Annotated in this window: 43 protein-coding genes (1 of these 43 only partly in view); 23 read left to right on the top strand and 20 right to left on the bottom strand. The window is 62.4% G+C overall.

What is annotated here, in order from left to right:
- Positions 1–15: 15 nt before the first annotated feature.
- The 7 genes from dbpA to betI form a co-directional block, all read right to left on the bottom strand.
- Positions 16–1,353, bottom strand: coding sequence for an ATP-dependent RNA helicase DbpA (dbpA, locus tag AD659_RS25715; RefSeq protein WP_231987771.1), 1,338 nt, complete (start codon positions 1,351–1,353; stop codon positions 16–18).
- A gap of 359 nt (positions 1,354–1,712) precedes the next feature.
- Positions 1,713–3,140 carry a multidrug transporter subunit MdtD gene (gene mdtD / locus AD659_RS25710; RefSeq protein ID WP_053126103.1) on the bottom strand — a complete coding sequence of 476 codons (1,428 nt, stop codon included), beginning with the start codon at positions 3,138–3,140 and terminating at the stop codon, positions 1,713–1,715.
- A 242-nt stretch (positions 3,141–3,382) separates the two neighbouring features.
- On the bottom strand, positions 3,383–4,720 hold the full coding sequence (locus AD659_RS25705) for a TldD/PmbA family protein (RefSeq protein WP_053126101.1): 1,338 nt from the start codon (positions 4,718–4,720) through the stop codon (positions 3,383–3,385).
- Positions 4,720–6,162, bottom strand: coding sequence for a TldD/PmbA family protein (locus AD659_RS25700; protein WP_053126100.1), 1,443 nt, complete (start codon positions 6,160–6,162; stop codon positions 4,720–4,722). The genes AD659_RS25705 and AD659_RS25700 overlap by 1 nt, the downstream gene beginning before the upstream one ends.
- 232 nt (positions 6,163–6,394) lie before the next feature.
- Entirely contained in the window at positions 6,395–8,098 is a 1,704-nt protein-coding gene (gene betA, locus AD659_RS25695) for a choline dehydrogenase (protein WP_053126098.1), read from the bottom strand.
- Between the two features lie 217 nt (positions 8,099–8,315).
- A complete protein-coding gene (gene betB, locus AD659_RS25690) occupies positions 8,316–9,788 on the bottom strand; it encodes a betaine-aldehyde dehydrogenase (protein ID WP_053126096.1) in 1,473 nt (490 codons plus the stop codon).
- Between the two features lie 79 nt (positions 9,789–9,867).
- The gene (gene betI / locus AD659_RS25685; protein WP_053126094.1) at positions 9,868–10,488 is read right to left on the bottom strand and encodes a transcriptional regulator BetI; all 621 of its coding nucleotides are present in this window, start codon (positions 10,486–10,488) and stop codon (positions 9,868–9,870) included.
- Positions 10,489–10,854: 366 nt separating this feature from the next.
- Here betI and AD659_RS25680 point away from each other — a divergent pair, with 366 nt between their 5' ends.
- The gene (locus tag AD659_RS25680; RefSeq protein WP_162277333.1) at positions 10,855–12,387 is read left to right on the top strand and encodes a BCCT family transporter; all 1,533 of its coding nucleotides are present in this window, start codon (positions 10,855–10,857) and stop codon (positions 12,385–12,387) included.
- A 339-nt stretch (positions 12,388–12,726) separates the two neighbouring features.
- On the opposite strand, the gene choV is transcribed toward AD659_RS25680, so the two are convergent.
- The 3 genes from choV to AD659_RS25665 form a co-directional block, all read right to left on the bottom strand.
- Positions 12,727–13,905, bottom strand: a complete 1,179-nt coding sequence (gene choV / locus AD659_RS25675; RefSeq protein ID WP_053126091.1) for a choline ABC transporter ATP-binding protein — start codon at positions 13,903–13,905, stop codon at positions 12,727–12,729.
- Positions 13,902–14,747 carry a choline ABC transporter permease subunit gene (gene choW / locus AD659_RS25670; RefSeq protein WP_014340605.1) on the bottom strand — a complete coding sequence of 282 codons (846 nt, stop codon included), beginning with the start codon at positions 14,745–14,747 and terminating at the stop codon, positions 13,902–13,904. The genes choV and choW overlap by 4 nt, the downstream gene beginning before the upstream one ends.
- Positions 14,748–14,818: 71 nt before the next feature.
- Positions 14,819–15,766 (bottom strand): choline ABC transporter substrate-binding protein, encoded by a 948-nt coding sequence (locus AD659_RS25665; protein WP_053126089.1) that lies wholly within the window; start codon positions 15,764–15,766, stop codon positions 14,819–14,821.
- Positions 15,767–16,190: 424 nt separating this feature from the next.
- Between AD659_RS25665 and AD659_RS25660 the strand changes: the two genes are divergently transcribed.
- Positions 16,191–17,567, top strand: a complete 1,377-nt coding sequence (locus AD659_RS25660) for an L-serine ammonia-lyase (RefSeq protein WP_053126086.1) — start codon at positions 16,191–16,193, stop codon at positions 17,565–17,567.
- A 572-nt stretch (positions 17,568–18,139) separates the two neighbouring features.
- The gene (gene gbdR, locus AD659_RS25655; RefSeq protein WP_042731607.1) at positions 18,140–19,243 is read left to right on the top strand and encodes a choline metabolism transcriptional regulator GbdR; all 1,104 of its coding nucleotides are present in this window, start codon (positions 18,140–18,142) and stop codon (positions 19,241–19,243) included.
- A gap of 127 nt (positions 19,244–19,370) precedes the next feature.
- On the opposite strand, the gene AD659_RS25650 is transcribed toward gbdR, so the two are convergent.
- From AD659_RS25650 to choX, 6 genes are all read right to left on the bottom strand, one after another.
- Positions 19,371–19,634, bottom strand: coding sequence for a hypothetical protein (locus AD659_RS25650; RefSeq protein WP_053126082.1), 264 nt, complete (start codon positions 19,632–19,634; stop codon positions 19,371–19,373).
- A 380-nt stretch (positions 19,635–20,014) separates the two neighbouring features.
- Entirely contained in the window at positions 20,015–21,178 is a 1,164-nt protein-coding gene (locus AD659_RS25645) for a gamma-butyrobetaine dioxygenase (RefSeq protein WP_053126080.1), read from the bottom strand.
- A gap of 19 nt (positions 21,179–21,197) precedes the next feature.
- Positions 21,198–21,674 carry a thioesterase family protein gene (locus AD659_RS25640; protein ID WP_053126078.1) on the bottom strand — a complete coding sequence of 159 codons (477 nt, stop codon included), beginning with the start codon at positions 21,672–21,674 and terminating at the stop codon, positions 21,198–21,200.
- A 178-nt stretch (positions 21,675–21,852) separates the two neighbouring features.
- Positions 21,853–22,818 carry an L-carnitine dehydrogenase gene (locus AD659_RS25635; protein WP_053126076.1) on the bottom strand — a complete coding sequence of 322 codons (966 nt, stop codon included), beginning with the start codon at positions 22,816–22,818 and terminating at the stop codon, positions 21,853–21,855.
- 142 nt (positions 22,819–22,960) lie between these two features.
- A complete protein-coding gene (gene cdhC, locus AD659_RS25630; RefSeq protein ID WP_045157164.1) occupies positions 22,961–23,848 on the bottom strand; it encodes a 3-dehydrocarnitine:acetyl-CoA trimethylamine transferase CdhC in 888 nt (295 codons plus the stop codon).
- 71 nt (positions 23,849–23,919) lie between these two features.
- Positions 23,920–24,864 (bottom strand): choline ABC transporter substrate-binding protein, encoded by a 945-nt coding sequence (gene choX / locus AD659_RS25625; RefSeq protein ID WP_053126074.1) that lies wholly within the window; start codon positions 24,862–24,864, stop codon positions 23,920–23,922.
- Between the two features lie 186 nt (positions 24,865–25,050).
- On the opposite strand from choX, the gene AD659_RS25620 reads away from it, so the two are divergent.
- Both AD659_RS25620 and AD659_RS25615 read left to right on the top strand, forming a co-directional pair.
- Positions 25,051–26,010, top strand: coding sequence for a GlxA family transcriptional regulator (locus AD659_RS25620; protein WP_053126072.1), 960 nt, complete (start codon positions 25,051–25,053; stop codon positions 26,008–26,010).
- Between the two features lie 68 nt (positions 26,011–26,078).
- A complete protein-coding gene (locus AD659_RS25615; RefSeq protein WP_053126070.1) occupies positions 26,079–27,254 on the top strand; it encodes an AAA family ATPase in 1,176 nt (391 codons plus the stop codon).
- A gap of 207 nt (positions 27,255–27,461) precedes the next feature.
- Here the strand turns inward: AD659_RS25615 and AD659_RS25610 are convergent, their stop codons facing one another.
- Both AD659_RS25610 and AD659_RS25605 read right to left on the bottom strand, forming a co-directional pair.
- Positions 27,462–27,878 carry a DUF3010 family protein gene (locus tag AD659_RS25610; protein WP_053126068.1) on the bottom strand — a complete coding sequence of 139 codons (417 nt, stop codon included), beginning with the start codon at positions 27,876–27,878 and terminating at the stop codon, positions 27,462–27,464.
- 57 nt (positions 27,879–27,935) lie between these two features.
- Entirely contained in the window at positions 27,936–28,337 is a 402-nt protein-coding gene (locus AD659_RS25605) for a lysozyme inhibitor LprI family protein (RefSeq protein ID WP_053126066.1), read from the bottom strand.
- 233 nt (positions 28,338–28,570) lie between these two features.
- On the opposite strand from AD659_RS25605, the gene AD659_RS25600 reads away from it, so the two are divergent.
- The 9 genes from AD659_RS25600 (at position 28,571) to AD659_RS25555 (ending at position 44,291) form a co-directional block, all read left to right on the top strand.
- On the top strand, positions 28,571–29,548 hold the full coding sequence (locus tag AD659_RS25600; protein ID WP_030139307.1) for a dipeptidase: 978 nt from the start codon (positions 28,571–28,573) through the stop codon (positions 29,546–29,548).
- A 79-nt stretch (positions 29,549–29,627) separates the two neighbouring features.
- Positions 29,628–30,158, top strand: coding sequence for a DUF5943 domain-containing protein (locus AD659_RS25595; RefSeq protein ID WP_053126063.1), 531 nt, complete (start codon positions 29,628–29,630; stop codon positions 30,156–30,158).
- Positions 30,159–30,173: 15 nt separating this feature from the next.
- On the top strand, positions 30,174–32,234 hold the full coding sequence (dgcA, locus tag AD659_RS25590; RefSeq protein ID WP_045157161.1) for a dimethylglycine demethylation protein DgcA: 2,061 nt from the start codon (positions 30,174–30,176) through the stop codon (positions 32,232–32,234).
- 209 nt (positions 32,235–32,443) lie between these two features.
- Positions 32,444–34,393 carry a dimethylglycine demethylation protein DgcB gene (gene dgcB, locus AD659_RS25585; RefSeq protein ID WP_053126061.1) on the top strand — a complete coding sequence of 650 codons (1,950 nt, stop codon included), beginning with the start codon at positions 32,444–32,446 and terminating at the stop codon, positions 34,391–34,393.
- Positions 34,393–35,613, top strand: a complete 1,221-nt coding sequence (etfA, locus tag AD659_RS25580; protein WP_053126058.1) for an electron transfer flavoprotein subunit alpha — start codon at positions 34,393–34,395, stop codon at positions 35,611–35,613. The genes dgcB and etfA overlap by 1 nt, the downstream gene beginning before the upstream one ends.
- 15 nt (positions 35,614–35,628) lie before the next feature.
- Positions 35,629–36,399 (top strand): electron transfer flavoprotein subunit beta, encoded by a 771-nt coding sequence (gene etfB, locus AD659_RS25575; RefSeq protein WP_053126056.1) that lies wholly within the window; start codon positions 35,629–35,631, stop codon positions 36,397–36,399.
- A 1,106-nt stretch (positions 36,400–37,505) separates the two neighbouring features.
- Complete coding sequence (locus tag AD659_RS25570) at positions 37,506–40,958, top strand: GMC oxidoreductase (protein ID WP_053126054.1); 3,453 nt, start codon at positions 37,506–37,508, stop codon at positions 40,956–40,958.
- Positions 40,959–41,150: 192 nt separating this feature from the next.
- On the top strand, positions 41,151–43,019 hold the full coding sequence (locus AD659_RS25560) for a c-type cytochrome (RefSeq protein WP_053126050.1): 1,869 nt from the start codon (positions 41,151–41,153) through the stop codon (positions 43,017–43,019).
- A 27-nt stretch (positions 43,020–43,046) separates the two neighbouring features.
- The gene (locus AD659_RS25555) at positions 43,047–44,291 is read left to right on the top strand and encodes a metallophosphoesterase (RefSeq protein WP_053126048.1); all 1,245 of its coding nucleotides are present in this window, start codon (positions 43,047–43,049) and stop codon (positions 44,289–44,291) included.
- A 102-nt stretch (positions 44,292–44,393) separates the two neighbouring features.
- On the opposite strand, the gene gbcA is transcribed toward AD659_RS25555, so the two are convergent.
- Entirely contained in the window at positions 44,394–45,689 is a 1,296-nt protein-coding gene (gbcA, locus tag AD659_RS25550; RefSeq protein ID WP_053126046.1) for a glycine-betaine demethylase subunit GbcA, read from the bottom strand.
- A gap of 282 nt (positions 45,690–45,971) precedes the next feature.
- Here gbcA and gbcB point away from each other — a divergent pair, with 282 nt between their 5' ends.
- Positions 45,972–47,072 (top strand): glycine-betaine demethylase subunit GbcB, encoded by a 1,101-nt coding sequence (gene gbcB, locus AD659_RS25545; RefSeq protein ID WP_053126044.1) that lies wholly within the window; start codon positions 45,972–45,974, stop codon positions 47,070–47,072.
- A gap of 169 nt (positions 47,073–47,241) precedes the next feature.
- Here gbcB and AD659_RS25540 read toward each other — a convergent pair whose 3' ends face one another.
- The gene (locus tag AD659_RS25540; RefSeq protein ID WP_053126042.1) at positions 47,242–48,282 is read right to left on the bottom strand and encodes a threonine aldolase family protein; all 1,041 of its coding nucleotides are present in this window, start codon (positions 48,280–48,282) and stop codon (positions 47,242–47,244) included.
- Positions 48,283–48,517: 235 nt separating this feature from the next.
- On the opposite strand from AD659_RS25540, the gene AD659_RS25535 reads away from it, so the two are divergent.
- The 8 genes from AD659_RS25535 to fdhA all read left to right on the top strand — a co-directional run.
- Entirely contained in the window at positions 48,518–49,222 is a 705-nt protein-coding gene (locus tag AD659_RS25535) for a TraX family protein (RefSeq protein ID WP_053126040.1), read from the top strand.
- Positions 49,223–49,564: 342 nt separating this feature from the next.
- Positions 49,565–50,818 carry a serine hydroxymethyltransferase gene (gene glyA, locus AD659_RS25530; protein WP_053126038.1) on the top strand — a complete coding sequence of 418 codons (1,254 nt, stop codon included), beginning with the start codon at positions 49,565–49,567 and terminating at the stop codon, positions 50,816–50,818.
- A 21-nt stretch (positions 50,819–50,839) separates the two neighbouring features.
- Positions 50,840–52,090, top strand: a complete 1,251-nt coding sequence (locus AD659_RS25525; RefSeq protein ID WP_008057117.1) for a sarcosine oxidase subunit beta — start codon at positions 50,840–50,842, stop codon at positions 52,088–52,090.
- Between the two features lie 14 nt (positions 52,091–52,104).
- A complete protein-coding gene (locus tag AD659_RS25520) occupies positions 52,105–52,434 on the top strand; it encodes a sarcosine oxidase subunit delta (protein ID WP_014340581.1) in 330 nt (109 codons plus the stop codon).
- Positions 52,431–55,448 (top strand): sarcosine oxidase subunit alpha, encoded by a 3,018-nt coding sequence (locus AD659_RS25515; protein ID WP_053126036.1) that lies wholly within the window; start codon positions 52,431–52,433, stop codon positions 55,446–55,448. Before AD659_RS25520 ends, AD659_RS25515 begins: the two co-directional genes overlap by 4 nt.
- Positions 55,449–55,583: 135 nt before the next feature.
- Entirely contained in the window at positions 55,584–56,216 is a 633-nt protein-coding gene (locus tag AD659_RS25510; RefSeq protein ID WP_053126034.1) for a sarcosine oxidase subunit gamma, read from the top strand.
- A gap of 280 nt (positions 56,217–56,496) precedes the next feature.
- Positions 56,497–57,354, top strand: coding sequence for a formyltetrahydrofolate deformylase (purU, locus tag AD659_RS25505; protein WP_053126032.1), 858 nt, complete (start codon positions 56,497–56,499; stop codon positions 57,352–57,354).
- Positions 57,355–57,561: 207 nt separating this feature from the next.
- Positions 57,562–57,671: the beginning of a formaldehyde dehydrogenase, glutathione-independent gene (fdhA, locus tag AD659_RS25500; protein WP_003177608.1), read on the top strand. The gene runs 1,090 nt beyond the window's last position; 110 of the gene's 1,200 nt are visible here — the first part of the coding sequence; the start codon lies at positions 57,562–57,564; its stop codon lies beyond the right edge, outside the window.

Raw genomic sequence — 57,671 nt, 5'->3', positions numbered from 1 at the left:
TGGGAACGATCATCGTCAGAGGATCCGCACCCGCAACGAGCGGCCCTTGATCTTGCCATCGTTCAAGCGTTGCAGCGCCTGTTTGGCGATGCCGCGTTCAACGGCCACGTAAGCCTGGAAGTCGAAGATCGCGATCTTGCCGACCTGGGCGCCGGGGATACCGGCCTCGCCGGTCAGGGCGCCGAGGATGTCGCCGGGGCGGACCTTGTCCTTGCGCCCGGCGCCGATGCACAGGGTGCTCATGGCCGGCAGCAGCGGGCCGCCGCCCTGGGACTTGAGGTTATCCAATTGGTCCCAGCTCAGCGGCGCCTTCTGCAGTTGCTCGATGGCCTGGGCGCGGTGGGCTTCGGACGGCGCCACCAGGCTGATGGCGATGCCTTTCTCACCGGCGCGGCCGGTGCGGCCGACGCGGTGGATGTGGATTTCCGAGTCCCGGGCCAGTTCGACGTTGATCACCATGTCCAGGGCGTCGATGTCCAGGCCGCGGGCCGCCACGTCGGTGGCCACCAGCACCGAGGTGCTGCGGTTGGCGAACATCGCCAGCACCTGGTCGCGGTCGCGCTGTTCCAGGTCACCGTGCAGGCCGACGGCCGAGATACCCTTGGCCGTCAGGTGGTCGACGGTTTCCTGGACCTGTTGCTTGGTGAAGCAGAACGCCACGCACGAGGCCGGGCGGAAATGCGCCAGCACCTTGACCACCGCGTCCATGCGTTCCTCGGGGGAAATTTCGTAGAAGCGCTGCTCGATCTGCGCGTCGGAATGGAACGCCTCGGCTTTCACTTGCTGCGGGTCACGCATGAACTTGGAGGCGAGTTGCTTGATGCCCACCGGGTAGGTGGCGGAGAACAGCAGCGTCTGGCGGCGTTCGGGGGTCTGCTGGATGATGTCTTCGATGGCGTCGTAGAAGCCCATGTCGAGCATGCGGTCGGCTTCGTCGAGGATCAGCGTGTTGAGGCCGTCGAGCACCAGCGAACCCTTGCGCAGGTGCTGCTGGATGCGCCCCGGTGTGCCGACGATGATGTGGGCCCCGTGTTCGAGGGAGGCGATCTGCGGGCCGAAGGACACGCCGCCGCACAGGGTCAGGACCTTGATGTTGTCTTCGGCGCGGGCCAGGCGCCGGATTTCCTTGGCGACCTGGTCGGCCAGCTCGCGGGTCGGGCACATCACCAGGGCCTGGCAGCCGAAGTAGCGTGGGTTGATCGGGTTCAGCAGGCCGATGCCGAAGGCGGCGGTCTTGCCGCTGCCGGTCTTGGCCTGGGCGATCAGGTCCATGCCCTTGAGGATCACCGGCAAGCTTTGCGCCTGGATCGGCGTCATCTGGGCATAACCGAGTGATTCGAGGTTAGCCAGCATGGCGGCGGACAGCGGCAAAGTATTAAAAGCGGTGGCAATGGTGGTCACGGGACTGGCCTGCAAAACAAAATGTTGCGCAGTGTAGCAGCCTCGTGCCACTTTCTTCGAAAGTTCTGGACGAGCTGTGAAGAGGGGATCGCAGAGCCCTGTGGCGAGGGAGCTTGCTCCCGCTGGGGCGCGAAGCGCCCCCAAACCGGCCAACACGGTGTGCCTGGAAGTTCGCGTCGTCTGGATTGCGACTGCTGCGCAGCCGAGCGGGAGCAAGCTCCCTCGCCACAAAAGCTCTAAAGCTGTAAAGCTGTAAAGCTGTAAAGCTTTGATGTCCCAGAGCCCGGAGTCTTAAAGCCCCCGAGCGTTATCTAGTGTTCGATATGCTCATCCGGCCGCTTGTCCCGCCGCCCATCCTGCTTCGACAGTTGGGAGAAAATCGTCGCCGCCAGCATCGCCATGATCCCCACCGTCACGAACGTCAACTGGAACGCACCCAGCACCGTCTCCACGCCGTCGTTGCCCACCTGGGCGGTAAAGCCGCCGAGCAGGGCGCCGGCGCAGGCCACGCCGAGGCTCAGGGACAGTTGCGCCACCACCGACAACAGGCTGTTGCCGCTGCTGGCGCTGGCGTCGTCCAGGTCGATCAGGGTCACGGTGTTCATCGCGGTGAATTGCAGCGAATTGATCGCCCCCAGCACCGCCAGTTGCGCCAGCAGCAGCCAGTACGGCGTCTGTTCGCTGACCAGGCCCATGCTCGCCAGCATCACGCCCAGGGCCACGGTGTTGCCAGTCAGGACGATGCGATAGCCCAGGCGTTCGATCAGTGGCCGGGCCACGGACTTGGCGACCATGGCTGCCGCCGCCAGGGGCAGCATGCTCATGCCGGCCTGGGACGGTGAATAGCCCAGGGCGACTTGCAGTAGCAAAGGCACCAGGAACGGCAAGGCGCCGCTGCCCAGGCGCGCGAACAGGTTGCCGAGAATGCCGACGGCGAAGGTCCGGGTCTTGAACAGAGACGGTGGGAACAGCGCATTTTCGACGTGCCCGGCCCGCAACCAATAGGCTGCCAGGCAGGCCATGCCGCCAAACAGCAGCAGCATCACCCGCAGGTGCGGCAGGTGCAGTTCTCCCAGGCCTTCCATGGCGATGGTGATCAGCACCATCGCCGCGCCGAACAGCAGGAACCCCAGCCCATCGAACCGCGTGCGTTCGCTGCCCCGCAGGTCGGGGATGAACTTCCACACGGCATAACAGCCGAGCACGCCCACTGGCAGGTTGATGATAAAGATCCAGTGCCAGGTCAGGTACTCCACCATCCAGCCGCCCATGGTCGGCCCGATCAGTGGGCCGAGCAGACCGGGGATGGTGATGAAGCCCATGATCCGCACCAGTTCCGAGCGCGGATACGCCCGCAGCACCACCAGCCTGCCCACCGGCAGCATCAGCGCGCCGCCCAGGCCCTGGACGACCCGGGCGCCGATCAGCATGCTCAACGAGTTGGACAGGGCGCACAGCAGTGAGCCGAAGCTGAACAGCAGGATCGCCCCAAAGAAAATCTTCTTGGTGCCGAAGCGGTCGGCGATCCAGCCCGACGCCGGGATCAGCAACGCCACGGTGAGCATGTAGGCAATGATCACGCCTTGCATGCGCAGCGGGTTTTCCGCCAGGTCACTGGCCATGGCGGGCAGGGCGGTGTTGAGGATGGTCCCGTCCAGGGACTGCATGAAGAAGGCAATCGCCACGACCCATGGAAGCCAGCGGGCGGTGACGGCGTCGAGCGGGGCGCGGTTGGGCATGGGACCTCTTGTATGAAAAGTGAACAATTACCTGGGGCGAGGGGATCTTTAAAAAAATGAACAGTTACCCGTGGCAAGGAAGCTCTTGTGGCGAGGGAGCTTGCTCCCGCTGGGGGGCGAAGCACCCCCAAACCGGCCAACACGGTGTGCCCGAAAGATCGCGTCGCCTGGATTACGACTGCTTCGCAGCCGAGCGGGAGCAAGCTCCCTCGCCACCGGAGGTTGAAGCCACCTTCTTGATGCTACAGCGTCAAGGTCAACCGCTTCACCAGCGCTCCCGGCAACAACATCGAGGCCGTGGCCCGCTGGCTGTAGGTGCTGGCCGAGAGCAGAAGTTCCCGCTCTCGGGTCAGCGCTTCCAGTTGTGACCCGAGCAGGCTGTAGACGCTGTCGTCGAAACGCATGGTACTGACCGGCGCCTGGATCTGGCCATTCTCGACCCAGAACGTGGCGAAGCGGGTCATGCCGGTCAGGCGCGCCGCCGGTTGGTCCGAGTAGTTCAGGTACCAGAGGTTGCTGATGTACAGCCCGGTGCCGAGTTCTTCGAGGATGTACTTCTGCTCCAGTTGCCCGCCCTGCATGTCCAGCGCGGTGGGGTATTCGTAGCGGCTGGCGCCGTTGGCCGCGAGGCCGTATTCGGCGGCGCTGCGGGAATTGATCAGCCGTGCATTGGCCGTACCCTTGGCGATCAGCCCCAAGTCATCGCGGGGATAACCTTCGTCGGAAAACGCCGGGCTCAAGGAGCCGCTGACCTGCTCGGTCAGCCACACGTTGGGGCTGAAATGGGCTTCACCGGCGTAGAACTTCTGCAACGGGCTCTGCTTGCTGGCAATGGCCTGGGCCGAGAACCCGCCCCAACTGAGCATGCCCATGATCTCTTCCAGGGCGGCCGGCGCCAGGTAGGCGCGGTACTCGCCGGGCGGTAGGGTGCGCAGCGGACGGCCGAGGAATTCCAGCTGCTCGCGGGCCTGCTCGAAGCGCCGGGCAAAGCCGTCGCTGCTCCATTCATGCCCGGCGTAGCTGGCTTTCACCGCCTGGCCGTTCTCATGGAACAGGCTGAAGTCGAAGTTGAAGCTGTTGGCCTGATGCCAGCCGAACGCGCCCGACGAACTGGCGAAACCTCGACTGATGGGCCCGGCGGCGTAGAACCCCACCAGGTCCAGGCCTTCGGCGGCGCGGGTGATTTCAGCCACGGCCTGTTCAGTGTCCGGCAGCGGATGGTCCTGCACATTGTTGCTCTGCCAGTGATTGTGGTTGAGCAGCAGATACGGATCGCGGGGCAGCAGCGGCAAGGTTTCGCGCAGTTGCTGCAAGCCTTCGGACAGGCGTTGCACATCGGCCTCGGGGTCGCCGGACAAGGTGATCTGCAAGTCGGCGTGGCGGCCGTCGTCGATCAATTTGAAGCTGACATTGGCCTGCTGTACCTGCCCGGCCTGGCGGACTTTGCCGTGGTTGAAACGCACGAAGGCCGAGGACTCGGCGGCGTAGCCGAGGGTGAACTGTTCCGGCTCACGAAGGGCATCGCGCAGCCAGTCGACCAACGCCTTGAACGCCCTGGCCTGATTATTCACGGTGCTCATCAGGCATCCCCTCCAAATACATCAACGTTGCTGAACACGCAGGCAGGCGACGCATGGCCGACGCGGATGACCTGGTTCGGTTCGCCCTTGCCACAGTTCGGCGTACCCAGGACCTGGGAGGTGCTGGCATCGCCCACGGCGCGCAGGCTCTTCCAGAATTGCGCGGAAATGCCTCGGTAGTTGGGGTTCTTCACCACGCCCTTGAGCTCGCCGTTTTCGATCAATTGGCCCCATTCGCAGCCGAACTGGAATTTGTTGCGAGCGTCATCGATGGACCAGGAACGGTTGGTGCGCATCAGCACGCCGCGCTCGATGCCTTGGATCAGTTGCTCCAGGGACTGGTCGCCGGGCTCGATGTTCAGGTTTGCCATGCGGTCGATGGGCGGCCGATTCCAGCCGCAGGCGCGGCTGTTGGCGACACCGTCCAGGCCCGCACGGAACTGCGACAGTGCCCCGCCCAGTGGACGCAACAGCAAGCCTTCACGAATCAGGAACTGCTTGCTCGCGGCGCTGCCATCGTCGTCATGGCTGTAGCTCGCCAGTTCTTCGGGAATGTCCGGGTCGAAGGTCACGTTCAATAGGCTGGAGCCGTATTGCAGGTGGCCGAAGTCGCTGGCCTTGACGAAGCTGGTGCCGGCGTAATTGCGCTCGTCCCCGAGGATGCGGTCCAGTTCCAGCGGATGGCCGATGGACTCGTGGATCTGCAGCATCATCTGGTCGGGCATAAGCAGCAGGTCGCGGGGGCCTTGCGGCGTGTTCGGCGCCATCAGCAATTGCAGGGCCTGGTCGGCGATTTTCGGCCCGGCGCCGATCAGGCCGCAGCGGCTGATCACATCGAAGCCGCCTTGCTGGCCGAAATTTTCCCGGCCCAGGGTGCGGGTCTGGCTGTCGTTGCCGTCGAAGGCGGTGACGTCCAGGGCCGGGTAGATGAAGCGTTGGGCCTGGCGCAGTTCAGCGCCGGCACTGTTGAGGTAGATCTGCTCGACCTGGGTCAGGCCGATGCTGGCTTGCCAGTTCACCAGGCGCTCGTCCTGGGGCACCGCGGCCGATTCGTCGCCGAGCAGTTGGTAGCAATCGCTCAGGGGCGGGAAGGCCTGGTCGAAATGCGGCGAGAAATAATCGGCGCGGTCGCTGGACACCGCTTGCTCGCGCAGGTCGAGCAGGGCGTGGGGCTTGAGCTGGCGGGCGTGCTGCTCGGCGCGTTCGAGGGCCGCTTGCAGGCCGGCCTGGGACAAGTCGTTGGTGGCAGCATAGGCTTCGACGCCGTTGACCCGCACGGTGAGCATCGCACCTTCATCACGGTTCAGACTGGGCGGTTCGGCGACGTTCTTGCGCACCGACAAATGCTGGCCTGACTCGCACACGTAACGCAGGGAAAAGAATTCAGCGCCCGTGCGCAAGGCAGCGAACCGCTGCTTGAGCCGGGGATGGAAGTCGAACATGAAACCTCCTTGTCTGGAGTGGCGATGCAGCGAGGTGCGGCGTATTGACGCGATGGCGCTAGAGTAGGCCTGGGGTGGGGAAGGGATCAAGGCAGATAGGAGTTTGCGGTGTCAGGTTGGACGCCATCGCGAGCAGGCTCGCTCCCACAGTGGGTCTTCAGTGGTCACAAAATCTGTGTCCACCACCGATTCCCTGTGGGAGCGAGCAGGCTCGCGATGGCGGTGTGGCGCCTTACTGAGTAGTTGTCGCCACTTCACGCAACGGCTTGCCGCGTACCGGCGCGTCGCCGGCCACGTAGTATGGCGCGGTGCTGCGCGGCAGCGGCTTGCGGCCGCGGATCTTGTCGGCGATTTTCTCGGCCATCATGATCGTCGGCGCGTTCAGGTTGCCGGTGGTGATGATCGGCATGATCGAGGCATCCACCACGCGCAACCCTTGCATGCCATGCACGCGGCCTTCAGCGTCCACCACGGCCATGTCGTCGGTGCCCATTTTGCACGAGCAGGACGGATGGAACGCAGTTTCGGCGTGTTCGCGGATGAACTGGTCCAATTGCGCGTCCGTCTGCACCTCGATGCCCGGGCTGATCTCGCGACCCCGGAACGGGTCGAGTGCCGGTTGCTGCATGATCTCGCGGGTCAGGCGGATGCCATCGCGAAATTCCTGCCAGTCCTGCTCGGTCGCCATGTAGTTGAACAGGATGCTCGGGTGCTGGCGCGGGTCCTTGGACTTGGCCTGGATCCGACCACGGCTGGGCGAACGCATGGAGCCCATGTGCGCCTGGAAGCCGTGTTCCTTCACGCCGTTGCTGCCGTTGTAGTTAATCGCCACCGGCAGGAAGTGGTACTGGATGTTCGGCCAATCGAATTCCGGGCGGGTGCGGATGAATCCGCCGGCCTCGAACTGGTTGCTGGCGCCGATGCCGGTGCCGTTGAACAGCCACTCGGCACCGATGGCCGGCTGGTTGTACCAGAGCAACGACGGGTACAGCGAGACCGGTTGAGTGCAAGCGTATTGCAGGTACAGCTCCAAGTGATCCTGGAGGTTTTCACCGACGCCCGGCAGGTCGTGGACCACCGGGATGTCGAGGCTTTCCAGCAGTTGGGCCGGGCCGATGCCAGAGCGTTGCAGGATCTGCGGCGAGGCGATGGCACCGGAGCACAGCAGCACTTCCTTGCGTGCCCGGGCTTCGACGCGCTCTTCAGCGGCGCCCACCAGGTAACGCACGCCGACCGCACGTTTGCCTTCGAAGAGGATCTTGTCGGTCAGGGCGTGGGTGACAATGGTCAGCGTGGAGCGTTTCTTGGCGACGTCCAGGTAACCGCGCGCGGTACTGGCGCGACGGCCGTTAGGCGTGACGGTACGGTCCATCGGGCCGAAACCTTCCTGCTGGTAGCCGTTGAGGTCTTCGGTGCGTGGGTAACCGGCCTGCACGCCGGCTTCGACCATGGCGTGGAACAACGGATTGTTGCCGGCCTTGGGCGTGGTCACGCTGACCGGGCCGTCGCCGCCGTGGTAGTCGTTCGGGCCGATGTCGCGGGTTTCGGCCTTACGGAAATACGGCAGGCAATCCAGGTAGGTCCAGTCTTCCAGGCCAGGCAGTTTTGCCCAGTTGTCATAGTCCAGGGCGTTGCCGCGGATGTAGCACATGCCGTTGATCAGCGAAGAACCGCCCAGGCCCTTGCCGCGACCGCATTCCATGCGGCGGCCATCCATGTGTGGCTCCGGGTCGGTCTCGTAGGCCCAGTTGTAGCGCCGGCCTTGCAGCGGGAACGCCAGGGCGGCGGGCATTTGCGTGCGGAAGTCCAGGCGATAGTCCGGGCCGCCGGCTTCGAGCAGCAGGACGGTGACGCCTTCGTCTTCGGTCAGGCGGGTGGCCAGGGTATTACCGGCCGAGCCAGCACCGATGATGATGTAATCGAATTCTTGGGACATGAAATGCACCCTCTTTTTGAATTGGGTTCAGGTCGCGGTCTGTGTAGACGCTGTGTAGGAGCTGACGAGTGAAACGAGGCTGCGATCTTTCCCCAGACAATTGAGTCCAGAGCGAAAGATCAAGATCAAAAGATCGCAGGCTTCGCCAGCTCCTACAGAGCCCAGCGGAAGCAAGCTTCCTCGCCACAAAGGCCCCGGCCTCAGGTCCGGTGTCCGATCAGAACACCGACGTGTAATCGCCCAACTCGACCTGTACCGACTTGATGCGGGTGAAGTTGTTGAGCGAGCTGATGCCGTTCTCCCGGCCCACGCCCGATTGCTTGTAGCCACCGACCGGCATTTCCGCCGCCGATTCACCCCAGGCGTTGATCCAGCAGATGCCGGCTTCGAGCTGGTGGATCACGCGGTGGGCGCGGTTCAGGTCGCGGGTCACGACGCCGGCCGCCAGGCCGAAATCGGTGTCGTTGGCGCGGCGAATCACTTCTTCCTCGGTGTCATAGGTGAGGATGCTCATCACCGGGCCGAAGATTTCTTCGCGAACGATGGTCATCTCGTCGGTGCAATCGGTGAACACGGTCGGCGCAACGAATGCACCCTTGGCGAATTCGCCGTCGGTCAGGCGACTACCACCGCACAACAGGCGTGCGCCTTCGGCTTTGCCTTTCTCGATGTAGCCCAGCACGCTTTCCATGTGGGCGAAGCTCACCAGCGGGCCGAAATTGGTGTTTTCGTCTTCTGGGTTGCCGACGCGGATGCGCGCCACGCGCTCGGCGATCTTGGCTTCGAAGGCGGCCTTGAGGTGGCTCGGCACGAACACGCGGGTGCCGTTGGTGCAGACCTGGCCGGAGCTGTAGAAGTTGGCCATCATCGCGGTGTCGGCGGCGCGATCCAGGTCGGCGTCGTCGAAGATGATCAGCGGCGACTTGCCGCCCAGCTCCATGGTCACGTCCTTGAGCGAAGAGCTCGAAGCGCTGGCCATGACTTTCTTGCCAGTGTCGGTGCCGCCGGTGAAGGAGATTTTCTCGATGCGCGGATGCTCGGTCAGCCAGGTGCCGACTTCACGGCCGCTGCCGGTCAGGACGTTGAACACGCCCGCTGGAAGGCCGGCCTCGGTGTAGATTTCGGCCAGTTTCAGGGTGGTCAGCGAGGTGACTTCGCTTGGTTTGAAGATCATCGCGTTGCCAGCGGCCAGGGCCGGTGCGGATTTCCACAGGGCGATCTGGATCGGGTAGTTCCACGCGCCGATACCGGCGACCACGCCCAGGGGCTCGCGGCGGGTGTAGACGAAGGACGTGGTGCGCAGCGGCACCTGCTCGCCTTCGATGGCCGGTACCAGGCCGGCGTAGTACTCCAGCACGTCGGCGCCGGTGACGATGTCGACATAGCGGGTTTCGGAATAAGCCTTGCCGGTGTCCAGGGTTTCCAGGGCGGCCAGTTCATCGTTGCGCTCGCGCAGGATGTCCACGGCACGACGCAGGATGCGCGAACGCTGCATGGCGGTCATGGCGGCCCAGACTTTCTGGCCCTTTTCGGCGCTGACCACGGCGCGCTCGACGTCCTCGAACGTCGCGCGCTGCACCAGGGCGAGTACTTCACCGTTGGCCGGGTTGATGGCTTCGAAAGTGGCGTCGCCGCTGGCATCGCTGTACGCGCCATCGATGTAGAGTTTTTGCAGTTCGAAACGGGCCATAAAGTCCTCGCAAGTGCATAAGTGGTTGGCTGGCCACCGAGCGTGTCGTTTATAGCTGACTACGCGCTGCGGTGACGGTTCAGGAGTCGAGCGTTTCTGTGTGCTCTGGCGCCCCTGCTTTGGCCAGTTGGAAGTCCATGTATTCGTAAGCGATCTGGTGCGCCTGGGCGGTATCGAACGCGTCTCCCGACAGCGCTCCGCGCAGCCACAAACCGTCAATCAGCGCGGCCAGCCCCCGTGCCGCGCTGCGTGCCTGATCAACGGGCAACACGCGGCGGAACTGGCAACACAGGTTGGAATACAGACGGTGATCGTTGATCCGCTGCAACCTGTGCAAAGACGGGTGATGCATGCTGGTGGCCCAGAAGGCCAGCCAGGTTTTCATTGCCGGGCCGTTGACCTGGCTGGCGTCGAAGTTGCCTTCGATGATCACCTTCAGGTGAGCCCGCGGACTCGAATCCTCCAGCGCCTGCCGGCGTGCGGTGACGTTCTCGCTGAGGACACTCATCAGGTACTGGGCCGTCGCCGCGATCAGGCCATTCTTGTCCTGAAAGTAGTGACTGATGATGCCGTTCGAAACACCGGCCAAACGGGCGATCAGCGCAATGCTGGCGTCCCCCATCCCGACCTGATCGACCGCTTGCAAAGTGGCTTCGATCAATTGCTGGCGGCGGATGGGTTGCATACCGACCTTGGGCATCTAGCACATCTCCTTAGGCCCGCAGGCGGACGAGTGCAGTCCGTCATGGCGAGGGCCAGTCTATTTTGTTTTGATTGAACGTTCAATCAACAAAGAATAAGCTCTGCGACAATTCGTCGCGATTTGCCGAAATTTCCTACGCGTAAATGGCGCAGAAGCGAGACATCAAGGACCCAAGACCCACGCAATGACGGGGGCAAGGGCTTCAAGGTTGTCTTTATAACACCCGCCGGTCGGCTGCCCACTTACCGATTGGTCGGGTACCGCGTTGCCTTGTCCTTCTCTCGCACTGCCTGGAGCATCCGTGCAATGAGTTCTGCCTTTCTAATAAAGACCCCACCGCAGAAGGTGACGGTCAACGGTTGGGTGTTCTACACCTCCACCGCATTGATTCTGTTGCTGACCGCCATCCTGATTATCGCCCCGCAGGAGGCCGGCCGATTGCTCGGCATCGCCCAGGCGTGGTTGTCCCGCAGCTTTGGTTGGTACTACATGGTCGTGATCGCGGCCTACCTGGTGTTTGTGGTCGGCCTGGCATTTTCCTCCTATGGTAAGCTCAAGCTGGGCAGCAAGGCTGACACACCGGATTTCAGCTACGGTGCCTGGGCCGGGATGCTGTTTTCCTCCGGCATTGGTATTTCCTTGCTGTACTTCGGCGCATCCGAGCCGCTGGACCATTACTTCAACCCGCCCGAAGGCGTGGCTGGCAGCCAGATGGCCGCGCGCCAGGCGGTGCAGTTGACGTTCTTGCATTGGGGCCTGCACGGCTGGGCCATCTACGCCTTGGTGGGCCTGGCCGTGGCGTATTTCGCCTACCGGCACAACCAGCCGCTGGCGCTGCGCTCGGCCTTGTATCCGCTGGTGGGTGAGCGTTGGGTCAAGGGCGCGGCGGGTCACGCGGTGGACGGTTTCGGCATGTTCGTAACGTTGCTGGGTCTGGTGACCAACCTGGGGATCGGCTCGTTGCAAGTCGCTTCCGGGCTGGAAAACCTGTTCGGCATGGAACACAGCAACACCAACCTGCTGATCGTGATCATTGTGATGAGCACGGTGGCGACCATCGCGGCGGTGTCGGGCGTGGAGAACGGCATTCGCCGACTGTCGAACCTGAACATCGTGCTGTTCAGCGGCCTGCTGATTTTCGTCTTGCTATTCGGTCCGACCCTGCACTTGCTCAATGGCTTCGTGCAGAACATCGGCGATTACCTCAACGGCGTGATTCTCAAGACGTTCGACCTCTACGTGTATGTGGACGACGGCGCCAAGTCCGATCGCTGGTTGGGCCTATGGACCCTGTTCTATTGGGCCTGGTGGATTTCCTGGGCGCCTTTCGTCGGCATGTTCATCGCACGCATTTCCCGTGGCCGTACCGTGCGCGAACTGGTGGCAGGCGTGTTGTTGATTCCCCTGGGTTTCACCCTGGCCTGGCTGTCGATCTTCGGTAACTCGGCCCTGGACCTGGTGATGAACCAGGGGGCGGTGGAGTTGGGCAAGACGGCGCTGACGCAGCCGTCCATGTCGATCTATCAGTTGCTGGAGTATTACCCGGCGTCGAAGGTGGTGATCGGTGTGTCGATCTTTGTCGGTTTCGTGTTGTTCCTGACCCCGGCCGACTCGGGGGCAGTGATGATGGCCAACCTTTCGTGCAAGGGCGGTAGTGTCGATGAGGATGCGCCACATTGGTTGCGGATCTTCTGGTCGGTGGCGATCACGCTGGTGACCATCGGCCTGCTGTTCGCCGGTAACTTCGAAGCGATGCAGACCATGGTCGTTCTGGCCGGGTTGCCGTTCTCGGCGGTGCTGGTGTTTTTCATGTTCGGGCTGCACAAGGCCATGCGCCAGGATGTGCAGGCCGAGCAGGAGCGGGCGGAGTTGGTGGCGCTGCGGGTCTATAGCTGACCCTCTGCCTGTCCCTGCTCTTGTGGCAGAGGGGCTTTTGTGGCGAGGGAGCTTGCTCCCGCTGGGTTGCGGAGCGACCCCAAACCGGCCAAGCACGATGTACCTGAAGGTTCGTGTCGCCTGGATTGCGACTGCTGCGCAGTCGAGCGGGAGCAAGCTCCCTCGCCACATTGATCAGCATTCCAAGCCAAGATCAGCGTTTCAAACCAAGTATCAGCATTCCAGCCAAGATCAGCATTTCAAACCAAGTATCCTTCAAACCAGGTCTCAGCATTCAGCTTGAGATGACACAAACAAAAACGCCGCGATCATCTCGCGGCGTTTTTGTTTGCGTGGGCTTTAGCCCAGGTTCTTGCCGAGCAGGGCGTGGTACAGCTCGCTGTCGCCCAGGATCCCGACGACTTTCTGGTTATCGTGGAGCACCAGTTTGTTGCCGGTCTGGTAGCGGATCTGCAATGCGTCGCGCATGCCGATGTTGGAGTCCACCAGGGTCGGACGTCGGCCCAGGCCTTCGACCGCTTGGCCCGGTGCCCAGTTTTGCAGGTCCAGGGCCGCGCCGTTCTGCCGGGCGCCCTTGATGGTGTTGCCTTCGGCCAGGTCGAGCCAGGAGTCGCCGCCCGGGTCCAGGCAGACCGAACCGTTGATGCGCTTGCAGTTGTCCAGGGTGCGCATCAGGCTGCGCCCGCACAGGACATTGAGCGGGTTGGTGTGGGCAACGAAGGTGCGCACGTAGTCGTCCGCCGGGTTCAGCACGATTTGTTCCGGCTTGCTGTACTGGATGATCCGGCCATCTTTCATGATCGCGATACGGCTGCCCAGTTTCAGGGCTTCGTCGAGGTCGTGGCTGACGAACACGATGGTCTTGCTCAGCTTGCGTTGCAGCTCCAGCAATTCGTCTTGCAGGCCCTGGCGGATCAACGGGTCAAGGGCCGAGAACGGTTCGTCCATCAGCAGGATGTCAGCGTCCATCGCCAGGGCGCGGGCCAGGCCGACCCGTTGCTGCATGCCGCCGGACAATTCGTCGGGCTTCTTGTTGCGCCACTGGGTCAGGCCCACCAGCTCAAGCTTCTCATCCACCAGTTTCTTGCGTTCCTTCTCCGGTCGGCCCTGCATTTCCAGGCCGAAACTGATGTTCTCGCGCACCGTCAGCCAGGGCATCAGGGCGAACTTCTGAAACACCATGGCGATGCGCTTGGTGCGCATCATCTTCAGTTCGGCGGGGGTGCAGGACGCGATGTCGATCTGGCGGCCTTCGTGTTCGACGTACAGCTTGCCGCGGCTGACGGTGTTCAAGCCGTTGATGCAGCGCAGCAGGCTGGATTTGCCGGAGCCGGACAGGCCCATCAAGACACAGATTTCGCCTTTCTCGATGTCCAGGCTGGCTTTTTCCACGCCAACGATTTGCCCGGTTTTCTTCAGGATTTCGTTGCGGGTCATGCCCTGGTCGAGCAGCTTGAGAGCCTCGCGAGGGTCCCTGGCGAAGATCACGTCAACGTCTTCAAAGCGAATTATGCTCATGCGTCACCCCCTACTTTGGCGTCGGGTTGTTTGCAGATTCGGTCGAGCATGATCGCCAGCAGGACGATCGCCAGGCCGGCTTCGAAGCCCAGGGCGATATCGGCGGTGTTCAGTGCGTTGACCACGGGTTTGCCCAGGCCATCGGCGCCCACCAGCGCGGCGATCACCACCATCGACAACGACAGCATGATGCACTGGGTGATACCGGCCGCGATGCTCGGCATCGCATGGGGCAGTTCAATGCGCGACAGGAGTTGGCGACGGGAACAGCCGAAGGCCTTGCCGGCGTCCATCAGTTCGTCCGGTACGTCGCGGATGCCCAGGTAGGTCAGGCGGATGGGCGCGGCAATCGCGAACACCACCGTGGAGATCAGGCCCGGGACCACACCCAGACCGAAGAGGGTCAGGGTAGGAATGAGGTAAACGAAGGTCGGTACGGTCTGCATCAGATCGAGCACCGGACGCATCATTGTGTAGAACATCGGCTTGTGCGCGGCAACAATGCCCAGCGGCACGCCGATCAGTACGCAGACCAGGGTCGCGAACAGCACCTGGGCGAGGGTTTCCATGGTCTCTTGCCAGTAACCCAGGTTGAGAATCAGCAGAAAGGACGCGATGACGAATACGGTCAGGCCCCATTTGCGCTGGATGAAGTGCGCCAATAGCGCAATGAGGCCGATCAGGGCCAGGGGGTTGAACCAGGTCAGCGCGAATGTCACGCCGTGAATCATCGTTTCCAGGAACAGCGCGATTGCGTCGAACGTGTTGGCGCCGTTTTGCGTCAACCATTCGACAAAGCCCGCGATGTACTGGCCCAAGGGTATTTTCTGATCAATAAGCATGGTAGTGAACGTCCGCATGCAAGGGAATAAACAGCCCGGGCGAGCGAACTCGCCCGGCATAACATAAGCAGTTATTGCGCAAGCTTGGCTTTCACGGCGTCCAGGCCAGGTTTTCCGTCAATGGTGGTCACGCCAGCGAGCCAGGTATCGAGTACCTGTGGGTTTTTCTTCAGCCAGGCCTTGGCGGCGGCCTCTGGTTTCATCTTGTCGTCGAGCACGTTGCCCATCAGCGTGCTTTCCATGTCTAGGGTGAAGACCAGGTTTTTCAGCAACTGACCAACGTTGCTGCATTCCTGGGCGTAGCCCTTGCGGGTATTGGTATAGATGGTTGCCTGGCCGAAGTTCGGGCCGAAATACTCATCGCCACCGGTGAGGTATTTCATCTTGAAGCGGGTGTTCATCGGATGCGGTTCCCAGCCCAGGAACACTACCGCGGTGCTGCGACGCTGGGCCCGGTCGACTTGCGAAAGCATGCCGGCTTCGCTGGACTCGACGACCTTGAAACCGGCGTCCTTGAGGCCGAAGGCGTTCTTGTCGATCATGCTCTGGATCAGGCGGTTGCCGTCGTTGCCCGGTTCGATGCCGTAGATCTTGCCGTCCAGTTCTTTCTTGAACTTGGCGATGTCGGCGAAATCCTTGAGGCCTTTGTTATACAGCTCTTCGGGAACGGCCAGGGTGTACTTGGCGTTCTCCAGGTTGGCGCGCAGGGTTTCCACGGTGCCGGCTTCGCGGTAGGCCTTGATGTCGTTTTCCATGGTCGGCATCCAGTTGCCGAGGAACACATCCATGTTCTTGCCATCGGCCAGGGACTTGTAGGTCACCGGCACGGAAATCATGGTGGTCTTGGTCTTGTAGCCCAACGCGTCAAGTACCACGCTGGTGGTCGCCGTGGTCACGGTGATGTCGGTCCAGCCGACATCGGAGAAGTTGACGGTGCTGCACTTTTCGGGTTCTGCAGCGTTGGCCAGCATCGGAAGACTCAGCATGGCGGCCAACAACAACGGCTTGGAACCTTTCATGGGTGGACTCCTGGTGTTTTATCGGCGGTGTCCGGTCAGGACAACCGCGCTTATGGATGTTGCGGTTGGTGGCGCGTGGGCACTCTTCTGACACGCGGCCTTGCAAACGAGCCGTAACCGATCATGTACCAGTGCAAATCTGACGCCTACAGGGTGGGTCGTATCCAGTACAGGGATGGTCGCATCCAGTGTCGGTGACGTCGTTTACAGATTTTTTCCGCCCCCGATGGGCCTCTGACACGCAGAAAAACGCCGCAAAACCGGGGGCAGGGAGGGGCGGCGTTGCTGGGCATGATTGCGTCGGTGTCAGACGTCGGGCACCCAGGCAAAAACCGGATGATGCGGCCATCCCGGCGTTGAGCGTAGCAGCTCCGTCACCGGACGCTCCTGCGCCCGGATGTGCCTGTTCTGGAGGTTATCGGCAATGGCAATCAGCGTTTTCGACTTGTTCAAAATCGGTATCGGCCCGTCCAGTTCCCACACCGTGGGCCCCATGCGTGCCGCGGCGCTGTTTGTTGAAGCGTTGAAGGGCAAGGCACTGCTCAATGATGTGGGCCGGGTCGAGGTGCAGTTGTTCGGTTCATTGTCGGCCACCGGCATCGGCCACGGCAGCGACAACGCTGTGATCATGGGGCTGATGGGGGAGTGGCCGGACGCAATCGACCCGTCGCAGATCGGCCCACGCATCGAGTTGCTGCGTGAAACCCAGACCCTGCTGCTCGACGGTCGCCTGCCGGTGCCGTTCGTATGGTCCCGGGACATGCGCCTGATCGACGAGAACTTGCCGTTCCACCCCAATGCGATGACGCTGGTGGCCGAGGGCGCCGACGGCGAGCTGCACCGCGACACGTATTACTCGGTTGGCGGGGGCTTTGTCGTCGACCAGGCCCAGGCCTCCAGCGGCGTGGTGGACCTGGATCGTACCGAGTTGCCGTACGATTTCTCCAGCGCCGAAGAATTGCTTGAGTTGTGTCGTACCCACAATTTGCGGGTCGCCGAGTTGATGCTGGCCAATGAAAAGGTCTGGCGTTCCGAAGAAGAGATTCGCAGTGGCCTGATGACGCTGTGGCGGGCCATGCAGGATTGTGTCGAGCAAGGCCTCAAGCACGAGGGCATCCTGCCGGGCGGTTTGAACGTGCGTCGGCGGGCGGCCAAGTTGCACCGCAGCCTGCAAGAGCTGAACAAGCCCAATGTCATCGGCTCGACCCTCAGCGCCATGGAGTGGGTCAACTTGTTCGCCCTGGCGGTCAACGAGGAGAACGCCGCCGGTGGGCGCATGGTCACGGCGCCGACCAACGGTGCGGCGGGGATCATCCCGGCGGTGCTGCATTACTTCATGAAGTTCAGCGAAGCGGTCACCGACGCCAACGTGGTGGATTATTTCCTTGGTGCGGCGGCCGTCGGGATTCTGTGTAAAAAGAACGCCTCGATCTCCGGCGCCGAGGTCGGTTGCCAGGGCGAGGTGGGGTCGGCCTGCGCCATGGCGGCCGCGGGCCTGGCGGAGATCCTCGGGGCCACGCCGGAACAACTGTGCAACGCGGCGGAAATCGGCCTGGAACATAACCTCGGCCTGACCTGCGACCCAGTGGGTGGTCTGGTGCAGGTGCCGTGCATCGAGCGCAATGCGATCGCCGCGGTCAAGGCCATCAACGCCGCACAGATGGCCCTGCGCGGGGATGGCCAGCATTTCATCTCCCTGGATCGGGTGATCCGCACCATGCGTGACACCGGTGCCGACATGCATGACAAATATAAAGAGACTTCGCGCGGTGGCTTGGCGGTCAGTGCGGTGGAGTGCTGATTAAGGCGCCGCAAATAATCCTGTGGCGAGGGAGCTTGCTCCCGCTGGGGCGCGTAGCGCCCCTTTGCATTTTTTCTGACACACCAAAGTCTGCGCTTCAGGTCTGCTTCGCAGCCCAGCGGGAGCAAGCTCCCTCGCCACGGGTATCGAGGAAACCGCTCGTAAAATGAACACCCACTCGCAAACGCGCCACCTTTTAGCGCGTCGCAAACAGACAAGGCCCTTGTTGTCGAGCCAGCCGCCGAATCGCGCTCGACCGTCCGTCATCCGCCCCTGTGGTGCTACTCCTTGCGCAAGCGGCGCAGCCCAGTTCCCACAAGTGCTACCGAACTGCTCACAGCCCGCTGTGACAGGTGCCTGCTGCGATTGATGGCGTCTAAAATCCGTACTCGACGCGCGCCTTATATAGACAGGCCGCGATGTCGTTTTCAGGATTTATTGAACGCACATTCAATTTTAGGCATGGCAATTGCTCTATCCCGATAAAGCCCCGTCTCACGCAAGAGAATGATGGGCAATAACAAGAGCCTCCGCCTGAGGCCATCACCCGCTTTGTGTGAGGAGATACCGCGATGACGACGTCCAACTCCGGGGCCCAACCCCAGAACCGTGCGCCTCAATCCATCGGCTTTTTGCTGCTGGACAATTTCACGCTGATTTCCCTGGCGTCCGCGGTGGAACCGCTACGCATGGCCAACCAATTGTCCGGTCGCGAGCTGTATCGCTGGACCACCCTTACGGTCGACGGCGGCCAGGTCTGGGCCAGCGACGGCTTGCAGATCACCCCCGACGCCTCCATGCACAAGGCACCGCCCTTGGACACCGTTATCGTCTGTGGCGGCATCGGCATCCAGCGCACCGTGACCCGTGAGCACGTGTCATGGCTGCAAGGCCAGGCCCGCCAATCCCGTCGCCTCGGCGCGGTCTGCACCGGCAGCTGGGCCCTGGCCTGCGCCGGCCTGCTGGACGGTTTCGATTGCAGCGTGCACTGGGAATGCCTGGCGGCGATGCAGGAAGCTTTCCCGCGGGTATCGATGAGCACCCGCCTGTTCACCCTCGACCGCAACCGCTTCACCAGCTCCGGCGGCACCGCGCCATTGGACATGATGCTGCACCTGATCAGTCGCGATCACGGTCGCGAGCTGTCGGCAGCGATCTCGGAAATGTTTGTCTACGAGCGTATCCGCAACGAGCAGGATCACCAGCGCGTGCCGCTCAAGCACATGCTTGGCACCAACCAGCCGAAGTTGCAGGAAATCGTCGCGTTGATGGAAGCCAACCTCGAAGAGCCGATCGACCTGGACGAGCTGGCGGTCTACGTCGCCGTGTCCCGGCGTCAGTTGGAGCGGTTGTTCCAGAAATACCTGCACTGCTCGCCGTCGCGCTATTACCTCAAGCTGCGGCTGATCCGTGCGCGGCAACTGCTCAAGCAGACGCCGATGTCGATCATCGAGGTGGCCTCGGTGTGCGGCTTCGTCTCCACCCCGCACTTCTCCAAGTGCTACCGCGAATACTTCGGCATTCCGCCACGGGACGAACGTGTCGGCTCCAACACCACACAACAGGTGGCAATGATGCCGTTGCCGCAGGCGCTGGTGCTGTCACCTCTGTCCGGGCCGCTGTCGGCACTGAGTCAGGCGCGCAATGAGTCGACGTTTGCCAGTGTGAGGCTCTAAGACCGAGGGCTTTTGTGGCGAGGGAGCTTGCTCCCGCTGGGCTGCGTAGCAGCCCCAAGAAGCTTGGGACCGCTGCGCGCTGGAGCGCCAGCCCGGTCCAGCGGGAGCAAGCTCCCTCGCCACAAGGTCAGGCGTTATGGTTCTGCTGGTATTCGGCCAACGCAGGCAACAACTGCTTATCAATCGCCTGGCGCACGGCTGGCAGGATAGTGGCGCTGCTGGTGTACATGTCCTTGACCATCTTGCGCAGTTCATTGGCGCGGGCCGTGTCCAGCCCCCGCACGGCGTACTCGCATGCCTGCTCGGCAGTGGCGCCGCCGGGTATTTGCATTCCCATGGCCTTGAGCTGGCCCAGCAGGTCTTCCTGGTCGATCAAATCGGCGTGCATCATGACGCTTTTCCTTGTTCAGGGATTGGGGTCGTGTCTCGATTCTGGTAGCCACCCGAAGCGGCGGCAAGGGCAAATGATCGCAATGGCATGAATGACTATGGAGGCGTCGTTTTCGGCTAACTTGCCCAGGCCTGGACTGGGCACACTGGCCCCAAGCTGAATCACGATGGTTTGGTCACCCTCGCGCGACGGCTCCTCCGGTAACGCTCCTGCCCCGATCCTGTCACGGCTTGATCGGGGATTTTTTTGCCTCGGTGAATCTGGGAGATGGGCTGCAGGACAGATTGCTATCGCGAGCAGGCTCGCTCCCACAGGGGTTCTGTGTCGTTCACAAAACCTAATGTGGGAGCGAGCCTGCTCGCGATGAACGATGACGCGGTCTAACGCTGCAACACCAGAATCCGCGACAACAACTCATCCCGATCCACATAGCAACCCTGGAAATGCCGGGCCCCGGAGGCCGGGTCGAAGGCGTTGCGGGCGTGGAGGGTGCGGCGGTTGTCGAAGCACCAGAGCTGGCCGGGTTCGAGGCGTCGTGCCAGGCGAAAGTGCGGCTCGCGGGTCAGGGCGATGAAGCGGCGGTAGGCGTGGTAGAGCCTGGGCATCTGCTCCACCGAAGTGTCGAACGGCCCACGCAGGAAGTTCGCCATGCGGATTTCCGAGACCTGCCCGAGGGCGTCCAGGGCGATGATCGGTGCCAGGCAGCGGTAGTCGCTGTGGCGGTCCTTGTTGCGAAACTCCACCGGGATCTGGCAAAGCGCGTCGAAGGCGTCGGGGTCTTCCTGGCGCAGGGTTTCGGCAATGGCAAAACCGTCGACAAAAATGCTCTCGCCCCCGTCGGCGTCGTTCACCAGGCAGTGCAAGAACTGTAGCCCCGGTTGCAACTCCCGGGTTGGCAAGTCGCTGTGCAGCGGCAGGTTGAAAGCGGTGTAGGCGTTGCTGTCGGCATCGGCCTTGGACTGCACGTTGAACAGCACGCCGAAATTGCTTTCGCGGATAAAGGAAATGCGCTGGGCGATCTGTTTCAGCGAGCCGGGTTCGGTGGGCACGCTGCGCACTTGGGTCAGGCCGATGTCGCGCACCGCCAAAAGCCATTGCAGCAACGCCTCGGCATCGTCCATCAGCGCCGCATGCTCGAACACCGGCAGTTGCAGGTCGTGCTGCCACAGGTGGCGTCGGGGCTTGTTCGCCAGGCGTTCGGCCCGGGATTGATCGTCGTAGGCGTGGGCGCGCAACCAGCCCGGGTCGAAACGGCTCTGGTGGCCGTCCTGCCAGTCCACGCACAGGCAGCCTTCGCCGTCGAGGTGGATCGTGCTGGGGGCCATGTCTTCAGGAACGTCGACGATCTCCAGGACCTGCTCGCGGGTGACACTGTAGACGCATTGGGCGCACGGGCAGTTGTCCCGCAGCCATGGGTGATGAAAGGGGCTGGTCCGGCCATCGGCCCACGTCACGTGTACCCGGTCGGTCAAGGGCGCTGCGGCGGTCATTGCGAAGATCAGGGGATAACGGCGGAAGTCGGCAACAGCGGCGGCGGTGTTCATGCGATCTCCTGTTCGAGATTTATCGGGCGGGGGGCAGGGCGATGACCCGACCGATGTACGTCGGGGGCGGCAGGTCGGATTGTTCGTCGAGCAGGGCGTCGAGCCGGGCCAGGGTCTGCTCCGTGAAAGGCGCCGAACGCGGGCCGGCCAGGTCGACGTGGAGCAGCATCTGTTCATTGCCGGCCAGCTCTTTATCGCCGCCGACCAGGTGCAGGCTGTGGTAGAGGTGCAGGCGTTTGGCGTCGTGGCCGATGATGCGCGTGTGCACTTGCACGTCGGCCCCGAGCTTCACTTCGTGCAGGTAATTGAGGTGCAGTTCGAGGGTGAACAACGAGTGGCCGCTGGCTTCGCGGTTCTGACTGTCCAGGCCGAGCCGGTCCATCAGCGCGTCGGTGGCGTAGCTGAAGATCAGCAGGTAGAAGGCATCGCGCAGATGGCCGTTGTAATCGACCCATTCGGGGAGGATGCGGGTTTGGTAGGTGGTGAGGGTGGGCATGCTGAACTCCACAGATCGTCGCTGATGTACACAAATGTGGCGAGGGAGCTTGCTCCCGCTGGACTGCGAAGCAGTCCCAAACCGGCTGTATGCGGTGTATCAGGCACATGGCATTCGCCGGTTTTACGACCGCTTCGCGGCCGAGCGGGAGCAAGCTCCCTCGCCACAGGGGTGATGTTTATTCGCTGAAGGTCATCCCATGCTTTTGCTTGGTGGCCTTCACCGCCTCCAGCACCGCCAGCAGGCAATCGTCACGATAGCGTTCCAGGGCCGAGATGCTGTGGCTGCCCAATTGCTCGCTCGTGCCATCCACCACATCATCGATCAGCTTCTCGGTCAGTTCCGGCGCCGGCAGGTAGGTCCATGGCAGTTGCAACGCCGGGCCGAACTGGGCCATGAAGTGCCGCATGCCGGCATCGCCGCCAGCCAGGGTGTAGGTCAGGAACGTGCCCATGAATGACCAGCGCAGGCCGGCACCGAAACGGATGGCATCGTCGATTTCCCCGGTGGTGGCGACGCCGTCGTTGACCAGGTGCAGGGCTTCGCGCCACAGCGCTTCGAGCAGACGGTCGGCGATGAAGCCGGGGACTTCCTTGCGCACGTGCAGAGGGCGCATGCCGAGGGATTCATACACCTGCATCGCCGCTTGCACGGCTTCGGGGGCGGTGTTTTTGCCGCCGACCACTTCCACCAGTGGCAACAGGTAGACCGGGTTGAAGGGGTGCCCGACCACGCAGCGTTCCGGATGGGTGGAGTTTTCATAGAACTCGCTTGGCAGCAGCCCCGAGGTGCTGGAACCGATCAGAGCGTTCGGCTTGGCGGCGGCGCTGATCTGGGCGTGCAGTTCGAGCTTGAGTTCCAGCCGCTCGGGGGCGCTTTCCTGGATGAAGTCGGCGTCGCGCACGCATTCTTCGATGGTCGCGACAAAGCGCAGCCGCTCCTGCGAGGCGCCGGGAGCCAGGCCCTGTTTCTCCAGTGCGCCCCAGGCGTTGGCGACGCGTTTACGCAACGCCGCCTCGGCACCCGGCGCCGGGTCCCAGGCGACGACGTCGAGGCCATGGGCCAAGGCTCGGCTGACCCAGCCGCTGCCGATCACACCGCTGCCCAGGGCGGCGAAGGTCTTGATGTCGGTGATAAAGCTCATGGTGATGTCCTGAAAAGAGTGAAGATCACCTGTGGGAGCGAGCTTGCTCGCGATGGCGGCGGTACATCCGACGCATCTTCGGAGGCAGGAATATCGCTATCGCGAGCGAGCTCGCTCCCACAGGGGTATGCGCAGGTTCGGTTTAGCCGCGCTGGACCAGGCCCATTTTCTTGCGGCCTTCAGCCGGGGTGAGCACGCGGGCGCCGAGGCGGCTGAGGATTTCGCCGGCGCGTTCCACCAGTTGCCCGTTGGTGGCGAGCACGCCTTTGTCCAGCCAGAGGTTGTCTTCCAGCCCGACCCGCACGTTGCCCCCCAGCAGCACCGCCTGGGCGGCCATCGGCATTTGCATGCGGCCGATGCCGAAGCCGGCCCACACCGCGTCCGCCGGCAGGTTGTCGACCATGGCTTTCATGGTGGTGGTGTCGGCCGGTGCGCCCCACGGGATGCCCAGGCAGAGCTGGAACAGCGGGTTATCCAGCAGGCCTTCCTTGATCAGTTGCTTGGCGAACCACAGGTGGCCGGTGTCGAAGATCTCCAGCTCGGCCTTGACCCCCAGCTCAGTGATGCGCTTGGCGCCGGCCCGCAGTTGCGCCGGGGTGGAGACGTAAATAGTGTCGCCGTCGCCGAAGTTCAGGGTGCCGCAATCCAGCGTGCAGATTTCCGGCAACAGCTCTTCGACGTGGGCCAGGCGGGTCAGTGGGCCCACCAGGTCGGTGTTGGGGCCGAACTCCATCGGCCGTTCGCCTGCACCGATCTCCAGATCGCCGCCCATGCCGGCGGTGAGGTTGACGATGATGTCCACGTCCGCCTCGCGGATGCGCTCCATCACTTCGCGGTACAGCGCCACATCGCGGCTGAACTTGCCGGTCTGTGGGTCGCGGACGTGGCAGTGGACCACGGTGGCACCGGCCTTGGCGGCTTCGACGGCGGCTGCGGCGATCTGTTTCGGGGTGACCGGCACGTGCGGGCTCTTGGCGGTCGTGTCGCCAGCACCGGTGAGTGCGCAGGTGATGATGACGTCGTGGTTCATGGCGCGGATTCCTTCAGGCGTGGTGAGTCACTGCGCAGCCATGAGGTGCTGCGCAGGGGGATAAAGGTTGATCAGTTACTGGTGAGTTTCAGGTTGTCGGCGGCCGGCTTGCCGTCGAAGGTGGTCACGCCTTCGAGCCAGCGCTGCTTGTCCTGCGGATGATCCTTGAGCCATTGCCGGGCCGATTCGAGGGGATCCTTGTGATCGAGCAGCGGCTGCATCATCCGGCTCTCGTCTTCGGCGGTGAAGGTCAGGTTGCTCAGCAAGCGACCGACGTTCGGGCATTGCTCGGCGTAGTTCGGCGCAGTGACGGTCCAGACGGTGGCCATGCCTTCGTTCGGGCCGAGGGCGTCGTCGCTACCGGTGAGGTAAGTCATCTGCACGTTGACGTTCATCGGGTGCGGCGCCCAGCCGAAGAACACCACGGCTTCCTTGCGCCGCACGGCACGGTCCACGGCGGCGAGCATGCCGGCTTCGCTGGACTCCACCAATTGGAATTTGCCCAGGCCGAACTGGTTCTTGGCGATCATTGCCTTGATCTGGGTGTTGGCGCCGGAGCCGGGTTCGATGCCGTAGATCTTGCCGCCCAATTCTTTTTCGAATTTGGCGATGTCGGCGAAGGTCTTCAGGCCCTTGTCGGCCAGGTAGGTCGGCACGGCCAGGGTGGCGCGGGCGTCCTTGAGGCTGGGCTGCTCCAGGACCTTGAGCTGCTTGGCCTCGACGAATGGGGTGATGGTCTGGGTCATCAGCGGGTTCCAGTAGCCGAGGAACAGGTCCAGGCGCTGGTCGCGGATACCGGCGAAGATGATTTGCTGGGAGGCGCTGGTTTGCTTGGTCGTGTAGCCGAGGCCGTCGAGCATCACTTGGGTCAGGGCGCTGGTGGCGATGACGTCGGTCCAGTTGACCACGCCCAGGCGTACGTTCTGGCACGCGGCGGGCTCGGCGGCCATGGCGGCGCCATTGAGGAAAGTGGTACCGCAAAGTGCAAGTACACAGGAGCTGATCAGTCGTTTCATGTCGGGTTCCTCGGCAGCTTATTGTTATGGGTTCCGGCATCTGCGCACCGGTGATGCCAAGTTACGCAGCCCGGCGCCTGGCAAAACGCACAGCGGCGACGTGCTCTTGCACTGCGGCGACTCTTGAACGGTTGTTGCAACTGGCGTATCAAGGTCCGCACGCTGCCCGTCAACCGAGTGCGCTCCATGTCCCAGGATTTCTACTTCTTGTTGATGCCCGGTTTCTCGGCCATCGGTTTCATCTCGGCCATCGAGCCGTTGCGGGTTGCCAATCGCTTTCGTGGCGAGCTGTACCGCTGGCATGTGCTGAGTGCCGATGGCGGGGCGGTGCTGGCGAGCAATGGCATGTCGGTCAACGCCGATGCCGCATTGGAGCCCCTGAAGAAAGGCGCGACCCTTTGGGTGGTGGCGGGGTTCGAGCCGCTGAAGTTCGCCACCCCGGCACTGGAGCGCTGGCTGCATCGGTTGGACAGCGAAGGCGTGATCCTGGGCGGCATCGACACCGGCAGTGTGGTCCTGGCGGAGGCGGGGCTGTTGGAAGGGCATCGTGTGACCTTGCATTGGGAAGCGATCGAGGCGTTCAAGGAGTCTTATCCACAGCTTGGCGTGACCCAGGAACTGTTCGAAATCGACCGTCGCCGCATCACTTGTGCGGGCGGCACCGCATCCATCGACCTGATGCTCGACCTGATCGGCCAGGCCCACGGTTCGGAGCTGGCGATCCAGGTCAGCGAACAGTTCGTGCTCGGCCGCATCCGTCCGCGCAAAGACCACCAGCGCATGGAAATCGCCAACCGTTATGGCATTCGCAACAAGAAGCTGGTGCATGTCATCGGCGAGATGGAAGCCCACAGCGAACCGCCCCTGAGCACCTTGGCGCTGGCCGAGTCGATCAACGTCACCCGCCGCCAGCTCGAACGCCTGTTCCGCCTGCACCTGAACGACACACCGAGCAACTTCTACCTGCGCCTGCGCCTGGAAAAGGCCCGGCAGTTGCTACGCCAGACCGACATGAGTGTGTTGGAAGTGAGCATTGCCTGTGGCTTTGAGTCACCGTCCTACTTCACTCGCAGTTATCGGGCACGGTTCGCGCGCTGCCCTCGAGAGGATCGGCGACGGCAGGGGGATGGACGGGAGCTGGTTTGACAGGCATTTATACTCAATTATACTCGCGACTATAAATTATACCTGTCGCCATAATTGAGTATAAAACCATGTCCAAGCATCCCGGTTTTGTTTTCCGGCGCCCCGATCTGGCCCGCAATATTGTCGATGGGCTGGCCGGCGCCGGGATCCAGGATTACACCTCAGGCCTGTTCCTGGCCGCGCCAAGGCGTACCGGAAAAAGTACGTTCCTGCGCGAGGACTTGATTCCCGAATGCGAGACGCGAGGTTGGCTCACGGTCTACGTCGACCTTTGGGCCAACAAGGAGAAGGATCCTGCCGACTTGATCGCTTCGGCCATCGCCGGGGCACTGGTGCCTTATGAGAAAGGCATCCGCAAGCTCGCCAAATCCATGGGCATCGACAAACTCAGCTTCTTGCGCACGTTGTCCTGGGATTTCAGCCAGCCGCAACTGCCCGAAGGGGCAACGCTGACCCAGGCACTGGAGCTGTTGCACCGTGCCGCGGATAAAACCGTGGTGCTGGTAATCGATGAAGCCCAGCATGCCTTGACCACCGAGGCCGGGGTCAACGCGATGTTCGGCCTCAAGGCCGCCCGCGACCAACTCAACCAGGGGCGTGAGGGCGATACAAGCGGCCTGCGGCTGGTGTTCACCGGTTCCAATCGCGACAAGCTCGCCCACTTGGTATTGAGCCGCAACCAACCGTTCTACGGGTCCAGCATCACGCCGTTTCCTTTGTTGGGCAAAGCCTTCACCCAAGCCTATACCGCCCATTTGAACGCACACCTGGCCCAGACCAACCAGTTCAACGCCGATGACCTCGACCAGGCTTTTGAGCTGGTAGGGCGTAGGCCTGAGATGTTGCGCAGCGTCATTGGCGAAATTGCTTTGGAACTGGGTGAGGCGAGCCATTTGGGTGAGTTGCTGCGCAACAGCGCCGAAATGCTCCGCGCCGGCGTCTGGACCGAGTTCGAGAGCGCCTGGAACGCCCTGACGGTGCCGCAACGGGCCGTGCTGCAGGTCATGGCCGAGCGCTCACAGAACAACGAGCCTTTCGCGCCCTTCACCGATTCAACGCTGGAGGCGGTGAGCCAGGCGCTGAGGAGCATGGGCAGCGAAGTCGTGCCCGGTACCCAGACCATCCAATCCTGCATTGATGCACTGCGTGAGAAGGAATTGGTGTGGAAGTCCAACCGGGGCGGTTATGCGCTGGAGGACAAGGCGTTTGCCGAGTGGTTGAAGGGGTATCGCCAGCAGCATTGAATATGAAATACATCCCGTGGCGAGGGAGCTTGCTCCCGCTGGCTGCGCCCTGTAGGAGCTGTGTAGGAGCTGTCGAGTGCAACGAGGCTGCGATCTTTTCCCAGACACTTGAGTCCCAAGCGAAAGATCAAAAGATCGCAGGCTTCGCCAGCTCCTACAGAGCCGAGCGGGAGCAAGCTCCCTCGCCACAGGGCGGTGTCAGCAGGTCTATTTCTTCATCAACGCCGAACACGCCGCCTTGTACGCCTCATGCTGATACTTGTTCAGCGTCGCCGGCAGGGCGAAGTCATGTTTCTTGCTCTGCGCATTGATGGTCTGCGGCGACAGCAGCGTCACCTCACACCCTTCCAGCAACTGGAAAACCCCTTCGATCTTGAACGTGGTCGGCCCACCGGCGAACTCACCTTTCTTGCTGCGCTTCTTGATGGCGATCCGTTCGATGCCGTTGTCCGCCACGAACGCCCGCACCTGGGCGGCGAATGCCTTGACGTTGGCGGCGTCGTCATCGTCGTCCAGGGCGATTTTCTTGGTATTCAGCGCGACGTGGCTCAGCGCCTGTTGATCCAGCGAGGCAACAGCGATGATCGCTTCGCTGCCTTTGATTTCGATGCCGCACGTTTTCATGTGAATCCCTTTACCAATGATGCAAGCAGCTTACCGCGCTAAACGGCTTCTGAAGCATCACTCCTGCCCAATCGACTCCAAAAACTCCGACCGATCGTCGCTCACCTGGGCCATGCAGTCGTTTTCGGCGATTTTGTAGGCCTCGCTGCCGGGTTTTGCCGGGAAGGCGGCGATGGCGCAGTCGGCTTCGCGCTGTTTTTGCCACAGTTGTTGGGCGGCCTTGAGCTTGGTGGTGATGTCGTTGAGCTGGGCCTTGTCGCTGGCGTAGCGGGTTTGCAGGCGCTCGTTGAGGCTTTGCAGGTTTTCGCCCAGCAATTGTTCGGCGGCGGTTTTGCCGTAGGCCGAGCAGGCCAGGGTCTGGACGTCGTTTTCGACTTCGTCGCAGGGGTTGGGCTCGGTGTCTTCGGTTGCGTGTGCCAGGGTGCTGATCAGTGCCAAAGCCAGGAAGATCGATTTCATCGCGTTGCCGCTCAAGTCCAGTGAAAACCAGTGATGCGGCGGATTCTGGCGCAAGCGTCGGGTAAAGAACAGACGGGCAGGGTGGGCCTGTCGTAGCCCATTGTCGTGGATTGACGCTTTCGGCAATTCCCCTGTCGTTTTTGCACCGGGTCGCGACGGCCCTCAGGCATATGCTGGCCCCAAAGCGCCGGCACACGATTCGGCGCATGAATCGCTAACAAGGGGACTGCCTGATGAGCCCAGCCGAATTGCACGCCGACAGCATCGTTATCGACGGGCTGATCATTGCCAAGTGGAACCGCGACCTGTTCGAAGACATGCGCAAGGGCGGCCTGACCGCAGCCAACTGCACCGTGTCGGTGTGGGAAGGTTTCCAGGCCACCATCAACAACATCGTTGCCAGCCAGAAGCTGATCCGCGAGAACAGCGACCTGGTGATCCCGGTGAAAACCACCGCCGACATCCGTCGCGCCAAGGAACAGGGCAAGACCGGCATCATCTTCGGCTTCCAGAACGCCCACGCTTTCGAAGACCAGCTCGGCTACGTCGAGATCTTCAAGCAGCTCGGCGTGGGTGTGGTGCAGATGTGCTACAACACCCAGAACCTGGTGGGCACCGGCTGCTACGAGCGCGACGGCGGCCTGTCGGGCTTCGGTCGCGAGATCGTCGCCGAGATGAACCGCGTCGGCATCATGTGCGACTTGTCCCACGTCGGTTCCAAGACCTCCGAAGAAGTCATCCTCGAATCGAAGAAGCCGGTGTGCTATTCCCACTGCCTGCCGTCCGGCCTGAAAGAACACCCGCGCAACAAATCCGATGAAGAGCTTAAGTTCATTGCCGACCACGGTGGTTTTGTCGGCGTGACCATGTTCGCGCCATTCCTGGCCAAGGGCATCGATTCGACCATCGACGACTACGCCGAAGCCATCGAATACACCATGAACATCGTCGGTGAGGACGCCATCGGCATAGGCACCGACTTCACCCAGGGCCACGGCCAGGATTTCTTCGAAATGCTGACCCACGACAAGGGCTACGCCCGTCGTCTGACCAGCTTCGGCAAGATCATCAACCCCCTGGGCATCCGCACCGTGGGCGAGTTCCCGAACCTCACCGAGACGCTGCTCAAGCGCGGCCATCCTGAGCGGGTGGTGCGCAAGATCATGGGGGAAAACTGGGTCAACGTTCTCAAGGACGTCTGGGGCGAATAAACCCCGTTGCATCACTGAATCCTTTACCTGCGGCCACTCGCGCCGCAGGCACATCACGAATTTCCGGAGTCAAGTTTTCATGGCCAAGATCGCCCCGCAACTGCCTATCGAAGTCGACAGCGAAACCGGTGTCTGGACCTCCGACGCCCTGCCGATGCTGTACGTACCGCGTCACTTCTTCGTCAACAACCACATGGGCATCGAGGAAGTGCTGGGCGCTGACGCCTACGCCGAGATTCTCTACAAGGCCGGCTACAAATCCGCCTGGCACTGGTGTGAGAAAGAAGCCGAATGCCATGGCCTGGAAGGCGTCGCGGTGTTCGAGCACTACATGAAGCGCTTGTCCCAGCGTGGCTGGGGCCTGTTCAAGATCCAGGACATCGACCTGGACAAAGGCACCGCCAGCGTCAAGCTCGAACATTCGGCGTTCGTCTACGTGTACGGCAAGGTCGGGCGCAAGGTCGACTACATGTTCACCGGCTGGTTCGCCGGCGCCATGGACCAGATCCTGGCCGCGCGCGGCAGCGCGATCCGCACCGTGGCCGAGCAGGTCTACGGCGGTTCCGAAGAAGGCCACGACGACGGCCTGTTCATCGTCAAGCCGTTGTAAGTCGAGGATCGCGCCATGGCTTTTGAAGCAATGTTCCAGCCGATCCAGATCGGCAAGCTGACCATCCGCAACCGCGTGCTCAGCACCGCGCACGCCGAGGTCTATGCCACCGACGGCGGCATGACCACCGATCGGTATGTGAAGTATTACGAAGAGAAGGCCAAGGGTGGCATCGGCCTGGCGATCTGCGGTGGCTCGTCGGTGGTGGCCATCGACAGCCCGCAGGAGTGGTGGAGCTCGGTGAACCTGTCCACCGACCGCATCATCCCGCATTTCCAGAACCTGGCCGACGCCATGCACAAGCATGGCGCCAAGATCATGATCCAGATTACCCACATGGGCCGTCGCTCGCGCTGGGACGGCTTCAACTGGCCGACCCTGATGTCGCCGTCCGGCGTGCGTGAGCCGGTGCACCGTGCCACCTGCAAGACCATCGAGCCGGAAGAAATCTGGCGGGTGATCGGCAACTACGCCCAGGCCGCGCGCCGGGCCAAGGCCGGTGGCCTGGACGGCGTCGAGTTGTCCGCCGTGCACCAGCACATGATCGACCAGTTCTGGAGCCCGCGGGTCAACAAGCGTACCGACGAATGGGGCGGCAGCTTCGAAGGCCGCATGAAGTTCGGCCTGGAAGTGTTGAAGGCCGTGCGCGCCGAAGTGGGCGACGATTTCTGCGTGGGCATGCGCCTGTGCGGCGACGAGTTCCACCCGGACGGCTTGTCCCACGAGGACATGAAGCAGATCGCCAAGTACTACGACGACACCGGCATGCTCGATTTCATCGGCGTGGTGGGCTCGGGTTGCGACACCCACAACACCCTGGCCAACGTCATCCCGAACATGAGTTATCCACCGGAGCCGTTCCTGCACCTGGCCGCCGGTATCAAGGAGGTGGTCAAGGTCCCGGTGCTGCACGCGCAGAACATCAAGGACCCGAACCAGGCCACGCGGATCCTGGAGGGCGGTTACGTCGACATGGTCGGCATGACCCGCGCCCACATCGCTGACCCGCACCTGATCGCCAAGATCAAGATGGGCCAGATCGACCAGATCAAGCAGTGCGTCGGCGCCAACTACTGCATCGACCGCCAGTACCAGGGCCTGGACGTGCTGTGCATCCAGAACGCCGCGACGTCCCGTGAATACATGGGCGTGCCGCACATCATCGAGAAGTCCACCGGGCCCAAGCGCAAAGTCGTGGTGGTCGGTGCCGGCCCGGCCGGGATGGAAGCGGCGCGGGTGGCCGCCGAACGTGGCCACGACGTGACCCTGTTCGAGAAGAAAGAATTCATCGGCGGGCAGATCACCACCGCCTCGAAAGCCCCACAACGGGACCAGATCGCCGGTATCACCCGCTGGTTCCAACTGGAGCTGGCACGGCTGAAAGTCGACCTGCGCCTGGGCGTGGCGGCTGATGCGGCAACCATCATGGACCTGCGTCCGGACGTGGTGGTGCTGGCCGTCGGCGGACATCCGAACCTGGAGCAGAACGAACACTGGGGCGCCGCCGAAGGGCTGGTTGTCAGCAGTTGGGACGTGCTCGACGGCAAGGTTGCACCGGGCAAGAACGTACTGGTCTACGACACCATTTGCGAGTTCACCGGCATGTCGGTGGCCGACTTCCTCGCCGACAAGGGCAGCCAGGTCGAGATCGTCACCGACGACATCAAGCCGGGCGTGGCCATTGGCGGGACGTCGTTCCCGACCTACTACCGCAGCATGTACCCCAAGGAAGTGATCATGACCGGGGACATGATGCTGGAGAAGGTCTACCGCGAAGGCGACAAGCTGGTGGCGGTGCTGGAGAACGAATACACCGGTGCCAAGGAAGAACGCGTGGTGGACCAGGTGGTGGTGGAAAACGGCGTGCGGCCGGACGAAGAAATCTACTACGCACTCAAGGAGGGTTCGCGCAACAAGGGCCAGATCGATGTCGAAGCCCTGTTTGCGATCAAGCCCCAACCGTGCCTGGAACAGAGCGGCGATGGCTACCTGCTGTTCCGCATCGGCGACTGCGTGGCCCAGCGTAATACCCACGCGGCCATCTACGACGCCCTGCGGCTGTGCAAGGATTTCTAACGGCTTAACACCATCACCTGTGGCGAGGGAGCTTGCTCCCGCTGGGCTGCGAAGCGGCCCCAAATCATCAGTCGAGGAGCATCAGGTTTACACCTGGGGCTGTTTTGGGAGCGCTTCGCGCTCCAGCGGGAGCAAGCTCCCTCGCCACAAGTAGGTGCGTCGCTCTCACTGGCGCGCACACGACCCTGAGGTCTTTGGGAGCAACACCTATGTTGAACACCCTTCTTCCATTCCTGCTGTTCGCAGCCCTGGGCCTCGCGGTCCTTGGCGCCTTGCGGCGGGTGAACATGTGGCGCCGGGGTCGACCCTCGAAAGTCGACCTGATCGGTGGTCTCTTCGCCATGCCCAAGCGCTACATGGTGGATTTGCACCATGTGGTGGCGCGGGACAAGTACATCGCCAACACCCACGTCGCCACGGCGGGCGGGGCGGTGGCATCGATTGTGTTGGCGATCCTGGTCCACGGTTTTGGCTTGCACAACCGCATCCTCGGTTACGCCCTGCTGCTGATGTCGGCGGTGATGTTCGTTGGCGCGATCTTCATGTACCTGCGGCGGCGCAACCCACCAGCGCGTTTGTCGAAAGGCCCGTGGATGCGCCTGCCGAAAAGCCTGTTGGCCTTCTCGGCGTCGTTCTTCCTGGTGACCCTGCCGGTGGCGGGCATCCTCCCGGAGAACTTCGGCGGTTGGCTGGTGGCGGCGATCCTGGGTATCGGCGTATTGTGGGGTGTGTCGGAATTATTCTTCGGCATGACCTGGGGCGGGCCGATGAAACACGCCTTCGCCGGTGCCCTGCACCTGGCCTGGCACCGTCGTGCCGAGCGCTTTGGCGGTGGACGCTCCACCGGCTTGAAGCCGCTGGACCTGAACGACCCCGCCGCACCGCTGGGTGTGGAAAAACCCAAGGACTTCACCTGGAACCAACTGCTGGGCTTCGACGCCTGCGTGCAGTGCGGCAAATGTGAGGCTGCCTGCCCGGCGTTCGCCGCCGGCCAGCCGCTGAACCCGAAAAAACTCATCCAGGACATGGTCGTCGGCCTGGCCGGCGGCACCGATGCGAAATTCGCCGGCAGCCCGTATCCGGGCAAACCGGTGGGCGCGCACGGTGGCAATCCGCATCAGCCGATCGTCAACGGCCTGGTGGACGCCGAGACCTTGTGGTCCTGCACCACCTGCCGGGCGTGCGTCGAGGAGTGCCCGATGATGATCGAGCACGTCGATGCCATCGTCGACATGCGCCGCCACCTGACTCTGGAGAAAGGCGCGACGCCGAACAAGGGCGCCGAGGTGCTGGAAAACCTCATCGCCACCGACAACCCTGGCGGCTTCGCCCCGGGCGGGCGGATGAACTGGGCGGCCGACCTGAACCTGAACCTGCTCAGCGAGAAGAAATCCGTCGACGTGCTGTTCTGGGTCGGCGACGGTGCCTTCGACATGCGCAACCAGCGCACCCTGCGCGCCTTCGTCAAAGTGCTCAAGGCGGCGAAGATCGACTTCGCCGTGCTTGGCCTCGAAGAACGCGACAGCGGCGACGTGGCCCGGCGCCTGGGTGACGAAGCAACGTTCCAGCTGTTGGCCAAACGCAACATCCAGACCCTGGCCAAATACAGCTTCAACCGCATCGTTACCTGCGACCCCCACAGCTTCCACGTGCTGAAAAACGAATACGGCGCCTTCGACGGCAACTACCTGGTGCAACACCACAGCACCTACATGGCGGAGATCATCGATGCCGGTGCGTTGAACCTCGGCCAGCACAAGGGCGACAGCGTCACCTATCACGACCCTTGCTACCTGGGCCGCTACAACGGCGAATACGAGGCACCACGCCAGGTGCTGCGTGCCCTGGGCATCGAGGTCAAGGAGATGCAACGTTCCGGTTTCCGTTCGCGTTGCTGCGGCGGTGGCGGCGGCGCGCCGATCACCGACATCCCGGGCAAGCAACGGATTCCCGACATGCGCATGGACGACATCCGCGAAACCGGCGCCGAGCTGGTGGCTGTGGGATGCCCACAGTGCACCGCGATGCTCGAAGGCGTGGTCGAACCGCGGCCGATGATCAAGGACATTGCCGAACTGGTGGCCGATGCGCTGCTGGAAGACGCGGCCCCGGCCAAACCTGTGGCCCCGGTCAAACGTGAACCCGCGGAGGTGCATTAATGAGCGACATCATCCGCCGCGACCCTCGCGCCGAGTGGATCGCCCGCAACCGCCTGCACCCGCTGCACGCGGCCATGCAACCGGTGCAGCACAGCTGGATGGGGCCCAACGGCGTCATTCGCAAGAACGTCCATGGCATCGGTTTCATCGGCCCCAACGGCATCAAGCGCATCGACCGCAGTGGTGCCCAGCAGGGTGGTGCGAGCAAGCGCACTGCAGCCGTTGAAGTGCAATTGCCGCTGCATCAAGTACCGCAACCGGCGTTTCACATCTGCGTCGTTCCGGACATGGTCGGTGGCCGTCTCAGCAGCCAAGACCGCGACCTGTTGGGCCTGGCCCATCAGCTTGCAGGCAGCGAAGGCGCGGTGCTGGCGGTGGTGTTCGGTGAGCACAAGGAAAGCGCCTTCGCCACGGCGGGCGTCGACCGCTTGCTGGTGCTTGATGGCGAAGAGTTCAGTGGTTATGCACCGGAACAACGGGTGCAAGGCCTGCGGGCTGTGGATAACCAGTTCCATCCACGTCATTGGCTGCTGCCTGACAGCCGCACCGGTGGCGGAGAACTGGGCCGGCGTTTTGCCGCTGCCCTGGGCGAACGCCCAGCCACGCGGGTCTGGCAGGTCAAGGGCGAGGCGTGCATCGGCCGCGCCGGTGCGGGCCTGCAAGACTTGGCCCGGCCGTTGGCGCGCTTGATCCTTGCGTCGGCCGAATGCGCCGAACCGGTCAGCGAAACCCGCCACGAAGCCTTGCCGGTGGAGTTATCCACAAGCGTAGCCCGCAGCTTGTCGCGTATCGAAGACCTTGGCGCGGTGGCGGTGGACCCGGGCGCGATCCCGATGGCCGAGGCCGAATTCATTTTCTCCGGCGGCAACGGGGTCAAGGACTGGGCGCTGTTCCACCAGACCGCCGCGGCCCTGGGCGCCACCGAAGGCGCTTCGCGGGTGGCGGTGGACGACGGCTTCATGGCCCGCGATCGCCAGGTCGGTGCGTCCGGCACCTGGGTCACGGCACGGGTCTACGTGGCCGTGGGGATTTCCGGGGCGATCCAGCACCTGCAGGGCATCGGTGCCTGCGACAAGGTGGTGGCGATCAATCTCGATCCGGGCTGCGACATGATCAAACGGGCAGACCTGTCGGTGATCGGTGACAGCGCGGCGATTCTCCAGGCCTTGATCGCGGCGGTAGAGGCTTACCGCAACGAAGCCAAGCGCGATGCGGCTTAAGCTAAGGAAACGTTCATGAGTACCCAAGTGATCAGCCTCGTGTCCATTGGCGCCCACCCGACCTCTGGTCGACCTCGACGGGCCGAACAGGACGCCCGGGCCGTGGAACTGGGCCTGCAACTGGCCGGCAACGACCTGCAAGTGCTGCACGCCGGCGACGTGGCCGAACCGGCCCTGCGCGCCTACCTGGGCATGGGCCTGGACGAACTCCACGTCCTGGACAACCCCGAGGGGGCTGACGCGCTGCCGGCCCTGACCGACTACCTGCGTGACGCTGGCGCCCAAGTGGTGCTCACCGGCAGCCAGGCGGAAACCGGTGAAGGCTCGGGCATGCTGCCGTTCCTGCTGGCGGAGAATCTCGGTTGGCCGCTGGTGGTGGGACTGGCCCAGGTCGAGTCCATCGATAATGGTGTGGCGTTGGTGCTGCAAGCCCTGCCCCGTGGTCAACGGCGCCGTCTCAAAGTGCGCCTGCCGTTCCTGGCCACTGTGGATAACGCCGCGCCAAAACCTCGGCAGAGTGCCTACGGCCCTGCCCGGCGTGGGGCGTTGCACGCCGAAGAAGTCGAAGTGGTCGACGACACCTTGCTGGCGGTGGCGACCCTGCAACCGGCCAAGCCACGGCCCAAGCGCTTGAAAGTGATCAAGGCCAAGAGCGGCGCCGACCGCATGAAAGCCGCCACGGCCAAGGCCAGCGGGGGAGGCGGGCAAGTGCTCAAGGGCGTGAGCCCGGAGGCGGGGGCCGAGGCGATCCTCAAGCTGCTGGTGGAGGAAGGGGTGGTTCGCTAGACCCAGGCTCACTGCATGACCCCATGTGGGAGCGAGCCTGCTCGCGATAGCGGTCTATCAGTCAAAGCATGGTTGACTGCACTGGCCTCATCGCGAGCAGGCTCGCTCCCACAAGTGAAATGTGTGTTACCCACAATCCCTGTGCGCGCCTCTGTGGATAACCTGTTCGCCCCTTGCTGCACCCCATGCAAACCAGGCGCTCCAGGCCTGCGCTCAAAAATTAGCCAGTCTAACCCACGGTTTTTATTGGCTTTTACTTGTGAATAACGACCCCTTCCAGCCGAAACTTGCCCCCAATCTCTGTTGGCGCTTCTGTGGATAAGATGTTCGCTCTACGCTGCAAGCCAGGCGGGCCGGGGTTTTCAGTGAGTTGATCATAAAGTGATCAAACTCTCTTTTTTATCAGGAAAACCGCGTGAAAACCTCGAATTACATGCCGTCCAAAGGGTTTTCCACAGAATCGTCAAATTTACCCCCAAACACTGTTGGCGCTTCTGTGGATAAGGTGTTCGCTCACCTCCACAGCCCAGGCGTTTCGGGGCTTACAGGGAGTTGCTCAAAAAATAGCCGATAGACCCAAGAAACCGTCATTGCCCATAAGTCACGGTTTTTATTCAGGTTGCCGTTGAATAAAGGGTCAACCTACCCACACTTGTCCCCATTTGCTGTGGGTGGTCATGTGGATAACTTGTTCGCCAAACGCTGCAAGCCACGGCGGGTATAGCGCAAATCGCGATAGGTCAAATTTCATACAGGTCTAAGGAACCACCTTGACGCAGGTCTGCCGGCTGTCTTCACTTCCATGGCACAAGGACATCGCCGTTTTATCCACATCTGGTTCAGGGAGAACACATGATGGATAGCAAGCCCCCCCGCTCGCACCCGCTTTCTCCGCTGACCTGCGTCCCAGCATCGCCCACCTCGTTGCACAAACGCATCCACCGCCGCGCCGCCAATCAGCGTGCGCGTCTATAGCGTCCGGTTTTTCCCCCTGTAGCACCGTTGACTGCCGCTGGACCCTGCACGGGACAGTGGCCAGGCGTTCGTGCGCCTGTCGATTTGCAGGCAACCGCAGAGTTGCCCCTTCTGCCTGAGAGGACTTGAACATGACACGGATCTCAACCCCCATCAGTGATATCCAGGAGCACTACGACGTCGTCGTCATCGGATCCGGCTACGGCGGCGGCATTGCCGCCTCGCGCCTGTCCCGGGCCGGGCGCAAGGTGTGCCTGCTGGAGCGTGGCCGGGAAATCCAGCCGGGCGAATACCCCAACACCCTGCTCGCGGCCACCGAGGAACTGCAGGTCCATGACCCCGACGGGCACATCGGCTCGCGCACCGGCCTGTTCGACCTGCACGTCAACGCCCAGCAGAACGTGGTGGTCGGTTGTGGCCTGGGCGGCACGTCGCTGATCAATGCCAACGTTGCGCTGGAGCCGGAGCCTGGCGTGTTCGAGGACCCGCGTTGGCCTCAGGCGGTACGGGACCACCAGGACACGTTGCTCAAGGACGGCTACGCCCGGGCCCGGGAGATGCTCAAGCCCAATCCCTATCCGGCGTCGGCACCGAACCTGCCCAAGCTCGACGCCCATAAGAAATCAGCCGATTACCTCAAGCAAGGCGCGCATTTCTACAAGCCGCCCATCAACGTGACCTTCGACAAGTTGCCCAACAACCTCAACCACGTCGGCGTCGAACAGTTGCCCTGCAATGGCTGTGGCGATTGCGTCTCGGGCTGTAACAACAAGGCCAAGAACACCACGCTGATGAACTACCTGCCGGACGCCTGGAACCACGGCACGGAAATTTTCTGCCAGGCCGAGGTACGGCACCTGGAACGAGACGGCGACGGCTGGATCGTGCACTTCCAATACCTGGACAGCGGTCGCGAACTGTTCTCGGCGCCTACGTTGTTCGTGCGGGCCGATATCGTCGTGGTCTCCGCCGGCACCCTGGGCTCCACCGAAATCATGCTGCGCTCGCGGGACAAGGGCTTGTCCATGTCCAACCAGTTGGGCGAGCACATGAGCGGCAACGGCGACATCCTCGGCTTCGGCCACAACTGCGACCAGGTCATCAACGGCATCGGCTTCGGCGCCCATTCGGCCAAGGAGCTGGAGCCGGTGGGGCCGTGCATCACCTCGATCATCGACATGCGCACCGAAGGCGACTGGCGCAGCCGCATGGTCATCGAGGAAGGTTCGATTCCCGGTGCCCTCGGCCGGGCCATGGTGCCGAGCATGGCGGCGTTCGCCGAAATGATCGGCGTGCCCACCGACACCGGTTTCGGTGCCAGCCTCAGGTACAAGGGCCGGGAGGCCGAGAGCTTCCTGCGCGGGCCGTATTACGGCGCGCTGCACAACATGCAGACTTACCTGATCATGAGCCATGACAACGCCAAGGGCCGCATGCTGCTCGACAACAAGGACCAGTTGCGCATCGACTGGCCCGGCGTCGGCGAACAGGAGAACGTCACCCTCGGCAACGAGCGCCTGCACCAGAGCACCAAGGCCCTGGGCGGGATCTGGGTCGAGAACCCGATCTGGACCAAGCTGCTCAAGCACAGCATCGTCTCGGTCCATCCCCTGGGCGGTTGCGTGATGGGCGAGGACGCGACGCAAGGCGTGGTCAACCACAAGGGCCAGGTGTTCAGTGGCGCCAGCGGTACCGATGTCTACCCGGGCCTGTACGTGACCGACGGCGCGGTGATCCCCACGTCGCTGGCGGTCAATCCGTTGCTGACGATCTCGGCGGTGAGCGAGCGCAATATGGGGCTGCTGGCAGCCGACCGGGGCTGGATCATCGACTACACACTGCCTTCGGCCCCGCGCAAAGCCGTGGCGGCGCCGACCCTCGGCGTGCAGTTCACCGAAACCATGAAGGGCTACTTCTCCACTGCCTTCACCCAGGCCCAGGGCACCGACCTCAGTCTGTATGAAGCGGCGGCCAAGCGCGGCAAGGCCGACAACTCACCCATCGAATTCACCCTGACCATCACCGCGGCCGACCTCAACCGCCTGATCAAGGAACCGGAACACGCCGCAACCCTGGTGGGCACCCTCGATGCACCGCTGCTCTCGCCGCAACCACTGGTCGCCAGCAATGGGGTGTTCAACCTGTTCGAGCAGTATCAGGAACAGGTCGGCGTGCGGCACATGAACTACGACATGAAGCTGACCGCCGAGGACGGCAGCGACTATTACTTCAGCGCTTTCAAGACCGTGCCCGAGGACAACGGCGTGCTGAACATCTGGCATGACACCAGCACGCTCTATGTGACGCTCTATCGCGGGCCGGACAAGACCGGCGAAGTGCTCGGCTGCGGGGTGATGCACATCCTGCCAGCCGACTTCGCCAAGCAGATGACCACCATGAAAGTGCTCAACGCCCGCAACGAGCGTGAGCGCGTCGAGGCCCTGGCGCGGTTTGGCAAGTTCTTCGCCGGAATCCTGTGGGAGAGCTACGGCGGTGTCTTCGCCGGCGATGTCTACTTCAACCCGGACGCGCCGCCTCGGTTGAAACGGCCGCTGGATGCGCCGGCGCCGGTGGTGCATTTCTTCCAGACCGAAGACAACGTCGAGCTGCGCCTGACCCGTTACCAGGCCGGCACCAAAGGCCCGGTGATGTTGGTCCATGGCCTGGGCGTGGGCTCGAATATCTTCTCCACTGACACCATTCACACCAACCTGCTGGAATACCTGTGCAAGCACGAGTACGACGTCTGGCTGTTGGATCTGCGGGTGAGCATTCTGCTGCCGGCCAGCAAGAACGAATGGAACGGCGACCAGGTGGCCCAGTACGACTTCAAGGCGGCCATCGAGCAGATCCAGCAGGCGACCCTGGCCCGTGACGTGCAATGCGTGGTGCATTGCTACGGCGCGACGACGTTCTTCATGTCGATGCTGGCGGGGCTGCAAGGGGTGCGCTCGGTGGTCTGCTCGCAGATCGCCGCCGACACGGTGGTCGCCACCGCCACCGGGCTGAAGGCCGGTCTGCATTTGCCGGGGATGCTCGATGCCATCGGCATCAAGTCCCTTACGGCCTACGCCGATACCAAGGAAAGCTGGTTCAACAAACTCTACGACAAGGCCCTCAACGGCTATGCCCGGATCGAGGCCCAGGGCTATTGCACCAACCCGGTCTGCCATCGCATCACGTTCATGTATGCATCGTTGTACCGCCACGACACCCTCAACGAAACCCTGCACGACAACCTGCATGAGTTGTTCGGCGAGTCGAACATCCAGACCTTCGAGCACTTGGCGCTGATCGTGCGCAAGGGGCACCTGGTGGACTTCAAGGGCAACGACGTCTACATGCCGCATTTCGACCGGTTGAAGTTGCCGATCTGCTTCATCAGCGGCGCCGACAACCAGTGCTACCTGCCGCAAAGCACCCTCAAGACCTACGAACGACTGTGCGAGATGCATGGCCCGCAGTTGTTCAGCCGCCATGAAGTGCCGGGGTATGGCCACATCGACTGCATGTTCGGCAAGGATGCGGTGGTGGATGTGTATCCGATCATTCTTGAGCACCTGGAGAAGACCGCGCAGGGCTAGCCGATCGCCGTCCGTGACGAGGGAGCTTGCTCCCGCTCGGCTCTGTAGGAGCTGGCGAAGCCTGCGATCTTTTGATCTTTCGCTCTCGATTCAATGGGCAGTGGAAAGATCGCAGCCTCGCTTCGCTCGACAGCTCCTACAGAGCCCAGCACAAAGGCTGTGTGCCGGGTCAAGAATAAGGAAAAGGATGCCATGAACACTTACATCCGCTGGTTCCAACGCATCATCTGGGTCGGGATTGTCATGAACATGTTCTTCGCGATTCCGGCGCTGTTCGCGCCGGCGTTGCTGACGTCCATGATCGGCCTGCCCCCTGTATTGTCCGATCCCTGGCTGGAGAACGCCGGCATGTTGCTGGTGGGGATCAGCCTGTTCTACATGCCCTCGGGGTTCAACGCGCCGCGTTTCGTCGTGCATTCGTGGCTGTGCGTGTTGTCGCGGCTGGTGGCGGTGGTGTTCTGGATCTACCTGATCAACACCAACAACCAGGGCCAGTTGTTCGTGCCGATGTTGATGGGCGACCTGAGCATGTTCCTGATCCTGGGCGTGCTGCTGTACCTCGGTAGCCCGGTGGCCAACCGTCCGCTGGCCTTGCTCTGCGCCGGTTGGCGGGAGTGGCGCGCCGGCTGGGCGCTGCGCTGGCAGAGCCACGGGTTCAAGGTCGGTATGTTGGTGGTGGTCGTGCTGCTGGGTTTCATTGGCTACCAGACCTGGTACCAGATGATTCGGGAAGTGCCACAACCGGACTTCGCCTCCGACGAAGACCACTACAAATACGCCGCCATCGGCCTGGGCATCGAGGCGCGGATTCCCTACTACCTGTTCGCCGTGCTGCCACAGATGTGCCCGGAAAAACTGCCCAAGCCGGGCGGCTACGAGGTGTTCGGTTTCCTCTATGAAAACGGCAACGACCTGCCCATCGGCATGGCCAAGCGGCAACTGGGTTACCCCACTGTCGAGCCCAACTGCGCCCTGTGTCATACCGGCTCCTACCGGGCCAATGCCACTGACGTAGCGGTGCCGGTGGCCTCCGCGCCGGCCAACACCCTGCAACTGCAGGCCTTCCAGTGGTTCGCCTATGAGTGCGCCAGCGACCCGAAATTCACCCCCGATGCGGTGATGGCGGCGATCAATGGCAAGTTCCAGCTGGGCTTTTTCGAAAAACTGTACAACCGCTACCTGATCATCCCGATGGCCAAGAGTGCACTGCTCAAGCAGAAGCAGGCCTATGCCTGGCAGAAGTTGCGTCCTGCCCAGGGGCCAGGGCGCACCGACACCTTCAACCCGACCAAAATGGTGGTGTTCGGCTTCCCGGATGATTCCACCATCGGCACCGTGGATTTGCCGCAGGTCTGGAACCAGAAACCCCGCGAATCCATGTACCTGCATTGGGACGGCAATAACAACCAGATCCACGAACGCAACTACGCAGCGGCCATGGCCGTGGGCGCGACGCCGGAATCGGTGCTGCCACCGAGTTTCAACCGGGTGACCAACTGGCTGTTGGGCCACAAGGCACCGGCCTGGCCGTTCGCCCTGGACCAGGGGAAAGTCGCCCAGGGCAAACCGATCTGGGATAAAAACTGCGCCGGCTGTCATGACTTCGGCCGCAGCGACACCGGCCAGGTCACCACCAACATCGATCAGTTGGGCACCGATCCCCATCGCCTGAACTCCTTCACCACCGGCCTGGTGTCGGCATTCCACGGCTTCAAGAAGCCGCCGTTCGACTTTGGCGCCTACCGCAAGACCCAGAGCTACAGCAACACCCCCACCGACGGCATCTGGCTGCGCGCGCCATACCTGCACAACGGTTCGGTGCCGACCCTGTGGGATTTGCTGCAAGCACCGGAGCAGCGTCCGCAGGTGTTCTACACCGGCTCCGACATTTACGACCAGGAGAAAGTCGGCTTTATCACCAGCGGTGCGCAGATGAAGGCGTCGGCGGATTTCAAATACGACACCCGCCTGGAGGGCAACCACAACGGCGGCCACCTGTATGGCACGCAGCTGTCGGACGTCGACAAGCGGGCCCTGATCGAATTCATGAAGACCCTGTAACCCAGGGCATTACGAAGGAGCGTCCACATGTCATTACTCCACCATTGGGAACATGAGTTCGACAAGGTCAAGGTCCGCCTGCACGGGTTGGTCACGCGGCTGGAAATGTCCTGGAAAAAACTCGTCAACGACCTGGAGCCCGAGGAGTTCCAGGCCATCGTCAAGCTGCTGCAGCGCGGCCATGACCAGGCCCGTCACGTGATCGACCACGGTGATCTGCCGGACGACGAACCGGCCGTGCCATGGGAACTGGCCCACGGTCTGTCGATTCTCAAGATCGGCAACGCCACGCCCTTGCCGCAAAGCGAGGACGAACTGCCGACCCGGGTGCTCAAGGACGGCACCTTGCTCGGTTGCCGCAAATGGGAGCTGCTGGACTTGCTCTGGAGCGAAGCGCTGCTCAAGTGGATCGAAAACCTGCGCCACCACGCGCCGTTCGCCACCAACCCGGCGTTGGTGAAAATGGATAATGACGTGGTGCTGGCCATCGCTGGCGACTGGGGCACCGGACCGTTCGACAGCCACGCCCCGGCCGTCGCGGTGGCCAACCAGATGCAATTGGCCCTGGCCGACTTCACCATCCATCTGGGCGACGTGTATTACGCCGGCACCCATTCCCAGGAAGACGTCGACATGGTCGGCTGGCCCCAGGGCAAGCACGGCTCGTTCACCCTCAATTCCAACCACGAGATGTACAGCGGCGCCCACGGTTATTTCAAGGAACTGGCCAAGCGCTTCCCGGTGCAACAAGACACCAGCTACTTTGCCTTGTACAACGACGACTGGCTGGTGGTCGGCCTCGACAGCGCCTACGCCTCGGACGCGATGAACCTGTACATGGACGGCACCCTCAACACCCAGCAGATCGAGTGGATGAAAACCCTGCCCAAGCGCAAGAAATTGATGGTGCTCAGTCATCACCAGGGCTTCGATATTTCCGGGCACAACAAGACCGCGCTTTACCAACCGGTGTGCGATGCCCTGGGGCGTGAGCCGGATTATTGGTATTGGGGGCATTTGCACAATGGCATCTGCTATGCGCCGCAAGGCGGGTTGCATGCGCGCTGCGCCGGGCATGGCGCGATTCCCTACGGCACCACCAGCGAGCTGAACGGGCATGCGCGGGTGCTGTGGTCGGAAACCCGGTTGGCGGGCGACGAGGCGTATCCGGAGCGGGTGTTGAATGGGTATGTGAAGGTGCAGTTGAAGGGGGCGGAGATTGTCGAGACGTTTTATGGGGAGGATGGGTCGGTGCGTTGGTCTTCAAAGTAATTGGTGAATGTCAGGCCGCTATCACGAGCAAGCTCACTCCCACAGGTTATGTGAACGACACAGAACCCCTGTGGGAGCGAGCTTGCTCGCGATGCTTCTGACTTAGCCCTGGACCGGAACGCCCTTGAGGTACGGTGCCGGCTCGGCCCCCAGGTTGTTGAGCAAGCGCTCGCTGTACCAGTCCACGAAGTTCACCACGCCGAACTCGTAGGTCTTGGAGTACGGGCCGGGCTGGTAGGCGGTGGAGTTGATGCCGCGCTGGTTTTCTTCGGCCAGGCGACGATCCTGGTCGTTGGTGGCGTCCCAGACTTCGCGCATGCGCGCCACGTCGTAGTCCACGCCTTCGACGGCGTCCTTGTGCACCAGCCACTTGGTGGTGACCATGGTTTCCTGGGCGCTGATCGGCCACACGGTGAACACGATGATGTGGTCGCCCATGCAGTGGTTCCACGAGTGCGGCAGGTGCAGGATGCGCATCGAGCCCAGGTCCGGGTTCTTGATGCGGCCCATCAGCTTGGCGCAGCCTTGCTTGCCGTCCATGGTCATCGACACGGTGCCCTTGAGCAGCGGCATGCGCACGATACGGTTGCGCAGGCCGAAGCTGGCGTGGGCGTAAGGGATCTTCTCGGCGTCCCAGGCGGCGGCGGAAGCGGCCACGTGGTCCTTGAAGGCCTGGTCGGCCCGCGGGTCGGTGACGTCGTCCCATTCCAGCAGGGTCTTGAGCAATTCAGGGTGCGACGCGTTGCAGTGGTAGCACTCGCGGTTGTTTTCCAGCACCAGTTTCCAGTTGGCTTTTTCCATCAAGGTGGTTTGCACCGCCACCTTGGTGTTCTCCATGTCATACGGTTCCATGTAATGGTTCAGGGTCGACAGGAAGTCATCGATGGCCGGCGGGTTCTCCGCCAGGCTGATGAAGATGTAGCCGCCAGCGGTCTTCACGTTCACCGGCTTGAGGCCATACTGCTTCATATCGAAGTCGGCGCCCATCTCGGTGCCGGCGAACAGCAGGCGACCGTCCAGTTCGTAGGTCCACTGGTGGTAGTGGCAGACCAGTTTGGCGACCTTGCCCTTTTCGCTGGTGCACAGCCGCGAACCGCGGTGGCGGCAGACGTTATGGAAGGCATGCACCACACCGTCGGCGCCGCGAATCACGATGATCGGGTTCTTGCCGATTTGCAGGGTCAGGTAGTTGCCCTTGGCCGGGATTTCGCAGGTCATGCCGGCGATCAACCATTCCTTCTGGAAAATTTCCTGCATGTCGATATCAAACAGGCGCTCATCACTGTAGAACGGTTGCGGCAGCGAGAAGGTACGCTCGCGCTCTTGCAGCATTTGCGCAGTGGCCTTGCGTGCGGGTTCCAGCGGATCGCCCAGGCTCAGGGTAGTGGTGACGTCCATCGTTTTATCCTCATGGCCATCTTTGTGGCCGGCGAAAAATGACTAATCGGTTGTGCTACGCAAGGCAGAAAACTTTGTTTATCTGTTGGGGCGAGTGTGGGGCCGCGCAGGGGCGCAACCTTATCCATGGGCGACATGGCCCAATCTGTTCCCGACGCGCAAGCCCCGGTAGTTGGGGGCTGGTCGCGATAAGTATGTGAATGTCGCAGATAGGTAAATGGTCACCCAGGCGCCTGCGCACAATCGCCTCATGAAGGCCGACAGTCGGCCGTGGAGATCAGCATGTCCAATAATTTCCTGAACCCGGTCACCACCCAGACCTGGGCCAATGGCCGACATATCGTACGTTGCGTCAAAGTCATCCAGGAAACCTGGGATGTGCGCACTTTCTGCTTCATGGCCGACCAGCCGATCATGTTCTTTTTCAAGCCCGGGCAGTTCGTCACCCTGGAGCTGGAAATCGAAGGCCAGCCGATCATGCGTTCCTACACCATCTCCAGCTCGCCGTCGGTGCCCTACAGTTTCTCGGTGACCATCAAGCGCGTGCCGGGGGGCAAGGTGTCCAACTGGTTGCACGACACCCTGCACGAAGGCCAGGAGCTGGCGGTGCACGGGCCGGTGGGGTTGTTCAACGCCATCGATTTTCCGAGCCCGAAAGTCCTGTACCTGAGCGGCGGCGTGGGGATCACGCCATGCATGTCCATGGCGCGCTGGTTCTACGACACCAACGCCAATGTCGACATGACCTTCATCCACAGCGCCCGTTCGCCCAAGGACATCATCTACCACCGCGAGCTGGAACACATGGCGTCGCGGATCGACAACTTCAGCCTGCACCTGATCTGTGAAAAACATGGCCTGGGCGAGCCCTGGGCCGGCTATCGCGGTTACCTGAACCACAAGATGCTGGAATTGATGGTGCCCGACTTCCTCGAGCGCGAAGTGTTCTGCTGCGGCCCGACCCCGTACATGACCGCGGTCAAGCGCCTGCTGGAAGCGGCCGGCTACGACATGAAGCGTTACCACGAGGAATCCTTCGGCGCCACGCCACCGGAAGCCCGTGCCGACGCGGTGGAGCAAGCCGAACAAGCGGCCGACGCCCCGCAAGTCGATGCGGCGGACCTGCACCTGGTGGAATTCACCTCCTCGGGCAAGAGCATCCGCGTGGGGCCGGGAGAAACCGTACACGCCGCCGCCGCCAAGCTCGGCATGATGATCCCCAAGGCCTGCGGCATGGGCATCTGCGGCACCTGCAAGGTGCTGAAGCTGGGCGGGGAAGTGGAGATGGAGCACAACGGCGGGATCACCGAGGACGACGAGGCCGAGGGTTATATCCTGTCGTGCTGCAGCGTGCCGAAGGGGGATGTGCGGATCGATTTCTGATTCGCTCATCCTGGTAGCGGTGAGCCCCCTGTGGCGAGGGAGCTTGCTCCCGCTCGGCTCTGTAGGAGCTGCCGAGCGGAGCGAGGCTGCGATCTTTTGATCTTTTGATCTTTCGCTTGAGACTCAATCTGGCTTGGAAAGATCGCAGCCTCGCTCCGCTCGACAGCTCCTACGCGCTCATCACTTCCCGAATATCCGCCGCCAATTCCCGCACCCGCGCTTCTTCGGTGTCCCACGAGCACATGAAGCGTGCGCCGCCCTTGCCGATGAAGGTGTAGAAGCGCCAGCCCTTGGCGGTCAGCGCGGCGATGGCCGGTTCCGAGAGTTGCAGGAACACGCCGTTGGCCTGGACCGGGAACATCAGTTCTACGCCTTCGATGTCGCTGACCAGCTCGGCCAGCAATTGCGCGCAGTGGTTGGCGTGGCGGGCGTGCTTGAGCCAGGCGTCGTTTTGCAACAGACCGACCCAGGGGGCGGAAAGGAAACGCATTTTCGACGCCAGTTGCCCGGCCTGTTTGCAGCGGTAGTCGAAGTCTTCGGCCAGGGCGTGGTTGAAGAACAGGATCGCTTCACCTACCGCCATGCCGTTTTTCGTACCGCCGAAGCACAACACGTCCACGCCGACCTTCCAGGTCAGGTCCGCCGGTGAGCAGCCGAGGAAGGCGCAGGCGTTGGAAAACCGTGCGCCGTCCATATGCAGGTTCAGCCCCAGTTCCTTGCAGGTGACGCTGATGGCGCGGATTTCATCCGGCGTGTAGACGCTGCCGACTTCCGTGGCCTGGGTCAGGGTCACGACGCGCGGCTTGGGGTAGTGGATGTCCTGGCGCTTGAGGGCGATCTCGCGGATCGACTCGGGGGTCAGCTTGCCGTTTTCGGTGCGCGCCACCAGCAGCTTGGAACCGTTGGAGAAAAACTCCGGTGCGCCGCATTCGTCGGTTTCGACGTGGGCGGTTTCCGAGCAGATCACGCTGTGGTAACTCTGGCACAACGAGGACAGGGCCAGGGAGTTGGCTGCGGTGCCGTTGAACGCAAAGAACACTTCGCAGTCGGTTTCGAACAAGGCCCGGAAATCGTCCGCCGCGCGGTGGGTCCACTCATCGTCGCCGTAGGCGCGTTGGTGACCCTGGTTGGCTTCTTCCATGGCCGCCCAGGCTTCGGGGCAAATGCCGGAATAGTTGTCGCTGGCGAATTGTTGGCTCTTGTCGGTCATGGCCTTGCTCCTTGAATAGAGAGTCCTGGATAAAGAGATCCCTGGCGGAGCGCCCGGGTGGGGCGTTCCCTGGTTCGGCGTGTTTGAGTCCACAGCGCCGTGGTCGATCATGGTTCGGCGCGCTTGGGGGCGCATCGCCGTGATCAATGTTGGTGCGCACTTTACCCAAGATTAGCGGGGGAACACACCGGATGTTTCTGTCGGAAAGTATCAATCTCGTCGCGCGGCTTTATACATGAGCCGGCGCGACGGTGCCCTGGACCTGCTCAAGTGGCTGGCACTGTTGTCGATGGTCCTCGATCATCTGCGATATGTTGGTTTTTCCGCCGATTGGCTCTACGTGCCGGGGCGGTTGGCGTTCCCTTGGTTCTGCCTGGCGATGGCGGCGAATCTGGCGCGCGGCGGGGCCAGTGCCAGCCCATGGCGTTACCTGGGCTGGCTGTTGCTGTTCAGCGCCGTCAGCGAAATCCCCTACCGCTTGTTCATTCCCAACCCCTCTACGCTGAACGTCATGCCGACGCTGGTGCTCGGGTTGCTGGTGGCGCGCGGTTGGCAGGCGCCCACCCGCGAGGCCCGATGCCTGGCCACGGTGGCGCTGCTGTTGGCGGCGCTGTTTTCGTCGCATTTGATGTTTGGTTTTTTCGGCGTTCTGCTGCCGTTGGTGATGTTGCTGCTGTTCAGGCGTTCCTTGTATCTGGCGTTGTTGCCAGGATTGGTCTGTGTCGCGGCCAACCAATGGCGGGTGTTGTATGGCGCGGCGTGGCTAGGGGACGGGGTGGCGTTGTGGGGGCTGGTGGCTTGCCTGATCGCGCCATGGCTGGGGCGGGTGCTTTTGCGACAGGCGGGTCGTCTTCATCCAGTGCCAATGCGGCGCTGGGCGTATGGCCTTTATCCGGGGCATTTCCTGGTCTTGCTCGTGGTTCGCCAGATCGCCGCATAGCCTTTGTGGCGAGGGAGCTCGCTCCCGCTGGGCTACGTAGGAGCTGTCGAGCGAAGCGAGGCTGCGATCTTTCCGCTGCCCATTGAATCGAGAGTGAAAGATCAAGATCAAAAGATCGCAGGCTTCGCCAGCTCCTACAGAGTCCAGCGGGAGCAAGCTCCCTCGCCACAGGGGCAGGTGTCCCAATCCATTTGATCCCATGTCGTAAACGCACCTTTGCGTGGCGTCCATAGGCATTTGACATGCCTGCGCCAGCCATACCATCGCATCCAAAGGGCACGACCGAAACGGTCCGTGCCTCACCGAGACGAAAGGCGCACCGCCGCCGCTGGGAGAGACGCGATGTTCAGCAAGCAAGACCAAATCCAAGGCTACGATGATGCACTGCTGGCGGCGATGAACGCCGAAGAGCAACGTCAGGAAGACCACATCGAGCTGATCGCGTCAGAAAACTACACCAGCAAGCGCGTGATGGAGGCCCAGGGCAGCGGCCTGACCAACAAATACGCTGAAGGCTATCCGGGCAAGCGCTACTACGGTGGCTGCGAGCACGTCGACAAAGTCGAAGCCCTGGCCATCGAGCGCGCCAAGCAGTTGTTCGGTGCCGATTACGCCAACGTCCAGCCGCACTCCGGTTCGTCGGCCAACAGCGCCGTTTACCTGGCCCTGCTGCAAGCCGGCGACACCATCCTGGGCATGAGCCTGGCCCACGGCGGTCACCTGACCCACGGTGCCAAAGTGTCGTCCTCGGGCAAGCTCTACAACGCAGTGCAATACGGCATCGACACCACCACCGGCCTGATCGACTACGACGAAGTCGAGCGCCTGGCGGTCGAGCACAAGCCGAAGATGATCGTCGCCGGTTTCTCCGCTTACTCCAAGACCCTGGACTTCCCACGTTTCCGCCAGATCGCCGATAAGGTCGGTGCCCTGCTGTTCGTCGACATGGCCCACGTCGCTGGCCTGGTTGCCGCCGGCCTGTACCCGAACCCGCTGCCGTACGCCGACGTGGTCACCACCACCACCCACAAGACCCTGCGCGGTCCACGTGGCGGCCTGATCCTGGCCAAGTCCAACGAAGAAATCGAGAAGAAGCTCAACGCCGCCGTATTCCCCGGCGCCCAGGGCGGCCCGCTGATGCATGTGATCGCCGGCAAGGCGGTGTGCTTCAAGGAAGCGGCGGAGCCTGGCTTCAAGGCTTACCAGCAGCAAGTGATCGATAACGCCCAGGCCATGGCTGGCGTGTTCATCAAGCGCGGCTACGATGTAGTGTCCGGTGGCACCGATAACCACCTGTTCCTGGTCAGCCTGATCCGTCAGGGCCTGACCGGCAAGGACGCCGATGCTGCCCTGGGCCGCGCCCACATCACCGTCAACAAGAACGCCGTGCCGAACGACCCGCAATCGCCGTTCGTGACTTCGGGCCTGCGCATCGGGACCCCGGCGGTGACCACGCGTGGCTTCAAGGTTACCCAGTGCGTCACGCTGGCCGGCTGGATCTGCGACATTCTCGACAACCTCGGCGATGCCGATGTCGAGGCCAATGTCGCGCAGCAAGTGGCGGCCCTGTGCGCGGACTTCCCGGTTTATCGCTGAGTCGGTTTTGGAGTAATGACTATGCAACGCTATTCGGGCTTCGGCCTCTTCAAACACTCACTCAGCCATCACGAAAACTGGCAGCGGATGTGGCGCACGCCGACCCCGAAAAAGGTCTACGACGTGGTCATCGTCGGCGGTGGCGGGCATGGCCTGGCGACCGCCTACTACCTGGCCAAGGAACACGGCATCACCAACGTGGCGGTGGTCGAGAAGGGCTGGTTGGGCGGCGGTAACACCGCGCGCAACACCACCATCGTGCGCTCCAACTACCTGTGGGACGAATCGGCCCACTTGTACGAACACGCGATGAAACTCTGGGAAGGCCTGTCCCAGGACCTGAACTACAACGTGATGTTCTCCCAGCGTGGCGTCTACAACCTGTGCCACACCCTGCAGGACATCCGTGATTCCGAGCGTCGCGTCAGCGCCAACCGCCTCAATGGCGTGGACGGCGAACTGCTCGACGCCAAGCAAGTGGCCGACGAGATCCCGTACCTGGATTGCTCGAAAAACACCCGCTACCCGGTGATGGGCGCCACCGTCCAGCGTCGCGGCGGCGTGGCCCGTCACGATGCCGTGGCCTGGGGCTTTGCCCGGGCGGCGGACGCGTTGGGCGTGGACCTGATCCAGCAGACCGAAGTGATCGGTTTCCGCAAGGAAAACGGCGTGTGCATCGGCGTGGAAACCAACAAGGGCTTCATCGGCGCCAAGCGCGTCGGCGTGGTGACCGCCGGTAACTCCGGGCACATGGCCAAGCTCGCGGGCTTCCGCCTGCCGATCGAATCCCACCCGCTGCAAGCGCTGGTGTCAGAGCCGATCAAGCCCATCATCGACAGCGTGATCATGTCCAACGCCGTGCACGGCTACATCAGCCAGTCCGACAAGGGCGACCTGGTGATCGGCGCCGGTATCGACGGCTACAACGGCTACGGCCAGCGTGGCTCGTACCCGGTGATCGAACACACGGTCCAGGCCATCGTCGAGATGTTCCCGGTGTTGTCCCGCGTACGCATGAACCGCCAGTGGGGCGGCATCGTCGACACCACGCCGGACGCCTGCCCGATCATCTCCAAGACCCCGGTGCCGAACATGTTCTTCAACTGCGGTTGGGGCACCGGCGGCTTCAAGGCGACACCTGGCTCGGGCAACGTGTTTGCCGCGAGCCTGGCCAAGGGTGAAATGCACCCATTGGCTGCACCTTTCTCCATCGACCGTTTCCACAACGGTGCGTTGATCGATGAACACGGCGCTGCTGCGGTTGCCCACTAACAGGAGAAATCCCCATGTTGCATATCTTCTGTCCTCACTGCGGCGAACTGCGCTCCGAAGAGGAATTCCATGCATCCGGCCAGGCGCATATCCCGCGTCCGCTGGATCCGAACGCCTGCACCGACGAGGAGTGGGGCGACTACATGTTCTTCCGTGACAACCCACGCGGGTTGCACCATGAACTGTGGGACCACGTCGCCGGTTGCCGCCAGTACTTCAACGTGACCCGTGACACCGTGACCTACGAGATTCTCGAAACCTACAAGATCGGCCAAAAGCCGCAGTTCACCGACAAGGCTGACAGTCCGAAAGCGGCTGCACAGGCTCTGGGAGAGAAGGTATGAGCCAGATCAATCGCCTGTCCAACGGCGGACGGATCGACCGCAACAAAGTGCTGAGCTTCACCTTCAACGGCCAGACCTACAAAGGCTTCGAGGGCGACTCCCTGGCCGCCGCGCTGCTGGCCAACGGTGTCGACATCATCGGCCGCAGCTTCAAGTATTCCCGTCCGCGTGGCATCTTCGCCGCCGGTGCCGAAGAGCCGAACGCGGTGCTGCAGATCGGCGCCACCGAAGCCACGCAAATCCCTAACGTGCGCGCCACGCAACAGGCGCTGTACCAGGGTCTGGTCGCCACCAGCACCAATGGCTGGCCGAACGTGAACAACGACATGATGGGGATTCTCGGCAAGGTCGGCGGCAAGCTGATGCCGCCGGGCTTCTACTACAAAACCTTCATGTACCCGCAATCGTTCTGGATGACCTACGAGAAGTACATCCGCAAGGCCGCAGGCCTGGGTCGCTCGCCGACCGAGAACGATCCGGACACCTACGACTACATGAACCGTCATTGCGACGTGCTGATCGTTGGCGCCGGCCCGTCTGGCCTGGCTGCCGCGTTGGCCGCTGGCCGCAGCGGTGCCCGAGTGATCCTGGCCGATGAGCAGGAAGAGTTCGGCGGCAGCCTGCTCGAATCCCGCGAGAGCCTGGATGGCAAGCCGGCGACCGAATGGGTCGCTGCGGCAATCGCCGAACTGCAATCGATGCCGGAAGTGGTGCTGTTGCCTCGCGCCACCGTGAACGGCTACCACGACCATAACTTCCTGACCATCCACGAGCGCCTCACCGACCACCTCGGCGACCGCGCGCCGATCGGCCAGGTTCGCCAGCGCATCAACCGCGTTCGCGCCAAGCGCGTGGTGCTGGCGACCGGCGCCTGCGAGCGCCCGCTGGTCTACGGCAACAACGACGTACCGGGCAACATGCTGGCCGGTGCGGTGTCCACCTACGTGCGTCGCTACGGCGTGGCACCGGGCAAGAAACTGGTGCTGAGCACCAACAATGACCACGCCTATCGCGTGGCCATGGACTGGTTCGACGCCGGCCTGCAAGTGGTGGCCGTGGCCGATGCGCGCAGCAACCCACGTGGCGCGCTGGTGGAAGAAGCCCGCGCCAAGGGCATCCGCATTCTCACCGGCAGCGCCGTGATCGAGGCCCGTGGCAGCAAGCGCGTCACCGGGGCACGTGTGGCCGCAATCGACGTTCGTGCTCACAAAGTCACCAGCCCCGGCGAATGGCTGGACTGCGACCTGGTGGCCAGTTCCGGCGGCTACAGCCCGGTGGTTCACCTGGCTTCGCACCTGGGCGGCAAGCCGATCTGGCGTGAAGACATCCTCGGTTTCGTACCGGGCGAAGCACCGCAAAAGCGTGTGTGCGTCGGTGGTGTGAACGGCGTCTACAGCCTCGGCGACAGTTTGGCCGACGGTTTTGAAGGCGGCGTGCGCGCGGCCAGCGAAGCCGGCTTCAAGGCCGTGGAGGGCGTGCTGCCCAAGGCCTTGAGCCGTCACGAAGAGCCGACCCTGGCGCTGTTCCAGGTGCCTCACGAAAAATCCACTGCCCGGGCGCCGAAGCAATTCGTCGACCTGCAGAACGACGTCACTGCCGCCGCCATCGAGCTCGCCACCCGCGAAGGCTTCGAGTCGGTGGAACACGTCAAGCGCTACACCGCACTGGGCTTCGGTACCGACCAGGGCAAGCTGGGCAACGTCAACGGCCTGGCCATCGCGGCCCGTTCGCTGAACGTGAGCATCCCGCAGATGGGCACCACCATGTTCCGTCCGAACTACACGCCGGTGACCTTCGGCGCGGTGGCGGGCCGGCACTGTGGGCACATCTTCGAGCCGGTGCGCTTCACCGCGCTGCATGCCTGGCATGTGAAAAACGCTGCCGAGTTCGAAGACGTCGGCCAGTGGAAGCGCCCTTGGTACTTCCCGAAGAACGGCGAAGACATGCATGCCGCGGTCAAGCGCGAATGCAAGGCCGTGCGTGACAGCGTTGGCCTGCTCGACGCCTCGACCCTGGGCAAGATCGACATCCAGGGCCCGGATGCCCGCGAGTTCCTCAACCGCGTCTACACCAACGCCTGGACCAAGCTCGACGTGGGCAAGGCCCGCTATGGCCTGATGTGCAAGGAAGACGGCATGGTCTTCGACGACGGCGTGACAGCCTGTCTGGCGGACAACCACTTCCTGATGACCACCACCACGGGCGGTGCGGCCCGCGTGCTGCAATGGCTGGAAATCTATCACCAGACCGAATGGCCGGACCTGAAGGTGTACTTCACTTCGGTCACCGACCACTGGGCGACCATGACCCTGTCGGGCCCCAACAGCCGCAAGCTGCTGAGCCACGTCACCGACATCGACCTGGACAAGGACGCGTTCCCGTTCATGACCTGGAAGGAAGGCCTGGTGGGCGGCGTGCCGGCGCGGGTGTTCCGGATCTCGTTCACCGGTGAACTGTCGTACGAAATCAACGTGCAGGCCGACTACGCCATGGGCGTACTCGAGCAGATCGTCGAGGCCGGGAAGCAGTACAACCTGACCCCGTATGGCACCGAGACCATGCACGTACTGCGGGCCGAGAAGGGCTTCATCATCGTCGGCCAGGATACGGACAGCTCGATGACGCCGGACGACCTGAACATGGGCTGGTGCGTAGGCCGGACCAAACCGTTCTCGTGGATCGGCTGGCGCGGCATGAATCGCGAAGATTGCGTGCGTGAAGAGCGCAAGCAACTGGTGGGCCTCAAGCCGATCGACCCGAATGTCTGGCTGCCGGAAGGCGCGCAACTGGTGTTCAACACCAAGCAGGCGATCCCGATGACCATGGTCGGCCACGTGACCTCCAGCTATGCCCACAACTCCCTGGGTTATTCATTTGCCATGGGCGTGGTCAAGGGCGGCCTCAAGCGGATGGGCGAGCGCGTGTTCGCGCCATTGGCCGACGGCAGCGTGATCGAGGCAGAGATCGTTTCTTCGGTGTTCTTCGATCCGAAGGGGGATCGGCAGAATATTTGATACCTGATCGTTCCCACGCTCTGCGTGGGAATGCATCCCGGGACGCTCCGCGTCCCAAAAGCGGACGCAGAGCGTCCATGGCGGCATTCCCACGCAGAGCGTGGGAACGATCAATCTACGAGACAGGTGCTCCATATGACCGCAGTCAACGTGTACCAACAACGCCCAACCACCGGGGCCAAGGCCGAGTCGTCGCTGCACCATGCCGACCTCGCCAGCCTGGTGGGCAAGGGTCGCAAGAACGCCGGTGTGACCGTGCGCGAGAAAAAACTCCTGGGCCACCTGACGATTCGTGGCGACGGCCACGACCCGGCGTTCGCCGCCGGCGTGCACAAGGCCCTGGGCCTGGAATTGCCAGGCGCCCTGACCGTCATCATCAAGGGCGATACCAGCCTGCAATGGCTCGGCCCGGATGAATGGCTGCTGGTGGTACCCACTGGCGAAGAATTCGCCGCCGAGCAGAAACTGCGTGAAGCCTTGGGCGACCTGCATATCCAGATCGTCAACGTCAGCGGCGGCCAGCAGATCCTCGAACTGTCCGGCCCGAACGTGCGCGACGTGCTGATGAAATCCACCAGCTACGATGTTCACCCCAGCAACTTCCCGGTGGGCAAGGCCGTGGGCACGGTGTTCGCCAAGTCGCAACTGGTGATCCGCCACACCGGCGAAGACACCTGGGAACTGGTGATCCGCCGCAGCTTCTCCGACTACTGGTGGCTGTGGCTGCAGGATGCCGCGGCGGAGTATGGGTTGAGCGTGCAGGCATAAGGACTAAAGCCGACCACGGCTTTTGTGGCGAGGGAGCTTGCTCCCGCTGGGCTCTGTAGGAGCTGCCGAAGGCTGCGATCTTTTGATCTTTTGATCTTTTGATCTTTTGATCTTTTGATCTTTCGCTTGAGATTTAAGTGTCTGGAGAAAGATCGCAGCCTCGTTTCACTCGACAGCTCCTACATAGCTCCTACATAGCTCCTACACAACCGAGCGGGAGCAAGCTCCCTCGTCACTGAGTGCTGCGTCACCTCGTTAATATTGAACAGGAGTCACCGCAATGAGCCGCGCCCCAGACACATGGATCTTGACTGCCGACTGCCCCAGCGTGCTCGGCACGGTGGACGCGGTGACGCGCTTTCTGTTCGAGCAGGGCTGCTACGTCACCGAGCACCATTCCTTCGACGACCGGCTCTCGGCGCGTTTCTTCATTCGCGTGGAGTTTCGCCAGCCTGACGGTTTCGACGAGCAGAACTTTCGCGCCGGCCTGGCCGAGCGTGCCGAAGCTTTCGGCATGGTCTTCGAACTGACCCCGCCCAATTACCGGCCCAAAGTGGTGATCATGGTCTCCAAGGCCGATCACTGCCTCAACGACTTGCTCTATCGCCAGCGCATCGGCCAATTGTCCATGGACGTGGTGGCCGTGGTCTCCAACCACCCCGACCTCAAGCCGCTGGCCGACTGGCACCAGATTCCCTACTACCATTTCCCCCTGGACCCGAACGACAAGCCGGCCCAGGAGCGACAGGTGTGGCAGGTGATCGAAGACACCGGCGCCGAGCTGGTGATCCTTGCCCGCTACATGCAAGTGCTGTCGCCAGAGCTGTGCCGCAAGCTCGACGGCAAGGCGATCAACATCCATCACTCGTTGCTGCCGGGCTTCAAGGGCGCCAAGCCGTATCACCAGGCCTACAACAAAGGCGTGAAACTGGTGGGCGCCACGGCGCACTACATCAACAACGACCTGGACGAAGGCCCGATCATCGCCCAGGGCGTGGAAGTGGTTGACCACAGCCATTATCCCGAAGACCTGATCGCCAAGGGCCGGGACATCGAAGGGCTCACCCTGGCCCGGGCGGTGGGGTATCACATCGAGCGAAGAGTGTTCCTGAACGCCAATCGTACTGTCGTTCTTTAGGCCGACATCGCGAGCAAGCTCGCTCCCACAGGATCTGTGTCGGTCTGCAGATCTTGAACACACCGATAATCCATTGTGGGAGCGAGCTTGCTCGCGATGAGGCCCTTGAAGACAACAAAAGAAACAAGACACAAGCACTAACCCGAGCAATCAACGCGCTGCCTGCCTGGCAACGCAGTTCCACAAAAACAACAGCGAGGTGAAAGCATGTCTGGTAATCGTGGTGTCGTGTATCTCGGCAACGGCAAGGTCGAAGTACAGAAAATCGACTATCCCAAAATGCAGGACCCGCGCGGCAGGAAGATTGAGCACGGTGT

The organism is Pseudomonas thivervalensis, assembly GCF_001269655.1.
In the GTDB taxonomy this organism is placed as follows: domain Bacteria; phylum Pseudomonadota; class Gammaproteobacteria; order Pseudomonadales; family Pseudomonadaceae; genus Aquipseudomonas; species Aquipseudomonas thivervalensis.
The sequence above is the reverse complement of the archived record's forward strand: the minus strand, read 5'-3'. Positions and strand labels throughout refer to the sequence as shown.

Excerpts from the sequence above, each read along its gene's own strand:
- dbpA (WP_231987771.1), bottom strand. The coding sequence starts at position 1,353 with ATGCTGGCTAACCTCGAATCACTCGGTTATGCCCAGATGACGCCGATC.
- mdtD (WP_053126103.1), bottom strand. The coding sequence starts at position 3,140 with ATGCCCAACCGCGCCCCGCTCGACGCCGTCACCGCCCGCTGGCTTCCA.
- AD659_RS25705 (WP_053126101.1), bottom strand. The coding sequence starts at position 4,720 with ATGAGCACCGTGAATAATCAGGCCAGGGCGTTCAAGGCGTTGGTCGAC.
- AD659_RS25700 (WP_053126100.1), bottom strand. The coding sequence starts at position 6,162 with ATGTTCGACTTCCATCCCCGGCTCAAGCAGCGGTTCGCTGCCTTGCGC.
- betA (WP_053126098.1), bottom strand. The coding sequence starts at position 8,098 with ATGTCCCAAGAATTCGATTACATCATCATCGGTGCTGGCTCGGCCGGT.
- betB (WP_053126096.1), bottom strand. The coding sequence starts at position 9,788 with ATGGCCCGTTTCGAACTGCAAAAACTCTACATCGATGGCGCGTACAGC.
- betI (WP_053126094.1), bottom strand. The coding sequence starts at position 10,488 with ATGCCCAAGGTCGGTATGCAACCCATCCGCCGCCAGCAATTGATCGAA.
- choV (WP_053126091.1), bottom strand. The coding sequence starts at position 13,905 with ATGAGCATAATTCGCTTTGAAGACGTTGACGTGATCTTCGCCAGGGAC.
- choW (WP_014340605.1), bottom strand. The coding sequence starts at position 14,747 with ATGCTTATTGATCAGAAAATACCCTTGGGCCAGTACATCGCGGGCTTT.
- AD659_RS25665 (WP_053126089.1), bottom strand. The coding sequence starts at position 15,766 with ATGAAAGGTTCCAAGCCGTTGTTGTTGGCCGCCATGCTGAGTCTTCCG.
- AD659_RS25660 (WP_053126086.1), top strand. The coding sequence starts at position 16,191 with ATGGCAATCAGCGTTTTCGACTTGTTCAAAATCGGTATCGGCCCGTCC.
- gbdR (WP_042731607.1), top strand. The coding sequence starts at position 18,140 with ATGACGACGTCCAACTCCGGGGCCCAACCCCAGAACCGTGCGCCTCAA.
- AD659_RS25650 (WP_053126082.1), bottom strand. The coding sequence starts at position 19,634 with ATGATGCACGCCGATTTGATCGACCAGGAAGACCTGCTGGGCCAGCTC.
- AD659_RS25645 (WP_053126080.1), bottom strand. The coding sequence starts at position 21,178 with ATGAACACCGCCGCCGCTGTTGCCGACTTCCGCCGTTATCCCCTGATC.
- AD659_RS25640 (WP_053126078.1), bottom strand. The coding sequence starts at position 21,674 with ATGCCCACCCTCACCACCTACCAAACCCGCATCCTCCCCGAATGGGTC.
- AD659_RS25635 (WP_053126076.1), bottom strand. The coding sequence starts at position 22,818 with ATGAGCTTTATCACCGACATCAAGACCTTCGCCGCCCTGGGCAGCGGT.
- cdhC (WP_045157164.1), bottom strand. The coding sequence starts at position 23,848 with ATGAACCACGACGTCATCATCACCTGCGCACTCACCGGTGCTGGCGAC.
- choX (WP_053126074.1), bottom strand. The coding sequence starts at position 24,864 with ATGAAACGACTGATCAGCTCCTGTGTACTTGCACTTTGCGGTACCACT.
- AD659_RS25620 (WP_053126072.1), top strand. The coding sequence starts at position 25,051 with ATGTCCCAGGATTTCTACTTCTTGTTGATGCCCGGTTTCTCGGCCATC.
- AD659_RS25615 (WP_053126070.1), top strand. The coding sequence starts at position 26,079 with ATGTCCAAGCATCCCGGTTTTGTTTTCCGGCGCCCCGATCTGGCCCGC.
- AD659_RS25610 (WP_053126068.1), bottom strand. The coding sequence starts at position 27,878 with ATGAAAACGTGCGGCATCGAAATCAAAGGCAGCGAAGCGATCATCGCT.
- AD659_RS25605 (WP_053126066.1), bottom strand. The coding sequence starts at position 28,337 with ATGAAATCGATCTTCCTGGCTTTGGCACTGATCAGCACCCTGGCACAC.
- AD659_RS25600 (WP_030139307.1), top strand. The coding sequence starts at position 28,571 with ATGAGCCCAGCCGAATTGCACGCCGACAGCATCGTTATCGACGGGCTG.
- AD659_RS25595 (WP_053126063.1), top strand. The coding sequence starts at position 29,628 with ATGGCCAAGATCGCCCCGCAACTGCCTATCGAAGTCGACAGCGAAACC.
- dgcA (WP_045157161.1), top strand. The coding sequence starts at position 30,174 with ATGGCTTTTGAAGCAATGTTCCAGCCGATCCAGATCGGCAAGCTGACC.
- dgcB (WP_053126061.1), top strand. The coding sequence starts at position 32,444 with ATGTTGAACACCCTTCTTCCATTCCTGCTGTTCGCAGCCCTGGGCCTC.
- etfA (WP_053126058.1), top strand. The coding sequence starts at position 34,393 with ATGAGCGACATCATCCGCCGCGACCCTCGCGCCGAGTGGATCGCCCGC.
- etfB (WP_053126056.1), top strand. The coding sequence starts at position 35,629 with ATGAGTACCCAAGTGATCAGCCTCGTGTCCATTGGCGCCCACCCGACC.
- AD659_RS25570 (WP_053126054.1), top strand. The coding sequence starts at position 37,506 with ATGACACGGATCTCAACCCCCATCAGTGATATCCAGGAGCACTACGAC.
- AD659_RS25560 (WP_053126050.1), top strand. The coding sequence starts at position 41,151 with ATGAACACTTACATCCGCTGGTTCCAACGCATCATCTGGGTCGGGATT.
- AD659_RS25555 (WP_053126048.1), top strand. The coding sequence starts at position 43,047 with ATGTCATTACTCCACCATTGGGAACATGAGTTCGACAAGGTCAAGGTC.
- gbcA (WP_053126046.1), bottom strand. The coding sequence starts at position 45,689 with ATGGACGTCACCACTACCCTGAGCCTGGGCGATCCGCTGGAACCCGCA.
- gbcB (WP_053126044.1), top strand. The coding sequence starts at position 45,972 with ATGTCCAATAATTTCCTGAACCCGGTCACCACCCAGACCTGGGCCAAT.
- AD659_RS25540 (WP_053126042.1), bottom strand. The coding sequence starts at position 48,282 with ATGACCGACAAGAGCCAACAATTCGCCAGCGACAACTATTCCGGCATT.
- AD659_RS25535 (WP_053126040.1), top strand. The coding sequence starts at position 48,518 with ATGAGCCGGCGCGACGGTGCCCTGGACCTGCTCAAGTGGCTGGCACTG.
- glyA (WP_053126038.1), top strand. The coding sequence starts at position 49,565 with ATGTTCAGCAAGCAAGACCAAATCCAAGGCTACGATGATGCACTGCTG.
- AD659_RS25525 (WP_008057117.1), top strand. The coding sequence starts at position 50,840 with ATGCAACGCTATTCGGGCTTCGGCCTCTTCAAACACTCACTCAGCCAT.
- AD659_RS25520 (WP_014340581.1), top strand. The coding sequence starts at position 52,105 with ATGTTGCATATCTTCTGTCCTCACTGCGGCGAACTGCGCTCCGAAGAG.
- AD659_RS25515 (WP_053126036.1), top strand. The coding sequence starts at position 52,431 with ATGAGCCAGATCAATCGCCTGTCCAACGGCGGACGGATCGACCGCAAC.
- AD659_RS25510 (WP_053126034.1), top strand. The coding sequence starts at position 55,584 with ATGACCGCAGTCAACGTGTACCAACAACGCCCAACCACCGGGGCCAAG.
- purU (WP_053126032.1), top strand. The coding sequence starts at position 56,497 with ATGAGCCGCGCCCCAGACACATGGATCTTGACTGCCGACTGCCCCAGC.